This is a genomic window from Dysgonomonas reticulitermitis (assembly GCF_054601275.1).
The window spans coordinates 1-43,486 of the sequence record NZ_BAAHWU010000026.1; the positions used below are offsets into that span (position 1 = coordinate 1).

At 42.5% G+C, this 43,486-nt stretch carries 39 protein-coding genes, 1 tRNA gene, 1 other RNA gene and 1 riboswitch; of the genes, 24 read left to right on the top strand and 17 right to left on the bottom strand.

What is annotated here, in order from left to right; genetic code table 11:
* Positions 1–444: 444 nt before the first annotated feature.
* Positions 445–1,452, bottom strand: coding sequence for a lysylphosphatidylglycerol synthase transmembrane domain-containing protein (locus ACYPZI_RS10385; RefSeq protein ID WP_459601284.1), 1,008 nt, complete (start codon positions 1,450–1,452; stop codon positions 445–447).
* Positions 1,453–1,552: 100 nt separating this feature from the next.
* On the opposite strand from ACYPZI_RS10385, the gene rsmA reads away from it, so the two are divergent.
* From rsmA to ACYPZI_RS10420, 7 genes are all read left to right on the top strand, one after another.
* Positions 1,553–2,353, top strand: a complete 801-nt coding sequence (gene rsmA / locus ACYPZI_RS10390; protein ID WP_459601286.1) for a 16S rRNA (adenine(1518)-N(6)/adenine(1519)-N(6))-dimethyltransferase RsmA — start codon at positions 1,553–1,555, stop codon at positions 2,351–2,353.
* A gap of 30 nt (positions 2,354–2,383) precedes the next feature.
* The gene (gene corA / locus ACYPZI_RS10395; RefSeq protein ID WP_459601288.1) at positions 2,384–3,331 is read left to right on the top strand and encodes a magnesium/cobalt transporter CorA; all 948 of its coding nucleotides are present in this window, start codon (positions 2,384–2,386) and stop codon (positions 3,329–3,331) included.
* A 204-nt stretch (positions 3,332–3,535) separates the two neighbouring features.
* Positions 3,536–3,847, top strand: a riboswitch (cobalamin riboswitch).
* A 141-nt stretch (positions 3,848–3,988) separates the two neighbouring features.
* Entirely contained in the window at positions 3,989–6,016 is a 2,028-nt protein-coding gene (locus ACYPZI_RS10400) for a TonB-dependent receptor (RefSeq protein WP_459601290.1), read from the top strand.
* A 12-nt stretch (positions 6,017–6,028) separates the two neighbouring features.
* Positions 6,029–7,210, top strand: coding sequence for a YncE family protein (locus ACYPZI_RS10405; protein ID WP_459601292.1), 1,182 nt, complete (start codon positions 6,029–6,031; stop codon positions 7,208–7,210).
* Between the two features lie 164 nt (positions 7,211–7,374).
* On the top strand, positions 7,375–9,069 hold the full coding sequence (locus ACYPZI_RS10410; protein ID WP_459601294.1) for a PKD-like domain-containing protein: 1,695 nt from the start codon (positions 7,375–7,377) through the stop codon (positions 9,067–9,069).
* 4 nt (positions 9,070–9,073) lie between these two features.
* Positions 9,074–11,167 (top strand): hypothetical protein, encoded by a 2,094-nt coding sequence (locus tag ACYPZI_RS10415; RefSeq protein ID WP_459601296.1) that lies wholly within the window; start codon positions 9,074–9,076, stop codon positions 11,165–11,167.
* Between the two features lie 175 nt (positions 11,168–11,342).
* Positions 11,343–13,457 (top strand): receptor L domain-containing protein, encoded by a 2,115-nt coding sequence (locus tag ACYPZI_RS10420; protein ID WP_459601298.1) that lies wholly within the window; start codon positions 11,343–11,345, stop codon positions 13,455–13,457.
* Between the two features lie 228 nt (positions 13,458–13,685).
* Here ACYPZI_RS10420 and ACYPZI_RS10425 read toward each other — a convergent pair whose 3' ends face one another.
* Positions 13,686–14,984 carry an NAD(P)/FAD-dependent oxidoreductase gene (locus ACYPZI_RS10425; RefSeq protein WP_459601300.1) on the bottom strand — a complete coding sequence of 433 codons (1,299 nt, stop codon included), beginning with the start codon at positions 14,982–14,984 and terminating at the stop codon, positions 13,686–13,688.
* A gap of 131 nt (positions 14,985–15,115) precedes the next feature.
* Here ACYPZI_RS10425 and rnpB point away from each other — a divergent pair.
* Positions 15,116–15,471: RNase P RNA component class A (rnpB, locus tag ACYPZI_RS10430), an RNA gene on the top strand.
* A 3-nt stretch (positions 15,472–15,474) separates the two neighbouring features.
* On the opposite strand, the gene ACYPZI_RS10435 is transcribed toward rnpB, so the two are convergent.
* On the bottom strand, positions 15,475–16,008 hold the full coding sequence (locus ACYPZI_RS10435) for a hypothetical protein (protein ID WP_459601302.1): 534 nt from the start codon (positions 16,006–16,008) through the stop codon (positions 15,475–15,477).
* 95 nt (positions 16,009–16,103) lie between these two features.
* Between ACYPZI_RS10435 and ACYPZI_RS10440 the strand changes: the two genes are divergently transcribed.
* Positions 16,104–16,697, top strand: a complete 594-nt coding sequence (locus ACYPZI_RS10440) for an STM3941 family protein (RefSeq protein WP_459601304.1) — start codon at positions 16,104–16,106, stop codon at positions 16,695–16,697.
* A complete protein-coding gene (locus tag ACYPZI_RS10445) occupies positions 16,669–16,947 on the top strand; it encodes a hypothetical protein (RefSeq protein WP_459601306.1) in 279 nt (92 codons plus the stop codon). Before ACYPZI_RS10440 ends, ACYPZI_RS10445 begins: the two co-directional genes overlap by 29 nt.
* Positions 16,948–17,279: 332 nt before the next feature.
* Here the strand turns inward: ACYPZI_RS10445 and ACYPZI_RS10450 are convergent, their stop codons facing one another.
* Entirely contained in the window at positions 17,280–17,588 is a 309-nt protein-coding gene (locus ACYPZI_RS10450; RefSeq protein WP_459601308.1) for a hypothetical protein, read from the bottom strand.
* 203 nt (positions 17,589–17,791) lie between these two features.
* On the opposite strand from ACYPZI_RS10450, the gene ACYPZI_RS10455 reads away from it, so the two are divergent.
* The 3 genes from ACYPZI_RS10455 (at position 17,792) to mazG (ending at position 22,117) form a co-directional block, all read left to right on the top strand.
* The gene (locus ACYPZI_RS10455) at positions 17,792–19,831 is read left to right on the top strand and encodes a protein-disulfide reductase DsbD family protein (protein WP_459601310.1); all 2,040 of its coding nucleotides are present in this window, start codon (positions 17,792–17,794) and stop codon (positions 19,829–19,831) included.
* 70 nt (positions 19,832–19,901) lie between these two features.
* A complete protein-coding gene (locus ACYPZI_RS10460; RefSeq protein ID WP_459601312.1) occupies positions 19,902–21,179 on the top strand; it encodes a hexokinase family protein in 1,278 nt (425 codons plus the stop codon).
* 152 nt (positions 21,180–21,331) lie between these two features.
* Complete coding sequence (gene mazG / locus ACYPZI_RS10465; protein ID WP_459601314.1) at positions 21,332–22,117, top strand: nucleoside triphosphate pyrophosphohydrolase; 786 nt, start codon at positions 21,332–21,334, stop codon at positions 22,115–22,117.
* A 103-nt stretch (positions 22,118–22,220) separates the two neighbouring features.
* Here mazG and ACYPZI_RS10470 read toward each other — a convergent pair whose 3' ends face one another.
* Genes ACYPZI_RS10470 through ACYPZI_RS10490 form a run of 5 tightly spaced genes read right to left on the bottom strand, consistent with a single transcriptional unit; the run spans position 22,221 to position 25,745 of the window.
* Positions 22,221–22,889 carry a DedA family protein gene (locus ACYPZI_RS10470; protein WP_459601316.1) on the bottom strand — a complete coding sequence of 223 codons (669 nt, stop codon included), beginning with the start codon at positions 22,887–22,889 and terminating at the stop codon, positions 22,221–22,223.
* A 55-nt stretch (positions 22,890–22,944) separates the two neighbouring features.
* A complete protein-coding gene (locus tag ACYPZI_RS10475) occupies positions 22,945–23,487 on the bottom strand; it encodes a DJ-1 family glyoxalase III (protein ID WP_459601318.1) in 543 nt (180 codons plus the stop codon).
* Between the two features lie 6 nt (positions 23,488–23,493).
* Positions 23,494–24,357 carry an energy transducer TonB family protein gene (locus ACYPZI_RS10480; protein ID WP_459601320.1) on the bottom strand — a complete coding sequence of 288 codons (864 nt, stop codon included), beginning with the start codon at positions 24,355–24,357 and terminating at the stop codon, positions 23,494–23,496.
* A 59-nt stretch (positions 24,358–24,416) separates the two neighbouring features.
* On the bottom strand, positions 24,417–24,983 hold the full coding sequence (locus tag ACYPZI_RS10485) for an ORF6N domain-containing protein (protein ID WP_459601322.1): 567 nt from the start codon (positions 24,981–24,983) through the stop codon (positions 24,417–24,419).
* A 36-nt stretch (positions 24,984–25,019) separates the two neighbouring features.
* On the bottom strand, positions 25,020–25,745 hold the full coding sequence (locus tag ACYPZI_RS10490; protein WP_459601324.1) for a pyridoxine 5'-phosphate synthase: 726 nt from the start codon (positions 25,743–25,745) through the stop codon (positions 25,020–25,022).
* 208 nt (positions 25,746–25,953) lie between these two features.
* On the opposite strand from ACYPZI_RS10490, the gene ACYPZI_RS10495 reads away from it, so the two are divergent.
* Positions 25,954–26,823 carry an NAD kinase gene (locus ACYPZI_RS10495; RefSeq protein WP_459601359.1) on the top strand — a complete coding sequence of 290 codons (870 nt, stop codon included), beginning with the start codon at positions 25,954–25,956 and terminating at the stop codon, positions 26,821–26,823.
* Between the two features lie 244 nt (positions 26,824–27,067).
* On the opposite strand, the gene ACYPZI_RS10500 is transcribed toward ACYPZI_RS10495, so the two are convergent.
* The 5 genes from ACYPZI_RS10500 to queC form a co-directional block, all read right to left on the bottom strand.
* Positions 27,068–28,990, bottom strand: coding sequence for a hypothetical protein (locus ACYPZI_RS10500; protein ID WP_459601326.1), 1,923 nt, complete (start codon positions 28,988–28,990; stop codon positions 27,068–27,070).
* A gap of 844 nt (positions 28,991–29,834) precedes the next feature.
* A complete protein-coding gene (locus tag ACYPZI_RS10505) occupies positions 29,835–30,824 on the bottom strand; it encodes a hypothetical protein (RefSeq protein ID WP_459601328.1) in 990 nt (329 codons plus the stop codon).
* 316 nt (positions 30,825–31,140) lie between these two features.
* Positions 31,141–32,238, bottom strand: a complete 1,098-nt coding sequence (locus tag ACYPZI_RS10510) for a glycosyltransferase family protein (protein WP_459601330.1) — start codon at positions 32,236–32,238, stop codon at positions 31,141–31,143.
* 86 nt (positions 32,239–32,324) lie between these two features.
* The gene (gene queF / locus ACYPZI_RS10515) at positions 32,325–32,792 is read right to left on the bottom strand and encodes a preQ(1) synthase (RefSeq protein WP_459601332.1); all 468 of its coding nucleotides are present in this window, start codon (positions 32,790–32,792) and stop codon (positions 32,325–32,327) included.
* 62 nt (positions 32,793–32,854) lie between these two features.
* The gene (gene queC, locus ACYPZI_RS10520; RefSeq protein ID WP_459601334.1) at positions 32,855–33,526 is read right to left on the bottom strand and encodes a 7-cyano-7-deazaguanine synthase QueC; all 672 of its coding nucleotides are present in this window, start codon (positions 33,524–33,526) and stop codon (positions 32,855–32,857) included.
* 195 nt (positions 33,527–33,721) lie between these two features.
* Here queC and ACYPZI_RS10525 point away from each other — a divergent pair.
* From ACYPZI_RS10525 to ACYPZI_RS10560, 8 genes are all read left to right on the top strand, one after another.
* A tRNA-Lys gene (locus ACYPZI_RS10525) sits at positions 33,722–33,794 on the top strand.
* 228 nt (positions 33,795–34,022) lie between these two features.
* The gene (locus tag ACYPZI_RS10530; protein WP_459601336.1) at positions 34,023–34,937 is read left to right on the top strand and encodes an ABC transporter ATP-binding protein; all 915 of its coding nucleotides are present in this window, start codon (positions 34,023–34,025) and stop codon (positions 34,935–34,937) included.
* Positions 34,934–36,250 carry an ABC transporter permease gene (locus ACYPZI_RS10535; protein WP_459601338.1) on the top strand — a complete coding sequence of 439 codons (1,317 nt, stop codon included), beginning with the start codon at positions 34,934–34,936 and terminating at the stop codon, positions 36,248–36,250. The genes ACYPZI_RS10530 and ACYPZI_RS10535 overlap by 4 nt, the downstream gene beginning before the upstream one ends.
* A 357-nt stretch (positions 36,251–36,607) precedes the next feature.
* The gene (locus tag ACYPZI_RS10540; RefSeq protein WP_459601340.1) at positions 36,608–37,531 is read left to right on the top strand and encodes a TolB family protein; all 924 of its coding nucleotides are present in this window, start codon (positions 36,608–36,610) and stop codon (positions 37,529–37,531) included.
* A 333-nt stretch (positions 37,532–37,864) separates the two neighbouring features.
* Entirely contained in the window at positions 37,865–39,256 is a 1,392-nt protein-coding gene (miaB, locus tag ACYPZI_RS10545; protein WP_459601342.1) for a tRNA (N6-isopentenyl adenosine(37)-C2)-methylthiotransferase MiaB, read from the top strand.
* Between the two features lie 135 nt (positions 39,257–39,391).
* Entirely contained in the window at positions 39,392–39,589 is a 198-nt protein-coding gene (locus tag ACYPZI_RS10550) for a YtxH domain-containing protein (protein WP_459601344.1), read from the top strand.
* On the top strand, positions 39,579–39,956 hold the full coding sequence (locus tag ACYPZI_RS10555) for a phage holin family protein (RefSeq protein ID WP_459601346.1): 378 nt from the start codon (positions 39,579–39,581) through the stop codon (positions 39,954–39,956). The genes ACYPZI_RS10550 and ACYPZI_RS10555 overlap by 11 nt, the downstream gene beginning before the upstream one ends.
* Positions 39,946–40,302, top strand: a complete 357-nt coding sequence (locus ACYPZI_RS10560) for a hypothetical protein (RefSeq protein WP_459601348.1) — start codon at positions 39,946–39,948, stop codon at positions 40,300–40,302. The genes ACYPZI_RS10555 and ACYPZI_RS10560 overlap by 11 nt, the downstream gene beginning before the upstream one ends.
* Before the next feature lie 47 nt (positions 40,303–40,349).
* Here the strand turns inward: ACYPZI_RS10560 and ACYPZI_RS10565 are convergent, their stop codons facing one another.
* Positions 40,350–41,042, bottom strand: a complete 693-nt coding sequence (locus ACYPZI_RS10565) for an acyl carrier protein phosphodiesterase (RefSeq protein ID WP_459601349.1) — start codon at positions 41,040–41,042, stop codon at positions 40,350–40,352.
* Positions 41,043–41,078: 36 nt separating this feature from the next.
* The gene (locus ACYPZI_RS10570) at positions 41,079–41,222 is read right to left on the bottom strand and encodes a hypothetical protein (RefSeq protein WP_459601351.1); all 144 of its coding nucleotides are present in this window, start codon (positions 41,220–41,222) and stop codon (positions 41,079–41,081) included.
* A 142-nt stretch (positions 41,223–41,364) separates the two neighbouring features.
* On the opposite strand from ACYPZI_RS10570, the gene ACYPZI_RS10575 reads away from it, so the two are divergent.
* A complete protein-coding gene (locus ACYPZI_RS10575) occupies positions 41,365–41,577 on the top strand; it encodes a hypothetical protein (RefSeq protein ID WP_459601353.1) in 213 nt (70 codons plus the stop codon).
* 360 nt (positions 41,578–41,937) lie between these two features.
* On the opposite strand, the gene ACYPZI_RS10580 is transcribed toward ACYPZI_RS10575, so the two are convergent.
* Complete coding sequence (locus tag ACYPZI_RS10580; RefSeq protein ID WP_459601355.1) at positions 41,938–42,504, bottom strand: hypothetical protein; 567 nt, start codon at positions 42,502–42,504, stop codon at positions 41,938–41,940.
* A 188-nt stretch (positions 42,505–42,692) separates the two neighbouring features.
* Here ACYPZI_RS10580 and ACYPZI_RS10585 point away from each other — a divergent pair, with 188 nt between their 5' ends.
* Positions 42,693–43,190 (top strand): MarR family winged helix-turn-helix transcriptional regulator, encoded by a 498-nt coding sequence (locus ACYPZI_RS10585; RefSeq protein WP_459601357.1) that lies wholly within the window; start codon positions 42,693–42,695, stop codon positions 43,188–43,190.
* Positions 43,191–43,486 lie beyond the last annotated feature (296 nt).

The window sequence follows — 43,486 nt, forward strand, 5'->3', positions numbered from 1 at the left end:
ATTAAAAATTTATCCCCGATAAGCAGGTTGACTATAAAAAATCCATAGGATTTTCATATCAATAGAAAATTGTATTCCTCTTTTCTACCCGAACGCCGTAGGTGTTCAACCCCTAAGGGGTTGCGAGACCGGCCGGTTTACCTCTTCTATTGATATGAATGCCCTGACGGGCAAAAAATTACACCCAATTCTACAGTCAACAGCCAACAGTTATCAGTCAACAACTCGTACCTCGTATCTCGTCTACTCGTAACTTTTTAACTAAAAAGTAACAAACTTCTACAGTCAATTAGCCATTAGCTGTTAGCTTTTAGCCTTTGCCGCTTCGCGCCATTTGCTAATCTGCTAATTTTCAAATTTTCAAATTCGCTAATTTTCAAATTATCTAATTACCACTATATCTATAGATAAAATTAGTTACGGATTACTTCGCCCTTCGGGCAGTTACTTCTGCTTCTTGGTGGCAAGCATAGCAATGCCGAACAGTCCGCAGACAATCACCCAGATACCCTGCACGGCAAACACGCCTGTGGCAAAAGCCGTTGCTTCGAGTTGCCCTACCCCGTAGAGTGTGAGGGCGGCGATAACAGCCACTTGCCACGGGCCTAATCCTCCGTTGGAAGGGATTCCCATACTCAGGCTGCTAAGGGCAAAAGCAATCAGTCCGGCTTCGAATCCGAGATCTTTCGTAAAGTCAAAAGCAAAAAATGTTATGTAGAAATAGAAGAAATAAGAAACCCAGATAGCTATAGTGTATGCCAACAAGCGAAACTTGGTCTTCATCTTCCAGATGGCTTTCATATCGGCATACATGCTTTTCATGATGTTCTTTATTTTCAATACGATGAAATTCTCTTTGAAGAACTTAAATACGATGTATGTGGTAATAGCAGCGGCAACTATGAGTATATACAACAGCGGAGACTGAAGGATGCCTACGATAGTATCGAATGTACTTTGGTTATGCTTCAGCTGCGTGATAAAAAACTGCATGTTGATGATAAAAGCCACGAATACAATCAGTAACACCGTGACAGTATCGAAAATACGGTCGAGCACCATTGTCCCGAACAGTTTTGTAAACGGAACTTTCTCTTCTTTGGCCACCATGCCGCATTTCCATATCTCTCCGGCGCGGGGAATAGCATAGTTGACGGCATAACCGCCATATATGGCATAATTGAGAACCGATACTTTTGGCGAATAGCCCAAAGGTCTCACAAACAGTTCCCACCGGTAGCCTCTGATGGTATTACCCAGCAAACCAAAAACAAGCGAAGAAAGTAAAATAGCCCAGTTAGCTCCTTTTACAATATCCCATACCTGATAGAAATCGACCTTCCTGAACAGGTAATATATGATAAATACGCCTAAAGCAAGAGGCAATGCCACTTTTATCAAAGTGTTGAGCAGTGATTTCTTTTTGGGCGCCTCTTCTACCGGATTCTCCATTCCTTATATTACAAAATTGTGGTTTCTTTACGCAATAGTAGTAATATTTTATTAATAAATGCTACCTTTGCGGCTGCAAATATAATCATTAATTATAATTATGCCGGCAGTTAAACCGAAGAAATTCTTAGGACAGCATTTCCTGAAAGACCTGGACATAGCCCGTCGCATTGCCGATACACTCGACGAATTTGAAGGTGTACCTGTAATCGAAGTAGGCCCGGGTATGGGTGTGCTTACTCAATTTCTGATTGAGAAAAAAAAAGAATTGACGGTGGTGGAGCTCGACAGGGAGTCGATCCCTTATCTGAACGGGCATTATCCGGCCTTGCGCGGAAAGATAATAGAGGATGATTTTTTAAAGCTGGAACTGTCATCCATTTACAAAGATCAGTTCTGTGTAATAGGAAATTATCCGTACAACATATCCTCACAGATATTTTTCAAAATACTCGATTATAAAAACCAAGTACCGTGCTGTTCGGGTATGCTTCAGAAGGAAGTCGCCGAGCGCATTGCAGCCCCTCCGGGAAGCAAAACATACGGTATATTAAGCGTACTGCTTCAGGCATGGTACAATGTGGAATATCTTTTCACGGTGAGTGAGAAGGTGTTCGACCCTCCTCCGAAAGTAAAATCGGCCGTTGTGAAACTGGTAAGGAACGAACGGCAGACATTGAGTTGCGACGAAAAGTTGTTTAAGACCGTTGTGAAAACGGGATTCAACCAGCGACGGAAAACCTTGCGCAATTCGATGAAACCTTTGCTTGGGAAAGAGTGCGAGGCCTTTAACGACCCCATATTCGGGGAACGACCCGAGCGGCTCTCGGTTGCAGATTTCGAAAAGCTGACCAACATCGTGGCGGCTAACCTGCCCGGGAGAGACAGAGAGAAGAAATAGAGTACACACGCACTTAAAAAAGGAGCGCTCATGTCAGAAGTAAAACTATACTATCACAAAGACAATATAATAAGATTGAGCCGCAGCATAGAGTTTTTGAAAACAACGCCTATCAAAAACTTTTTGTGGATTGACCTCAATAACGTAGACGAAGAAATAGAGCTCGAACTCGAAGACTATCTGAAGATATACATTCAGGAAGAGGAAGAAATGGTAGAGATCGAGATGTCGTCGCGATATATGGAGACGGCCGATTCGCTGGTGGTAAACTCCAACTTTCTTTTGGGAAATTTCGAACGCGAGCCGGTTTCCTTCATCATGAAGAACAATATATTGATTACCGTTCGTGGCGAAGATCTGAGTTCTTTTCAGGAAACGGCAAAAAAGATATTTGGCAATCCCCGAAACTACCCTACCGGATACCATGCCTTTATGGCAATCCTTGAAACCCGTGTGGAAATAGACGCCGATATGGTGGAGGATATGACTTCGCAAATTACCACTCTGAGTAACAGTATCAGTATAAAGGAAGCAGACGAAGAGCTCTTGATGGAAATAAAGAACTTGCAGGAAAAAACCATGATGCTTCGCGAAAATATCATAGACAAACAGAGAGTGGTAACAAGCTTGTTAAAGAGCGAACTCATGCCGAAAGAACTGCACGGAAGAATCACAATACTGATAAAAGACATCAACTCGCTGCTCGAACATACCCGATTCAGCTTCGACCGCCTCGACTACTTACAGGATACCTTCCTCGGGTTCGTTAACATCGAACAGAACAAAATCATTAAAATGTTTACCGTGATCTCGGTAATATTCATGCCCCCTACCCTCATCGCCAGTATTTATGGGATGAACTTCGGGGATAATATGCCTGAACTTAGCTGGGAATACGGCTACGCGTTTTCTATCGGACTGATGATAGCGGCCGTTGCCATCATCCTCTTTTACTTCAAGAAGAAAAAGTGGCTGTAGCATAGAATTTACTGTCGCATGCCACCCCGGCCAAAGGGAAGAGCTGTTAAGTTCTCCCCTTTACCCTGCTATATTTTGCTGTCATCCTGAGTGGGACGAAGGATCTCCCTCTATTAAGGAGATGTTTCCTGTCGTCAACATGACAAAGAGAAAGAAAAAATTCTTTTATCATAAAATCTTATTACTCTTAAAAAAATATTAATACCTTTGTCTCCGGATTTTGGTATCATTATTCCGCATCTTCGGAAAATGATAAAAGGGAATCAGGTGTAAATCCTGAACAGACCCGCTGCTGTAAGCTCTTTTCAGTTAACAGTTAACAGTCATCAGTTAACAATGTTGCTGAAGAGTCTTTGAACAAGACCAAATACCACTGTCGTAAACAGTGAACAGTAAACAGTAAACAGTGAACAATTTATATTGATAACTGATAACTGATGACTGATGACTGAAAAGATGGGAAGGACGTTCAAAGATGGAGTAAGTCAGAAGACCTGCCAAGATTGATTAGTTTTAAAGCTTTCGGGAAATAAAGCTGAAGAACACGAATGAGAAGTCAATCTTTTTAAGTTAATTCAATTTACGGCTTAGGCTTCTGTTTATTCAGTCTTCAAATTATTTTTTCGTAAGCTATTGATAATTTTCAATTAGCTTGGGATGTTTTTCACCTGTTTTAAAAGATTCGTTTCAATAATCATATTATTGAATTTATATCTGACTGCCTCCTCTCAGAATAAGCTGGATACAATACAGCATCTGAATGAGGTTGTTATATCTGCCCGTCCGGTACAAATCGAAATCATACCTGTACAAACCCTGTCGGGAAAACTTCTCGAAAACCTGAGCGCACACTCGGTAGCCGATGCCATGCGCTACTTTTCAGGAGTCCAGCTCAAAGACTATGGCGGCATCGGAGGACTTAAAACGGTAAATATCCGCAGTATGGGCTCCGAACATGTCGGGGTATTCTATGACGGAATAGAGATAGGCAATCCACAGAACGGGGTTGTCGACCTTGGGCGATACTCGCTCGACAACATGGAATCTATATCCCTGTACAACGGTCAAAAGAGCGCCATATTTCAGCCGGCAAAGGACTATGCTTCCGCAAGTTCGATATACATGACCTCTAAATCTCCTGTTTTCAGGACAAACAGGAACCAATCCGTCAAAGCAACCTTCAAAACCGGAGCTTTCGATCTGGTGAATCCGTCTGTAGTCTGGAATCAGAAATTATCGAAAAACCTGTCCGGCTCCCTCAACGCGGAGTACATCTATTCATCGGGCAAATATAAATTCCAAAGTAAGAGAGAGAATACAATCGATGACAGAGGTGGATACGACACTACTGAAGTCCGCCGAAACGGAGACATCAAGGTATTCCGTATCGAACATGCGCTGTTCGGGAAAATAGAAAAAGGCGAGTGGAAAACCCGAACTTACTTCTACACTTCCGAGCGGGGCTATCCGGGCGCGGATGTGAAAGTACCGGGAAAATTTGCTCACGAAGACAGGCAGTGGGATAAGAATTTCTTCTTCCAGTCCTCCTTCAAAAAGAATATTTCCAAGAAATACAGCACATTGCTATCCGGAAAATATGCCTACGATTACATTCATTATATAGCCGGCGACTATCCGGGTCCGGCCTTTGACAATAAATACATGCTGCACGAAGCCTACCTTTCTACGGCCAATTTATTCAACATACTTCCGTTCTGGAGCGCCAATGTATCCACCGACTTTATGTGGAACAAAATGAACTCCAACATGCAGGAATTCATCTACCCACAACGCTATTCGGGATGGGCGGCGGCTGCCACGTCGCTCTACTTCGACCGCTTCAAATTGCAAGCAAGCTTGCTGGCTTCTTTTGTTCATGAAAACACGAAGGAAGATAAAAAAGACATCCAACGCGATTGGGACAAATATACTCCGTCCATTATAGCGTCGTGGCAACCGTTCAAGGCGCACGACCTGCACCTGAGAGCTTTTTACAAGAGCATTTTCCGTATGCCTACGTTCAGCGAAATGCACCTGGCATACATGGGTAGCCTGTCCTCATTTCTCAGACCCGAATATACCAAACAGTACAATATAGGAATAACTTATGCCAAAACTGTAAACTATTCTCTCAACATAGGCGGGCAGATCGATGCCTATCATAACAGGATTACAGATAAACTGGTCGCAGTACCCGGAGGTGTCAATTTCAGGTGGACAATGATGAATTTGGGGCTGGTAAAGATTAAGGGGGTGGATGTCGCCCTGTTTGCAGACGTTAAACCTCTCAAGGATTTCTCTTTCGAAGGCAGGCTGAATTATACATACCAGAAGGCTCTGGATTATTCCGATCCCGGCGAGCCGGTAACATATAAAAATCAGATTCCATTTATGCCTTGCAACAGTGGTTCTGCCATTGTCGGAGGAACATATAAAACATGGACTCTCAATTACAGTTTTCTCTATGCCGGCAAACGTTATTCGTCAAGTGACAACATCCCCGTAAACCTTATCATGGAGTGGTACACCCATGATCTATCCTTAAGCAAGTATCTGAACTGCAAAGGGATCGACTACCGCCTGACGACGGAAGTCAATAACTTGCTCAATCAGCAATTCGATGTAGTCTTAAACTATCCCATGCCGGGTATAAATTTCAAATTCATATTAAGTATAACCATTTAGAATGAATATAAAATGAAAAAAATCAAGTTCTCTTTTTTACCTCTTATAGTGGCATTGTCCATAATGACAGGCATATCGTCCTGCCGGGGCGATGATGACGAGATCATTCCGCCGGACGAAACAGAAGTAACTCCGGGTGAAACAAGCCCTGTTAAAGGGTTTTATCTGCTGAACGAAGCGAATATGGGGAGTAACAAATCCTCTATCGACTATTTCGATTACGAATCGGGAACATATTTCAAAAATATCTTTCCTATAATAAACCCAACTGTTGTAAAAGAGCTGGGCGATGTGGGCAACGATATTCAGATTTACGGGAACAAGCTGTATGCCGTAATCAATGTCTCAGGCTATGTGGAGGTAATGAACAAAATGACAGGAAAACACGAAAATGAGATTATTGTAAAAAACTGCCGCTACATTGTTTTCGACAAAGGTTACGCATATATCAGTTCATACGATGCCGATGTAAAAATCACTCCCGACGCGCCTATCGGCTGTGTCGTAAAAGTAGATACAGCGACTATGAAGGAAGTGGGAAGATGCATTGTCGGATACCAGCCCGAAGAGATGGTAATACGCGATAATAAACTTTACGTCGCCAACTCGGGAGGCTATCGTGTTCCCGATTACGACAATACGGTTTCTGTTATCGACCTGAATACATTTACCGAATCGAAGAAGATAACCGTGGCAATCAATCTTCACCGGATGGAACTCGACAGTGACGGCAACATCTACGTCAGTTCGCGCGGAGATTATAAATACGTCAGTTCAAACACCTATATCATAGGCAAGAACGATATGATTGTAAAAACGCTGGACCTGCCATGCGGTAATATGACCGCCAGCGGAGATTCCATCTACATGTATAGCGTGGAATGGAGCCACATAACGCAATCCAACACCGTATCGTATACCATCGTAAATACAAAGACACGCAACGTCGTTTCACGGAACTTTATAACCGACGGCACCGACAAACGGATAAAAGTACCTTACGGACTTGCCATAAATCCGGAGACAAAAGAGATTTTTGTCACCGATGCCAAAGACTACGTCACTTCGGGTACGCTTTATTGCTTCACCCCCCAAGGCAAAAAGAAGTGGGAGGTTATTACCGGAGATATTCCGGCACACATCGTATTCACCAGAAATCGTATGGAAAATTCAACTATTCTGAGAGAAAATTAATTACGCGAATATGACATGTTTATGCATTCTGTTTTCGTCATTGCGAGGGTTTACCCGAAGCAATCCAGATCTTTCTTTCTGGATTGCTTCACTGCGTTACCAATGACGGAAAAATAGAAGAATTTGATACAACAATAAAAATTAATTACTCAAATAATAATGCAATGAGAAATCTAAAACACTTGATTTTATTATTTCTGTCGGTTTACCTTATCAGCTCGTTCTCATCATGTTCGGGCGATGACAACGGATTGACAGGGGACCCTACCATCACATTCGGGATGGAAGAATACAAAGTAAAAGCCGGCAAAGAAATTACTCTGGAAGCGAAAATAGAAAATGCCATTAATCCGATTTACTCATGGAAGATGGAAGGCAAGATAATATCTACCGACCCTACATTTACATTCAGCAAAAGCGATACGGGAGAATTTTTTGTAACACTTCGTGTCGATGCTGAAAACGGCTCGGCTGAGAAACAAATAAAAGTATTGGTACAAGACAAACTTCCACCGGAAATAAATATGTCGTCTGCGCTGATCGCATATGCGGGAAAAGATACCCAAATAACAGCCGAAGTACTGTATGCCGAAGATGCGACATACCTGTGGCGACTGGACGGAAAAATTGTTTCGGAAGAAAAGACTTATGTCCTTAATCAAACAACATTAGGCTCTCAGATCCTTTCGCTCAAGGTGACAAATGAGGATGGTACGGATATGCAGATCATTACCGTTACTACCCTGCCCGAACCTCTACCGGAACTTTTCTTCGACAACGGACACTATCGCGTTGCTTCAAACATCAGCGACAAGCGTAAAATGTCGGTTACGTTAGGAAAAAGCTTGGTGCTGGCTCCTGTTATTTGCAATATCGCAAATCCTACAACATTTGCATGGACTGTAAACGGTACAGCACAAAGTTCGACCACAGAGTATCTGACCTTTACCCCTTCTGCAAAAGGAGTTTATGCCATTGTAGTAACCGAACAAAGTACGGGGGCTAAAGCAGAAGTGGAAGTAACCTGTACCGAACCCGAAGGGACATATTTCCGCGCTATAAAAGACGGTAACAAGGCGACAGCTGCTACTGCATTCGACTATGTTCCTGCGCCCGGGCAATTTGTAAACTATCAGGCAGGTTCCACAAAGGCAAAAGCATTGACAGATGCCCAAAGTTGGTTGAACACCAATAGCACAAGCGGATACATTCACATCGGAGCATTTGGTGGATACTGGATTGCAGGATTCGACCATAGTGTAAAGAATGAAGCCGGTAAAGCTGACTTGCTGATAAACGGAAATGCCTTTGCAGGATGGAGCGAACCGGGAATCATATGGGTAATGCAGGACGAAAACGGAAACGGGCTTCCTGACGATACATGGTATGAATTGAAAGGTAGCGAAGCTAGTCAAAAGACTACAAAATACCGTTATGCCATCACTTACTACAAACCAAATGCAAGCGGATCGAATGTTCTCTGGACCGACAATGCCGGAAATACTGGCTCTGTCGACTATAACGGATACCATACACAGGCGTATTACTTCCCTATGTTCATTTCCGAAAGTTATTACATGCTGGTGGGAACACGCCTTGCTCCCACCTTCTTTATCGAGGGAGGAATAGAGTATGCAAAAGACCTCGGTTGGGGATATGTGGACAACTACAATACTGACACAACAAGACCGAGAAACGAATTCCGGATCGAGGATGCCATACAAGCCGACGGCACACCGGCCAACTTGACCCATATCGATTTTGTGAAAGTACATACCGGAACAATAGGAAAAGGAGCTGCCGTAGGCGAAATATCGACCGAAGCCTGCGTGCCTGCCGACTTGAATTTCAAAAAATAATTAAATGAGAACAGCTATGAATGTTTTAAATAAAAGTCTCTATTTTTTAGTATTGGCCATTATATGCCTGCTGCCGTCGTGTAGCGAGGACGATCCTTTCGGAGGCAAAGACAACTATATAGTTTCTTTTTCCCTGAAACAAGGAGATGTGGAATATAAGGCGGTAGTATCCGGCAATGTAATCACCGTTAATGTACCCGAGGGCGTTTCGCTAAACGGCGCTGTTCCTGCTATTAAATTGAGCGAAAACGCATCGGTATATCCCGATCCGAAGAAGATCACAGAGTGGGACGACGAAATATTGTTTGCTGTAACAGCCTACAACGGAACGCAGGTAAAATATAAATACATCGTAGAGCGTACCGATATAGGAGCAGAAGGTACAATCGTACTCGAAACCCAGGCAGATGTAGACGCCTTTGGCGCAAAAGGCGCAACTTCCATCGAGGGCAATCTGGTGATTGGCCGTACAGTAGGCGCTGATTCTATTTCTACTCTGGCTCCACTGCTTCAATTAAAGAAAATCGGTTATTCACTTATTATCTATCCTACATTTTCGGGAAAAGACCTTACCGGTCTCGATAAACTGGAAAAAGTGGGAGGTGAGATACGTATCGACGGAGCAAAAAGCCTGGAGAAAGTAACCCTCCAAAGTCTTAGTACCGTCGGCTCTGTGTACATCAAAAACACATTGGTAGGAGTCGCGGACATGCCGGCACTGACTACGATATCCCAAACGCTGACATTAGATTGCCCACTTGAAGGAATCAACTTCCCTAAATTGAAAAAAGTAGGTGGAAGAATCACTTTTAATACAGCAAGCAACTCGAATGCCATGATGTCTCTGATATCGTTCCCTGCTATGGAAGAAGTGGAAAGTCTATATTTCACATACTTCAAAAATATAAAAAAGATAAATCTGCCCGAATTGAAAAAAATCGGAGATATGAGTTTCATACAACTCACTATGCTTTCGTTCATCAATACGCCTAAAGTTGAAGTTTCCACAGGTACAATCACCATTCCATCGACATCATATCTGAACGAAGTGAGTTTTCCCAATATGACCGAAGCGGCTACGATTATTGCCGCCGGCAAGACTTTGAGGGTGCTCGATTTCCCTAAACTGAAAAAGGTAACTACTAAACTTGCCATTCAGAGTGCAATGGTCGATGGCGCTAAAGACTTCAAAGCGCTGGAACGCGTGGAAGGCGAATTATACTTATACGATTTGGCCTCTCTTGCAATGCCGTCTACTATCCAATACATCAACAGGCTATCGATTGAATACAGGACTGCTACACCATCGAACGAAATAAATGTAAAGGGCATGAACATCGGCGAACTAAAAGTGATGGCAAATGCAATCAGGACAAAAAAGATCGTAGGAGACAACATATTCAAAGGAACTCTGACTATTGCCTCCGGCAGTGCTTCATATGTCAACGGATACCCAAGTTTCCCCGCTCTTGAAGGTTTTAGCGAAGTAGACTCTTTGTCTCTCGATGGTTATGTTTCTTCTATGGATACGGTACATATTCGCGGTATCAAGAAGATAAACAAAGGGTTCCGTTTAGAAAACAATAATATCTACCGATTCTCTATGCCTGATATAGAAGAAATAGGAAACAGTTTCTATTTTGCCGCACTGAATCAGGGTGTAGATGCAACATTGGAGTTCCCTAAACTGAAAATAATCGGAGGATCATTCGATTTGAGCGTGGGATCGACCAAGACACGCACAGTACGTTTCACTGCATTAGAGTCTGTAGGGGGTAACTTCACATTGGCTACCGGTTACAATGCCGACCGAAGCTTAGAGAACGTACTGTTCCCTGCCTTGAAAAATATAGGAGGTGCAATGCTCATAAAGGGGTATAGCACCAGCAACAAGAATATGTTATTGAAGAATCTCGATGGCTTTGCAACATTGGAAAAGGCTAAATCGGTAGAAGTAACCTATCAGTCGGCAATAGTATCGTTCGAAGGTTTGAAGAAGGTGTTCTCGTCGTTGAACGCTTCGGGATGGAAAACTGCGAACAATAATTACAATCCTGCTTACGAAGATCTGCAAGCAGGAAAATGGGTAAAACCTTAATTAAGTAATGGGTAAACGTATCAATAAGACATCAGGCTGGATTGCTTCGGGACAAGCCCTCGCAATGACGAAAACAAATAATACTAATCGTCATTGCGAACAGAGTGAAGCAATCCAGTAAAAGAAATAAATTTTGATGCATTTACTCCGATTAAAATCAGTAAAACAAAGAATCATGAATTTAAATAAAACAGGAATAATCTTATTGTCACTGCTCGGAATGATCTTTTTCCCTGCTTGTGGCGACGACAGCGACTTCAACGGTAGCGATAGTTATATATCCTCTTTTCAATTGAAGCAAGGGGATATAACACTGAATGCTTCTATTTCAGCCGATCAGATAGTAATTACGGCGCCCGACAATTTAGCCCTATCGGGAGCGACCGTAAATGTCACCTTGAGCGAAAACGCCGGCATCGACCCTAAGCCGGAGACTATTACCGATTGGGATACCGACAGGTCTTTTGTAGTTACGGCTCACGATGGCACAAAGAATACATACAACTATCATGTGCAACGTAACGCATCTTCCCTCGAAGGCGATATTGTTCTCCTGACTCAAGAAGCTGTGGAAGAATTTGCAGCCCTCAAGCTGACTCAGGTAAATGGGAATTTAACCATTGGAGCTGCCACAGGAACTGATTCTATCCACAGCCTGAAGTCATTATCTGCACTAAAGACTATCGGTTTCAGCCTCAACATCAACCCGACTTATGCAGGAAAAAATCTGGAAGGATTCGAGAATCTGGAAAAAATAGGTTCGCTGCAAATCGGAGATGTGAAGCAACTGAAAAATGTAGATTTTCCTAAACTGAAATCTATTATGACAGACCTCAACATTGTCAGGGGATCGGTTAAATATTTGAACTTCCCAGAACTAAAGAATATTGATAAAGGTTTGCAGATACAGTACACCGATACGCTTGCCGGCATGTCGTTTCCTAAACTGCAAAGCGTAGTAGAGAACGTGAATATCGAGGCTTCATGGTCTACCAACAAGCTGGAAGCCGTGAACTTCCCTAGCTTAGAGAAGATAGGTGGAAAACTAAATGTATCGCAATGGCAGCAAGTAACAGAAGTGAAATTTCCTGTATTGAAGAATGTGGTGACACTTAGCGTATTATCTCTGGCTAAAGCAAAAACCGTATCTTTTCCTCAACTGGCTTCGGTCTACGACATGACTGTTTCGGCATGTAATGTTCTTACCGATATGGACTTCACCTCTTTGAAAACAGTAGCGGGTAATTTCAGAATAGAGAACCTCAACATTGCAAATATGGGTGGACTAAAGGCTTTGACATCGATCACAGGTGAGTTCTTCGCGTCTAATCTGTCAGGGCTGAAAAGCAGTAAGGAAATGGCCCTGAAATCGGTAGGCGGAAGAATCTATATATCCGGCTGGCCTGTATTGGAAGACAATATCGACGGGCTTTCGTCTTTGAACCAAATAGGCGGTGATATTATCATTTCTCAGGTTTCTTTCAAGAAGTTCTCAGGCTTTGCTCTGACAAAAGCCAATAAAATTTCTCTGTACGGAAATGGTCTGACATCCATAACAGAAGTAGATCTTCGCAATGTAACTATGACAGGGCTGGAATTGAATAATATTAGTTCAGCATTTGCCCTTAAAGGAAAAGACGTATGCGACTTTGATGTAACATGGAGCGATTGCAACATTGCCAGCCTTACAGGTTTTAAAGAACTTAAAAGCTTAAACTTCTCTATAAATAGTGATGCCCAGACAGAAGCAACATTGAATATAGAAAAAGTAACTAACAACTTAACATTCAGCACCTATTACCTTCAAAAGGCAAGCCTTCCTAATTTGAAAGAAGTAGGAGGGCTATTCAATCTGGCTTCTCCTCCTAAAGAGATAGAGCTACCGTTATTAGCAAACCTGGGAAGCGGAAACCTCACTGTTTCTTCGATGAAAAAATTCAGTTTACCGGCTCTGAAAACTGTTGAAAGTAATCTTACAATAGCCAGTGGAAATTACAACGGCGACGAGTTGGAAGAAATTAGTATGCCATCGCTCACTACTGTAAACGGGACGTTGGATGTGTCGGGATATAGCAATTATTACGGAAATACGAAGTTGAAAAACTTAAACGGATTTCCGGCATTGAAGAGTGTAAAAGGAATAAAGATTACTTACAATACTTCTCTTACAGATTACAGCGGATTGAAGAATATACTGTCTTCGATCACTGCAAGTAGCTGGAATGTAATGTATAACGGATACAACCCTACATTTCAGGATATGCTGGACGGGAAATACGTAAAACCTTAAAATCAATACGTCTAAATTTTAGCTGAATCAACCAGATGAATATTTTTATGTAAAATGGAAACGGGGACATCGTGAGATACCCCCATTTTAAACTGATTGGTTTGAACGATCCAAAACAGGTTATAGCTTAAGGTAAATAGAGATTTTGGATTATTGTATATAGGTTGGAAAAGGGACTATCTCGTGATGAGCTGTCCCTTTTTATATGTAATATGATGCGTTCGTAAATCAGTTCTCCTCTTTATACATTTTATTGAATCTAGGCCGGATAAACAAGCGGAGCGAAACATCATAATTGAGATAACTCCATACCCAGTCTATAAATACCGAGACCTTATTTCGCATCCCCACAATGGAAAGGATGTGAACCCACAACCACAGCCACCACGCAAACCAACCGCCGAAACGGAATTTACCCAAATCGGCTACAGCAGCATTGCGTCCGATGGTTGCTAACGAACCTTTATCGATATATTCAAATTTCTCCCACGATTTATTATCATCCGTATTGTTTAGGTTTTTCGCCAAACGACGAGCCATTTGCAAGGCTACCTGCGCCACCTGCGGATGTCCCTTCGGACTTTTACCGGAGAGAAGCAAAGCTGTGTCGCCAATAGCAAAAATATCTTCGTATCCGGCTACCTGATTAAATTCATTAACGGCAAGGCGTCCCCGATTATAAGCGGTCTCCCCGAGTCCATTTATACTGTTGGGCTTTACTCCGGCTACCCAAAACACATTGCGTGTTCTCAGCCTGTTGCCGTCGCTGAGCTCTACATATGGTTCCTCAAACGACTTTACCGATATTTCCTGATGAATAATCACTCCCCTCTTTCGAAGTGTTTCGGTAGCTTTCTCCGATGCCTTTTCCGACATGGCAAAGAGCAATCGTGGCGAGGCATCTACCAGATGTATTTCCATTTCTGAGAAATTTATTTCAGGATAATCTTTCGGCAAAATAGATTTTTGCATGTCGGCCAACGCTCCTGACAACTCTACTCCGGTAGCACCTCCTCCCACTATGACGAAGGACAGGATTTCTTTCAGTTCGCCTTCGTCGCGGGCATTTAATGCTTCTTCGAAACTGAGTAATATCCGGTTTCTCATCAATAAAGATTCTGAAACCGATTTCAGGGCAAATGTATTTTCTTTAAGGCCATCATTACCGAAATAATTGGTATCGCATCCTGTAGATACAGCCAGATAATCATACGAGATATTGCCAATATTCGTTTTCACCTCTTTGCGCTGTGTATCGACACCTTGCGCCTCGCACATACGAAAGTGAAAATTCTTATTCTTCTGAAAGCCTTTGCGGTGCGGATAAGAAATAGAACTAGGCTCTAACCCGCTTGTTGCTACCTGATAAAAAAGCGGTTGAAACTGATAGTAATTATTCTTGTCCAGAAGGATTACCTGATATTTATTTTTATCGATTCTTTTTGCCAGTTCGAATCCGGCAAAACCTCCGCCGATAATCACCAGCCTCTTTTTTTGCTCCGGGTCCGGAATATTTGCTATGTTCATTATATTTTGTAGTTAATATTTTAAGACATGTCGATCGTCCAATATAATTAACGATTTGAGGTCGATTTAAGTTCTATATAAAATCAATACTCAATTAAAAACCGAATTTTTCCCTATCTTTGTCCCCTTATACAGCAGGCCGGTTTGTCGCTGGCTGCCGCAAGGCAGAAAGAGGAAAGTCCGGGCAACACAGGGCATCGTATTTCTTAATGGGAAGCTGCCGGTGACGGCAGAGTTGAAGGTAACAGAAAATAACCGCCCCCACGGGGGTAAGGGTGAAAAGGCGAGGTAAGAGCTCACCGTTTGTGCAGCGATGTACAAAGCCGTATCACTTGCGAGTTGTAAGACCATGTACACCGGCGCATGTAGGGCTGCCCGCCCGATGCCGGGGGGTAGGTCGCTAGAGCCTGCCGGTGACGGCAGGCGTAGATAAATGACAAACGCCTCACCCGAGGAACAGAACCCGGCTTACAGACCTGCTGTATTTTTTTCACTTCTCGCTTTTGTTGTAGTTCGCTACCGATACCCCCTTGAAGGCAGGATTGCGGTATGTATACGTTGTCGCCATCAGCGATTTTTTGTACAATTCTTTCTCTAAATTATAGGTAGTAACCATATATTGTAAGAGTTCCTGCTGCTTGCTGCTGCCAAAGCTTCTATTTTCGAAAAAGCTGAAAGTGAAATCTTTCCCGTTAAATACTAGATAGAGTGTCGATTGGTTCGTCGTGCTGTTTACATCAATTCCCCTGACATATTCGAATTGCTGAGGTTCGGCTACAATTTTTTCCTTACCGTTTACATAAAGATGAATTGTTCCCGATTCGGAAAAACTGATCCGTACCCTTTTTAGAAAGGCCAGAAAGAAGAAGAGATTCCATGCAAATGCCCCGGCAAAGAGATATTCAAAATATTTGACCCTATCGATAGAAAATAATGGAACTAAAAAAACTATGCCCGCCGGCAAGGCTATTAGAAACATTTGCATCTGAGAATAGGGTAAAGCCCAAAATTTGAATTCTTTCATGTGTTTTATTTATTGTCGGTTTTTCTTTTGAATTACAAAACTAAGCGGAATAAATTTAATTCCTTTATCTTTACTGCGCAAATAATTTGTATTTTATGGATAAAATAGAAATACCCATTAGTAGAAGAAAATCGATATTGATACTCTTAGGCGCAATTATGTTTGTAGTTGTCGGTATTTGGTTTGCATTCTATCCTCCACCAAACCCTTTCAGATTGAATCCTGTTTTTATTCAGATATTAGGAGTAGTATCTGTTTTGTTTTTTGGAGTATGTGGTGTTGCATGTGCCAAAACTCTAATAACAAAAAGAATAGGACTTACTATCGATAGTTCCGGCATATTATGTAACTCAGGAGGGGCAGCCGTCGGATTTGTGCCATGGGAAGATATCATTGATATAGAGGACTATTATATCAGTGGTCAGGGTATTATAAAAATTATCGTTGACAATCCTCAGAAATATATAGACAGACAAAAAAGTGCCTTTTCGCGCCGGATAGCTGAAATGAATTACAAACTATATGATACCCCTGTTCAGATTTCTGCAAATATATTAAAGTGTGACTTTGCTGAATTATATAATTTGCTAAAAGTAGAATTGGAAGAAAACAGAGTACAGATAGGAAGAATAGATCCACATTATCTAAATAATTACGTAGATGAAACTGAAAGAAGAATCGAAGAATAAATCAATCCTTACTACCAGCTATGTGCTGACAAACGGTTCGCCCGTAACCTTCGTGTTTTATGATGAGGACGGCGACTGGCAACTCTTTGGCAACGATGAAGTAGTCGAAGACGAAGATGCCTATCTGGTATCGGTAGAAGAAATGCTGGAAATGGAACCCGCTTTGCGCAAATTGCCCGATATGCAACCCGGACAAGCCGTGGTACGCGAAAAAGACAGTACCCGTTGGTCTTTTATAGAAGAGGAATGATATGTGAAATAGTAAGTAGTAAGTAGTAAGTAGTAAGTAGTAAGTAGTAAGTAGTAAGTAGTAAGTAGTGAGTAGTGAGTAATGTGAATCAGTAGTTGAATTAATATTCACAGGAACGAAGTGTATGTAATTAATTGTTCGATTATTTTATGCTGCGCGCAATCACAGATTGCTTGCGTTCCTTTTGCCCAAAGCCGCAAAAGGAACCAAAAACGCTTTTGCGCCCCGCTTCAACGTCCGACCCATAACGGACTTAAAGGCTAAACAAAAAAACTCGCTCCGGATTTTGTATAATTATGAATCATTTGATAAGCTCAAACACGTTTTTGTTTTTAACGCCTTTTTCGTCCTGTGGGTGCCCCGTACTTGAAGCTAACGGCGCAGCTAAAGCCAGACAAGGCAGCCGCTTGTCGTGCGTCAGCCTCCCGCGCATTAGTTCCGCAGGCGGGGGAACCCACACGGTACAGGCGGCGTAAAAAGGGACGGGGCGATAGCCCGTTCGTCACTTTTAGCCGGCAAACCGGTTGTGGGTCGCCGAGGGACGAAGCGCTAGCCTTTTGCTTACTTTTGGGCAATGCCAAAAGTAAGGGCAAGCCCGGCAGGGCGCGGCAGTAATGAGCATATGTTGAGAATATAAGCAATAGACGTTTATCTGCTCAAAATAACCGAACGTTTTACACTACAGAAATAACTTTAACTGCTGATTGGCATAACTTATAATAAATTTCGATTATGTGATTCAAATTTTCCATATCATAAATAATTTAAAAAGCGTATTATAATTTTATTACTCTTAGCTTTATTCCTTAACTTTGGCGCTAATAAATAATTATCGGCACTACTTATGAGAAAGACATTTGTGTTCCTGATCCTTCTTGCAGCTTCAATAATCGGACTGCATGCGCAAGAACCCTGTGAGTGGTCGTTTGGCCTGGTGGACAAAGGCAATGGTGAAGTAGAACTGACAGCAACCGTCAGTATAGAATCCACCTGGCATATTTTTGATATAAAAGTACCCGATGGAGGGCCACTTCCTACCACTATTACAATTGAGAAACTGAAAGGCGCTACCAAAGTGGGCGGATTGAAAACTATCAATTCGAAACGACTCACTAAGTATGATGATATATTCAAAATGGAATATGACTACTACGAAGATAAGGCTACTTTTGTTCAACGTCTCAAAGTGACCGACAAAGCCGCCTTCGTGCTCGAAGGAGTTCTGCGCGGACAGGTGTGTAGCGAGATAGACGGACAGTGCATCCCGATAAAGGAAGAATTGAACTTTACTTCTAAAAACCTGCCTGCATCGTTGGTTGTAGCATCGGGCGCTGACACCAAAATAGAAGAAACAACAGCAGAAACGACCGAAACTCCTACTGATGTCGCTCCTTCGGATAGTATAGCGCAAGCCCCTGTCGAAAAAGGCGATTTGTGGACTCCTGTAATAGATAAAATGAAACCATACGGCGAAGAGGAAGAAGCTGCTCAAACATATTGGGTTATATTTATTTCCGGGTTTTTATGGGGATTTGTAGCATTGGTCACCCCTTGCGTATGGCCGATGATACCGATGACTGTAAGTTTCTTCCTGAAACGTAATAAGAAAAGTAAGAAAAAAGCTATTCAGGACGCCGTTACTTACGGATTGGGCATTATCATAATCTACGTTACATTAGGCTTGCTGATAACGGCGATATTTGGAGCCAGCGCCTTGAATAATATGGCAACGAGCGCCGTCTTTAACCTGATATTCTTTGCCCTGCTGGTTGTGTTCGGTATTTCATTCCTTGGTGCTTTTGAGTTGGTATTACCATCTTCGTGGACAAACAAAATGGATCGGAAAGCAGATTCTACGACAGGAATATTGAGTATCTTCTTCATGGCATTTACTTTGGCTCTGGTATCTTTTTCCTGTACAGGCCCACTGATTGGCAATCTGTTGGTACAGGCTGCCGGTACGGGTTCTATAATAGCTCCTGCACTGGGTATGCTAGGTTTTGCATTAGCATTGGCCTTACCGTTTATGCTGTTTGCAATCTTCCCATCATGGCTGCAAAGCATGCCAAAATCGGGCGGCTGGCTCAACTCCGTGAAGGTTGTTCTCGGATTTGCAGAATTGGCTTTGGCCCTGAAATTCTTCTCGGTAGCCGACCTCGCATACGGATGGGGTATTTTAGACAGGGAAGTGTTCCTTGTTCTGTGGATTGTGATATTCATCTTGTTGGGTATTTACTTGTTGGGTAAACTGAAATTGCCGCACGACAGCGACCTGAAACATGTTTCGGTTCCGCGCCTGTTTTTGGCTATCATATCTTTTGCCTTTGCCATCTATATGGTACCGGGGCTATGGGGTGCGCCGCTGAAAGCTATCAGCGCTTTCTCGCCTCCTTTGTATACACAGGATTTCAATTTGTATAAGGGCGAAGTACATGCCAAGTTCGACGATTACGAAACAGGTATGGAGTATGCGCGTAAAAATAATAAGCCGGTATTGATCGACTTTTCGGGCTACGGTTGTGTCAACTGCCGTAAGATGGAAGCTGCTGTATGGACGGATTCGCAGGTGAAAGAAAAAATAGATAACGACTATGTGCTTATCACACTGATGGTAGACGATAAAAAAGACCTGCCCGAAGTGATAGAAGTTGTAGAAAACGGCAAGACCAGCAAGCTAAGAACTATTGGCGACAAATGGAGCTACCTGCAACGGCACAAATTCGGTACCAATTCGCAGCCATATTATGTGTTGCTTGATAGTAAGGGTGAACCTGTCGGCCCTTATTATGTGTACAAAGAAGATATACCGGAGTATCTCGACTTCCTGAATATAGGTCTGAAGAACTTCAAAAAACAGGAAGAAATAACGAAAAATCTTAAATAGTTTTTGACGTAAATCTGCTCTCTTTCTCCAAGAAACCATATATTTGTAAGAACCAAAAATAAGATTAACCATGAATGAAAAATACTTTAAACTCAATATCGGGCAGTTAAAAGAAAATGTAACCGAGTTCCAGGAAAGGGTGAAGGAAGGGCTTAAAAAGAAAATGGACGAAAAACCACAGCTCTTGTGCATACCTACCTATATAGTCCCGAACAAGCAAATCAAAAAAGCCAGGGTTCTGGTGCTCGATTTGGGAGGAACCAATTACAGGGCGGCTGTTGTAGAATTTGCAAACGGGCAACCCGTGATTCATCCCAAAGACGGATTCAGTAAAAACCTGTCGAAGGAAATGAAGCGCGAAACACCTCCTTACACCGAGGAAGAACTGTTCAGCGAAATAGCTAATCTTATTGAAGGACTCGATCTGAAAGGAGTAGATTCTATCGGCTACTGCTTTTCCTATCCTGCCGATTCGGGAGTCGACGGCGATGCCAAATTGCTTCACTGGACCAAGGGCGTGAATATTCCGGAAATGCCCGGGCATCAGATAGGAAAGCCCCTACTCGATTACCTGAATGCCAATAAAGAAATTAAAAAGAAAACCAAGTTTACCAAGATAAGGGTAATCAACGATACGGTCGCAGCTTTATTCTCGGGCCTTACCGACGTAAAATCGCAGGCTCATATTGGGCTGATCGTTGGCACGGGAACCAATATGGCGACCTTTATGACTTCTAAAAGTATACCGAAGCTAGGCAAAAGCTTTGACAAAAGTTTAGAACTCCCTATCAATCTTGAATCCGGTAACTTCCACCCTAAATACCTGACCGTGATAGATGAAAAGGTAGACCGGGGATCGGACGGCAAGGGGCGGCAACGTTTCGAAAAAGCCGTTTCGGGTATGTATCTCGGTGAAATAATGAAATACGTATTCTCTTGCTACGAATTTGACGAAGATTTCGACGCGCGCCGTCTGACTTATATTATGAACTATCCGCATATGCACAGGGGCGAATATGTGAAGGCTGCCCGTCAGATATATGTCCGTTCGGCCAAATTGGTTGCTTCATCGTTGGCAGGACTCATTCTCGAACTGGTAGGACAAAGCAAGGATAAGAAAATTACAGATGTGCGTCTTATCGCGGAAGGAAGCCTCTTCTGGAGCGAAGATCGTAAAGGAGAAAACTACAAGGATTTGGTGATGAGTGAGCTTTATCTGCTACTCGGAGAGTTTGGACAAAAGAACATTACCATCCATGTGGATAAGGCAGACAACGCTAATCTCATCGGGTCGGCGATAGCAGCATTGTCCGATACCGTGGAAGATCTGAAAAAGGACAAAAAATAATCGAAACTAAACCATAGAAAAAGAGGCTGTCCCAAAAGATGGAATTTTCGTCATTGCGAACGAAGTGAAGCAATCCAGAGTATTGATTATTAATGGATTGCTTTACCTTTTAGGTTCGCAATGACGGGTGAAAAACAGATAGAAATATAACAATGGAGCATATAAGAGAGCAAAAGATGGAAGCATTTGGCCGGCTTCTCGATATTATGGACGAATTGCGTGTTAAATGTCCGTGGGATGCCAAGCAAACCAATGAAAGCCTGCGTACAAACACAATAGAAGAGGTTTACGAACTGTGCGAAGCTATCATTCAAAACAGCGATGAGGCCATCAAAAAAGAATTGGGCGACGTATTGCTGCATGTGGTTTTCTATGCCAAAATAGGGGAGGAAAAGGCCGCTTTTGATGTTGCAGACGTATGCAATGCCCTTTGCGATAAACTAATATTCCGTCATCCTCACGTTTTTGGTGACGATGCGGCCAAGACAGCCGGTGAGGTGGAAAAATCGTGGGAGCAGATCAAGTTGAAAGAAAAGGGAGGAAACAAAACTGTTCTCGAAGGAGTGCCATCTTCGTTGCCCTCTATCGCCAAAGCCCACCGTATACAGGATAAAGCCCGTAATGCAGGCTTCGACTGGGAGAAGAAAGAGGATGTATGGAATAAAGTATCGGAAGAATTTACCGAGTTGAAGAACGAAATCGCTGACATGAACGAGGATAAGATGGAAGCTGAATTTGGCGACCTGTTCTTTAGTCTTATCAATGCGGCGCGGCTCTACAAGGTAAATCCTGATAATGCATTGGAACGTACCAATCAGAAATTTATCCGCCGTTTTAATTACATCGAACAGGAATCGAAAAAACAGGGACGCAATCTCAAAGATATGACTCTCGCCGAAATGGATGTCCTATGGGAACAGGCCAAGAGGATGGAATAATAATGTGGCTACCCTATCTTTTATCTGTAAATAAAGAAAAAAACCACCTCCACGATATAGCGCTATACGTGTCAGTGGCTGTAGTTTCTTAAAGCTTTGCACTCTATCCTGCTTTTTTCGAGCCATATTTTGCCTTCGCAAATTCATATACGCCCGGTAAGATCGATAGGATTATAATAAGAACAACTACAAGCTTTAAATTGTTCTGCACAATCGGATGAGTTCCAACGGCATAGCCCAGCAAACAGAATATTGTCACCCATGCAGCTCCTCCTATTACATTAAATGAAAGAAAGTGCTTATATGTCATTTTACCCATACCTGCTACAAAAGGAGCAAATGTACGGACGATAGGTACAAAGCGTGCTATAATAATGGTTTTACCACCGTGTTTCTCGTAAAAATGATGCGTTTTCTCCAGATACTCCTGTTTGAAAATTTTCGAACGCGGATTGCTGAACAGCTTTTGCCCGAAATATCGCCCGATACTGTAATTGACTGCATCGCCCAATATGGCGGCAGCAATAAGTACTCCCAGTAACCAATAGATATGTAAATGATTGCCCGGATTTGCCGTGACAGCTCCGGCCAGGAATAAAAGAGAATCGCCCGGAAGAAACGGTGTTACAACCAAGCCTGTTTCACAGAAGATAATGAGGAATAAAATAGCGTACACCCATGTATCATACTCATTTACCAAATAATTGAGAGCATCCTGAGTGTTGAAAAGCAGTTCATGGATAAAAGCCCATGCTTCGTGTAAAAATTCCATTTATAAATTTTAAGTTATGAGTTATAAGAGCCCCCTTTAATCCCCCAAGGGGGCGTTATTTTACCAGCAATCCCGCTGCAACTACATCTCGTTTTTCTTTTCCTGCAACCAGTTCTACCAGTTTCAAGGCAAAGTCGATAGTCAGTCCGGGACCACGTCCTGTTGTTATATTTCCATCTACTACCACGGCTTCGCTGGTTTGCAGATTTGCACCTGCCAGATATTGCTCAAATCCCGGATAGCAAGTCGCGTTCTTGCCGTTCAGCAAACCCAGTCCGCCAAGCACCATCGGTGAAGCACAGATAGCTGCTACTTTTTCTCCTTTGTTTGCAAAGGCAAGCACTTCTTTCTTCATGCCTTCGTGTTCGTTATATTTAGTTGTTCCACCGGGTAGAACAAGCATTTCGGCTTGTGAAAAATCGGTTTCTTCGAACAGTAAGTCGGCTGCTATAATAACTCCGTGGCTTGCAACCACCTGCTTGTTGCCGGTAAGCGATACGGTTTTCACATCCAACCCGGCACGACGCAGAACATCTACGGTCGCCACAGCTTCAATCTCCTCAAATCCGGTCGTGAGAAATACGAATATTGTTTTCATACCTGTTTAGTTTAGATTAAATTTATATGTGATTGTTCCTTTTTGGTTTGTCACCGAAGACACTTCGTTGAATTTGGTGCGTCTGGCTGCACGGATAGCTTCGTCGCGCAGATTAGAGTTCGGAGTGTTTGTTCCCTTTCCTATGGTGGCTTCTACCACATCGCCTTTTGCATTGACAAGGATATCGACTACAACAGTGCCGTAATCGTTTTCGGAATAAGTTGGCTTAACTAATCCACCGCTACCCAAACTGCGCCCGCCAAGGGCAAAAGAGCCCCACCCGCCGATTCCGCTTGTAGCGCCATAGCTGGCATTTCCGGTAGGTACACCCTGTGTGCCTGTACCTTGTGTATTGCCACGGCTACCACTACCTGTACCGTTGCCAAACAGTCCGGACATTTGGTTGTTTATCTGTCCTTTCTTGGCGGCTTCCTGTTGCGCTATGCGATCGGCTTCAGCTTTTTTGAGGCGTTCTGCTGCCTCCTGTTGTTTTTTTTCTTCGGCTTTTTTCTTTGCTTCCTTAATGGCTACTGTTTCTTCTAAATCCTGGGTAACAGGAGATTTTTCCGCATTAGACGCTGCGGGTTTTGTCGTTTTCGTGGTGTTTTCTACCATCGGGATAGGGTCTTCGACCACATTGGGCGAAGTAACTTCGTCAGCTCCCACATCACCGTTGCCCCTGCCAAAAGGCTCATCGTCGCCAAAGGCATCGGCTACATTCCCAAACATGACGGGTATGCCTTCCAATTCTTCGGACTGACGCGTAATCGGTGTCAGATCGAGAGTATAAAGTAGAAGGGCCAAAATAATCAGTAGATGGAAACCTACGGTAACCCCTAAACTTATTGCTTTGTCTTTTTGCTCTTCCATATCTTTATTATTTTATTGTCAATTGTATCCTCTCGCCGTTCTATCGGATGGGCGCATTATTATTTCGGTTTGACGTATCCTACCGGATTACGCGCTTTAGGCTCACTGATGATTTTTTGTCTTGCCGCCAGTTCTGACAGTGCAAGATAAATTTCATCGAATGATTTTTGGTTATCTTCATCGATGTCGTTGTAGCCGGCAAAGACCTCCTCTATATACTCTTTAAGCTCTCTGACTTCCCTTTGCAATAGCTTTACTTCATTAGCCGTAGGATTCATAAGCAACTGACGCACTGCTACAAAAGCGCGCATAATACCCATATTAATCTGTACGGCAGTCTTGGATTTAAGCACACTGCTTAACATAGCGATTCCAAGTTCAGTAAAAGCATAAGGTAATTTGCGAGTACCACCCCAACTTGATATCACAAATTGTGATTTCAAGTTTTCCCATTCATATTTTGATAACTGGAACATAAAGTCATCAGGAAACCGTTCTATATTTCGCTTTACGGACTGGTTCAACACTCTTGTCTCTACCTGATACATACTCGCCAAATCGAAGTCGAGCATTACTTTCATGCCTCTTATCTCGTATATTTTATTTTGTATTACTGAAAGCTCCATCTTTTTTTTGACAGTTCGGTTTCTTTATCGTCAAAGTTATATTTTTTTATTCTTCAAACAATTTTTGTAGGCTTGGATTGTTTTTTCCAACCCCAGATATAAAGCGTCGCTAATAAGCGCATGACCAATAGAAACCTCATCCAGAAAAGGGATGTTTGTATACAGGTAGTTCAGGTTTTCGAGACTCAGGTCGTGACCTGCGTTTATTCCCAATCCTAATTTCTTCGCTACTTTGGCTGCTTCTATAAATGGGATTATAGCCGCTTCCTTATTCCTGGCATATTCGCTTGCATAGGGTTCGGTATAAAGTTCAATCCGGTCTGCCCCTGCCTTTGCCGCATGTTCTATAACTTTAAGGTCTGTACCTACAAAGATGGAAGTGCGTACACCAACAGCCTTGAATGTGTCTACAAGATCGGATAGAAACGATTGGTGCTCTACAGTATCCCACCCCGAATCGGACGTAATAGCATCCGGCTTGTCGGGAACAAGAGTTACCTGTGTCGGCCTGATAGTTGTTATCAGATCTACGAATTTCTGCGCCGGATAACCTTCTATGTTGAATTCGGTTCTAATTTTAGCTTTCAGGTCGTATACATCCTTAAATCGTATATGTCTTTCGTCGGGACGGGGATGTACGGTAATTCCTTCAGCCCCGAATTTTTCGCAATCGATTGCTACGTTCACTACATCCGGGACATTTCCTCCACGTGCATTGCGTATAGTTGCAATCTTGTTGATGTTTACACTAAGTTTGGTCATATAAAACAATTAAAAAAGATCATTCTGCTTTTACTTTATTCAAAAGTATATTTGTTAGTCGAAACTTTTTGCCAACTTTGCGAAATGATACACGTCGCAAATGTAACACGAATTAACGAAATAGCGGGTATCAGTTCCAAATTATTAACAGCTTGGACGATTATTTGTTTTGTAATGGGAGCCAATTTTTTTAAGAATGAGACAGACAATGAAAATAGCTATATTCGGAAGTAAACATCAGAAAAAAGGTCAGGTAGAAAAACTGTTTGAAATTCTGCAACGAAATAATGCGGAGATATATCTTCAGGAAAAATTTTATAATTACCTGAAAGATATGTTACGTCTCGACTACAAAATCGAGGGTATAATCAAAGGTAACGAATTTGATGCAGACCTGGTAGTGAGTATAGGCGGCGACGGTACATTTTTGCGCGCGGTTTCTGTGATAGGGAAAAAGAATATTCCTATACTTGGTATCAATGCCGGACGGCTTGGATTCCTTGCCGATGTGGGTGAAGAAGACCTTGAAGATACTTTTGCCGACATATTTTCGGGAAATTACAGGATAGAACACCGGAGTCAATTGCATCTGTCGACCGAACATAAGGAATACCAGGGATTCAATTATGCCCTAAATGAAATAGCAATTCTGAAACAAGATACGGCGTCTATGATTACCGTGCATGCCCATATCAACGGGGAATACCTGACATCGTACGAGGCTGACGGACTGATCATAGCAACGCCTACAGGTTCTACGGCTTATGCCCTGAGTGCGGGAGGGCCTGTGATGACTCCCGATTCGGCCAGTTTTGTGATAGCAGCGATCGCTCCTCATAGTCTGGGTGGCAGGCCGTTGGTGGTAAGGGACGATTGCGAAATAACGTTCGATGTGGAAAGCCGTAACAATAGTTATCTGGTTTCGCTGGATGGCCGTTCCAATATATTCAGGACGGGGACAAGGCTAACTGTCAAAAAGGCTGATTTCGATCTTCAAGTGGTTAAGCGAAAAGATAACTCATTCTACAATACTCTCCGCAACAAACTGATGTGGGGCGTTGATCCGAGGCAAAGCTGAGGCAGTAAACAGTTAGCAGTTAGCAAGGCCGTCTCGTTCTTTCGAGCCTAAAAGGCAAAGCAATCCGGAAAACTAAATTCCGGATTGCTTCATTTCACTACGTTTCAGACTCGCAATGACGATAAAAATCGAATGTTTAATTATATACGCTTCTTCCTGTGATAATATATTTATTCTTTCATTTTCACTACATTCGGCCAATTACAGGCCGGAGCAAACCCTTCCCTCCGGTAATGGAGGTTGATTAATAAGGATTGATTCCGCTGACAGCCGCTTGCCTGATAAAGTATGCTATAGCATTCATTTCCAATATGGAATTATAACACAACTGCCAACGTGATGAGTCCTGGAATCCGTATCGTTTTGGTACAGGCTTTCCGGCAGTAGTATAAAGGTTAGGCCATCCATTATCAGTACCGTTGCCTGAACTCACTCGTTCGGCTCCTGTAGTATCCCCGAAATAGACAAAGTTCTTATCCTTACTATACCATACTACAGATGATGACATATAGGACCAATCTTTATGGTTCGGATTGGAAGCGGAGCACACCTGTACCGAATTGGGCGGAAGCTGACTTAATATCAAAGTCTGCTGATGAACATTATCCTCACCCCAGTAATAGCCTGCCGCGTTACCAAATGGACCGTCAATTATAGGGTCATTAGGATTATTGTTAACTTGGTAAAGCTGGTCTTCGTAATTATTAGGACTTCCGGTACCTATAGCACTGACTGAATAGGTTGACCCAAATATTCCATTTATAGTGGTGTTTGTATTATTTACATTACCATCATCTGTATAATATACTATACAGCCTCCTTTATTGACGTATCTGGCCAAAGCTTGTCCCAAGGCTGTACTGGACGGACCGCTAAATCCGGTATAGAGTACTATATCCGGTTGCCTTCCGCCAACACCATTGTCCAAATTCGTCACAGCTGTAGCTGCATTATCAGTTTCCCATAGTCTGGATAGAGGAGACTCCATTTTTATTATACCAGTAAGTCCGAAATTTAATCCGTTAGTAAGAGCTGTACTTCTCCTCGTACTACTCCATGAATACCAACTATCTGTGCCTGCTTGTCCGATAACAGCATAAGTCATCGCGGGCAATATAATGGGTATCACAAGGGAACATTCCGCAGAGCCCAATAGGGTATTTGCTTTTATTTGTATCCGGAAGTCCTCGTTTATCGTAGGGGTTCCGTGGCCGTACAATATTACCGTTTGTAACCCTGTGCCGGCAAACGTTCCCGAACCCTTAAAGTAGATACCGTTTTTTGTTTCCGTATATATATCATATGAGCCTGGCTTGGATATATTGATATTCATTGTTATAGTATGAGGACCATAAGGAGAAGAAGAAAGATTCAGAGTCCGACCTTTATAATATTGGCCTTGTAGTACAGCCGAAGAACAGACCATTGTATATTCGGCGATCGCTTTCTGTACCGTTATTTCAGGCACACAACCCGGAACCAGGCTTATTCCACTGAATTTTAATTCATCCGTTCGTACTAAAGCAGGCGTTCCTTGCGCGGGAACTTTTACTCTTATACTCCCTATTTCCAGAGCAACTCCCGTGTAATAAAAACTATAGCCGTTGCCTGACAGGGCCGCGATAACGAAAGAGCCTTTTTTGGTTACCTCCAGGTCTATTTCCAGATATTCATTACCAGTTACGAGGGTTCCTTCTATATAGGAACCGTTTATTCTGATAGCGGAACAATCGACAGGCCCGATAACCGCCGCTCCGTCCTGGTTCAATTTCACCCATTCATCCATATGCCACATATATAGGCCTTCATCCATGTTAATGGCTTTTGGATTCACATTATAAACGACCATTCCCGTCGCTTTCAGTTTCTCTTCGGCTGTCGCGTTGTCGGACCATACTCCGCCGCCGGTATCGACGCCACCATATAAAGGGGTCAGTTTTGCCGCGTCGCGAAGGAGAACCTTTGGATACAGCACTCCTTTTTTAGCGTTTTCAAGGCTGGTGACATCCGATGTCGGGCCTGTGGTATCTGTTTCTTTATGATCCAGTAAAGCTCCCCTTTCAGGGGGAATTCCCGACCCTATTGTTACCTGAGCTGACAAGTTCGAGTTTCCTGATAGTATGAACAGGGAACATATAAACAAAATCAATAATTTTGCTTTCATCATTTTCTTTAGTAAATTAGTTTTATAGTTATTTGATATTTAAGTAATTGATAAATATACCAGAACATTTAACAAATCCGGAATTTCCCATTTCCGGCCGAAAACTGTTCTATTCTTTACCCGTCTCATTGCTATAAGCCCGGGTACGAATTTCTTTATTTCATTTCGAAATTAAAATTTCGTACAATTTTGTAGTTTGTTATCGTTTAGTTCTTTATCTTAATTTGTGACAAATTTATAACAAATAAAATAAAAAACAAGTATGTCTTTTTGCAATTAATCACCTTTATCGTTTCTTTTTTTACAGGAATACGGGCAGATAAATGCTATATACGCAAAATAAAATAACTTTATGCCAGATTATGCGATTTTTTTTCTTTTTATGGATTTTTGAGCCATAAAATGAGGAAAAAACCAAAAAAATAGTGTGTAGTATATGCAGGGATGTGCGCTAAAATATAAAGGGGCTTTTGGGCAGGAGTGGGAATATTTTTTTGCCCGTTAGGGCATTCATATCAATAGAAAAGGAAACCAGTCAGGCCTGGCAACCCCGTCAGGGGTTGAACACCTACGGCGTTCCGGTAGAAAAGAGAGATACAATTTTCTATTGATATGGAAATCCTACGGATTTTTTATAGAAGTCGTCTCGACTTTTTGATTTTACCACAGAGTCGAGGGAGTAGCACGGAGTTTTTATCTTCTTTAGTCGAAAACAAGTATCTTTTGAAAAAAGAATATTCATTTTAGGTTAATTATATACTCCGTGTAACTCTGTGTGACTCTGTGGTGAAAAGTCAAGATGAGTTCATAGTCAACTTGCTTATTGGAGATAAGCGGTAATATAAATTTACAGGGATGTGGCTGTCAGGTTTTTTATATCCGTCAATTTTGAGATTCGATAATGTATATCCCTGAATTGTTTAATTAACATTACATCATTAGATTTACTTATTAGCGTCGATTTCCTGATTACAGAGTTTAACCATCTCTTTTGAATATCGCACATCAGATGATTATCTTCTATTACGATAGGGCTTTCGGGATAGATCCATAGCTGCAACATCAATTTATCGTCATATTCATAGTAAACACAGGCAGAATTAAGGTTAAAATGAGAAAAATATACGGAATATGCCGCTCCGGTTTTATTCTCACCTGTCCGTACAATGGTTTCAAAAAGTGTATATAATTCAAATAATTCTTTTTGCAGGATATCTATATCTTCATCGGAAATAAATTTCAAACGGTAGAAATACTGTATCTCTTTAATAAGTCCGTTAATAGCCGCGCTGTCTACAATACAGGTTATATTTCTCAGCTGATTGAAGTAATAGGCGCTTTTTTTATGTAAATCGTGTATTTGAGGTATGATTTTAATATCGGAGAACTGGCTCATCAACGGTATCTGTCCTATCGAATTCAGATAAAGACAGTATTCAAACTTAAAAAGAGTTTCATATGGAAAAAGAGTCAGAGGCATCCGGTTAATAGCGGCAATGATATTGAGGTCTTTGGCGCGAGCCAGTTTTTCCATAATTATATTACCCTGTTCCAGCTTATCGATAAAAATACTGTTCGGGCTTTGAGCTATATTGACAGGCATATCAAAAAAAACACGCCTGCCCGTATCCATGACAAGCACGCTGTCGATCGAAAAACCAAGATCACGGGCAATAGTTACAACTTCCTGAAAAGTAAACGGAATCTGGTTGTTAATCCGGCGATAAACAGATTCTTTACCTACGCACAATAAATCCATCAGGTAGGTTATTATTTCTTTCTTATCAGCAAATCGCTTGGTTATTTCACTGATTATTAATTCATTCGGGTTATTCATATAATTACAAATAAAGAACACACGAAAGTAATCTTTTTTAATAAAAAATAGACATTATATATCAAAAAAAATTTGGGATATATGATTATCCCAAATAAGCAAATGAAAAGTATATGTAATTTTTTGTCTGTCAGGACATTCATGTCGATAGAAGAAATGCAATTTTTTATCGATGGGGCTGTCCAAAAAAATGGAATTCCCATCATTGGTAACGAAGTGAAGCAATCCAGAGTGTTGATTATTACTGGATTGCTTCGGGCTATCGCCCTACCAATGACGCATAAAAGACCTTTTGGGACAGCCTCTTCCGGAAGGCTTACCGGCTCCAAAATTCAAGATATTTCTTTGCGACAGAAATATAGTCGTGATTTTTCTCTACAAATTCGCGGCTCTTACGCGATATTTCCGGAATTTCTTTCTTGTTCAGTACAAGCCATTCCAGCTTATCGAACACATCGTCTTCGTGCGGATGTACGTTTACAATCGGCTGATTGGATGTGTCGCCGTATAAATCATAGATATATGGTTCTCCTCCGCCTACAACTACTTTTCCCTGAGCCATTGCCAACAAAGCATTCATTGCCGGAGTGTGCGAGTATAGCTGGTCGAGCACGACATGCGCTTCCGACATTAATTTCTGATAGACATCATAGCTCACCGATTCCACACGGGTAACGATTACTCTGCCGGGATACTTGCCTTTGACGCGTGCCAAGGCTTTTTCCATCACGTCGGTTCCTTTAAATTTCTCCCGTACCTTGTTGATACCTATAAAGAAATTCACCTTTTCGGGCTCTTCGGCTATCGGCTGAAATCCTATTTCGGAAATATTCATCGGAAGTGGAATGTATTTCAATTTGCCGGCGAAAAACGGTTCGTATGATTTGTAATACTCATACAGGCAGGCAACGATGCCATCGGCAGATGCAGCCAGGCTTTTATTGAAAGCTTCTAACGGGGTATCGATCCATTTGTCTATAAAACGTTGGTTGAAGTCTACATTGATAGGTTTGCCATCTACAAAAAATTCGCAGTAGTCGAATATTTCGTTTCCCAGGCATGCCCTCACCCAGTACGAGTCGTCACCGAATGCACCCATAAAGACTTTGCCGTTATTCTTTTTCAGTTTCTTGTACAGGTAGTTATTTACCCGCACATTCTGAGTCGTGAAACATGGGTTGATGAGTTGTACAACATCGTAGCCTTTAAACTTTTTGAATTGTTTGAGCACATTCCTCAGGCTGGAGATGGTGTCGATGATCCCCGAACTTTTGCGGGATAAATCTACATCGCGCGGATAGTTTTTAAATCCGTCACCGTCGGAAGCTGTAAGGACTTCGTGGCCTAATGTGCGCAAACCCTCTGCCAGAGTAAGATGGGCACGGCTATATTCACCTATTAAAAGAATTTTCATATCGTTTGTATTGTAATAGAAAATACAAAGATAACAATTCTATCTTCTTTTTTGATTGTAAAGTTTTTTGTGTTTAGGGCAAACCTTCAAAATTGTATCTGTTGCGGATTATGTCTCAACAGGCGTTCGGCAGCCATTTGTTCGTATTTTGTGCCCGGACGGCCATAGTTGCAGTACGGGTAGATGCTGATGCCCCCGCGAGGAGTGAAAATACCCACCACCTCGATATATCGCGGATCCATCAGTTTGATGAGGTCTTTCATAATGATATTTACACAATCTTCGTGAAAGGCTCCGTGATTGCGAAAACTGAATAAGTATAATTTCAATGCTTTGCTTTCTACCATCTTCACATCAGGCAGATAGTTGATGTGGATAGTGGCAAAGTCGGGCTGTCCGGTAATGGGACAGAGACTTGTAAACTCGGGACAATTGAACGTTACCCAGTAATCGTTTCCCTGATGCTTGTTTTCAAAAGCTTCCAGTACTTCAGGAGCATAATCGTCTTTATATTCTGTTTTGCCACCCAAGTGGCTCAATCCTTCTATTGTCATAATTTAAAATTAGTACTTAAAGAAGTTAAAAAGTTAAAAAACATATTGTTAACTGTTAACTGTTAACTGTTGACTGTTGACTGTTGACTGCTTAAATAATCATCCAATCCTTGTTTTCTTAATTTACACGAAGGGCAATGTCCGCATCCATCGGCTACAATGCCATTATAGCAGGTAAGGGTTTGAGCGCGAACGATGTCGAAAGCGCCCAATTCATCGGCGAGCTGCCATACGGCTGCCTTGTTGCGCCACATCAGCGGTGTGTGTATCTGGAAGTGCTCGTCCATAGCCAGGTTGATAGATGCATTTGCCGACAGGATGAACGTGTCCCTGCAATCGGGATAACCACTATAGTCGGCTTCCGAAACTCCCGTCACAATGTGCCGTATGCCGTGTGAACGTGCGATAACAGCAGCAAAAGTAAGGAACAATAAATTTCGTCCCGGTACAAATGTGTTTGGATAGGAGTCGGCCGGTTTTTCCTCATCCATCACAATGTCGCTGGTCAGTGAATTGACCGAAAGCCGGCTGATAATGGATGCGTCGAGCAGTTGGAAAGGTACTCCGGCTTGTCCGGCAATGTCACGGGCTACTTCTACCTCTTTGGAATGTCGTTGCCCATATGTAAAACACAGGGTGCGCACGGACGAAAAGTTTTTGAGCGCCCAATAAAGGCATGTTGTAGAATCTTGTCCTCCCGAGAACAAGACTAATGCTGATTCTGATTTATACATAGAAACTCTGTTTTTTACGTGGTTAATCCTAAGTTACACGGAAAAGTTTCCTTTTCGGTTACAAAAGTAGTGAATAATAATGAAATATTTGTGCTGTTACCCGGAACTTATAAAATAGGTCTCATAAGACAGTAATTTTTCTCAGATTAATTTCCTTAAAAAGAATAATTGTTATACTTTTGCACCTACCAAAACGACTTCGTAGCTCAGTTGGTAGAGCAACTGACTCTTAATCAGTGGGTCGTGGGTTCGAGCCCCACCGAGGTCACAGGGATAATAATCAAGCAGTCACAGTTAAATGTAGCTGCTTTTTTTGTTTTTATGCCTGTCCTTTATTGCTTCCGGTTAGGCATTTATTGCACTGAGATAAAAGAAATAAATTTTGAGGGCGGTTGTCCTAACAAAAAAAATCGAAAGCTCACAAATATTTTTATACTTTTGTGACTTTTCGATTTGTACCTCGACTAACTAAATAGAACTAAAATAATAATATAACATGTTTTATATCGAAACACAGGACATCGTCAAACAGTATGGCAATCATACTGCCCTCAACGGTGTTAGCATCCAGGTTCCCAAGGGCTGTATCTATGGCTTGCTGGGGCCCAACGGAGCAGGGAAATCGTCACTTATCCGTATTATAAACAGGATAACCGCGCCCGACGAAGGGAAAGTATTTATGAACGGACGCGAATCCGTTGCCGACGATATTTTCCAAATAGGTTACCTGCCCGAAGAAAGGGGCTTATATAAGAAAATGAAAGTAGGCGAGCACATCATTTTCCTTGCACGGTTGAGAGGCTTGTCGGCAGAAGAGGCTCGCAAAAAGGCAAATTACTGGCTGAAAAAGTTCGATATACTTTCGTGGGAAAACAAAAAAGTGGAAGAACTCTCGAAAGGAATGCAGCAGAAAATACAGTTCATTGCTACCGTAATACACGAGCCCGAATTGTATATCCTCGATGAGCCGTTCAGCGGATTCGACCCTGTGAACGCAGAGCTGTTGAAAAACGAATTGCTGGAACTGAAAGCAAAAGGCAAAACCATCATCTTGTCCACTCACAACATGGAATCGGTGGAGGCGCTTTGCGACGAAATATCGCTGATAGACAAATCGAAAGTAGTTTTGCATGGCAATGTGAAAGAAATCCGTGCCCGGTACAGGAAGTATATCTTCAAACTACAGGTGGCGGGCGACAGCTTCGAAATGGAATCCGAACATTTCTCAATTCTTTCTCAGTCGACATTCAACAATACGACAGAAGTACGCATACAGCGTACCGATGAAGCTTCCAACTCGGCCCTGATACAAGAAGTGGCTAAGAAATACGAGGTGATCTCTTTTGAAGAAGAGTTGCCGTCGATGAATGATATATTTATACAAGTTGTATCTAAACCAAAGGAAAAATGAATAACGCGTTAGGATTAATTATACAAAGAGAATTCTTTTCGAGAGTAAAAACGAAGGCTTTTATTCTGACAACCATACTGACTCCGTTCCTGTTTCTGGCTGTATCATTTTTGCCGGCGGCCCTGATGATGCTCAGTAAAAACGACGACATAAGCAAGGTGTATGTATTAGACCACACAGGCATATACGCCCCTCTGCTCAAATCGTCCGATAAATATGAATTTATAAATCTGACTTCGAAAGAAGATAAGCTGAATGACAAGACGACGGCCTTGTTGGAAATAACCGCAAACCTCAATGAGAATCCCAATGCGGTTACTTTTTATTCCGAAAAACAACAACCTCCAAGTGGTTTAACTTCATACATCGATGAAGTATTGACCGAAGCTGTGAGAAATAAAAAAATAGATGATTTTACCACCAAAAGTAATATAGAACCTCAGGTAGTAACTGATTTGCAACAATTGCTGAAATCGAAAGATCGCATCAATGTCAATACTGTGCGCCTCGACGAAACGGGAAAAGAAAGCGAAACTCTCGGGCAAGCCGCATCTATTGTGAGTATGGCGCTTACATTCTGTATGTTTTTCTTTATCATGATGTACGGGCAACTGGTAGTGCAGAGTGTGGTGGAAGAGAAAACAAACCGCATTATAGAAGTTATTATCTCATCGGTAAGGCCATTCGACCTGATGATGGGTAAAATAGTAGGTGTAGGGCTTGTAGGGCTTCTGCAACTATTAGTGTGGGTGGTTATCGGCGGCGGCGCTATTATCTTCGGACAATTGTATTTCGGCAATCCTATGTCGGGAATGGAAACACAACAGGCAATGGCCATGATGCAGAACCAACCTGAAATGATGGATGGCATGAGGGGCATGTTATTCAACATCAACTGGATACAGATCGGAGCTTGTTTGCTGCTTTACTTTGTCGGCGGTTACTTATTGTTTGCATCACTGTATGCCATGTTTGGTTCGGCTGCCAACGATTCGCAGGAAGCGCAACAGCTGATGATGCCTCTTACTATCATACTTCTTCTGGCGTTCTATACAGGTTTTGCTGCAGCCAACAATCCCGAAGGGCAGATGGCATTCTGGTGTTCGCTGGTACCATTTACGTCGCCCGTGGTGATGATGGTGCGCGCTCCGTACGAAGTGCCTATATGGGAACTGTTGCTGTCTGTTGTACTGTTGTTCGTTACGGCGGTATTGATGATTAAGTTTGCCGCGAAAATATACCGGGTGGGTATACTCATGTACGGAAAGAAAGTTACATTTGCCGAAATGATGAAATGGCTTAAGTATAAGTAATTTATATAAGTAAAGGTGAATCGGAAAAGGGCTGTCTCTGTGGTAGCTCTTTTTTTATTTGGTTTTAAGCGAAGTAAGCGCTCTATGAAAATTTAAATCATTTCATCTGGATTGCTTCGGGACAAGCCCTCGCAATGACGAAAAGGCCTTGCTAACTGTTTACTGTTGCACGTCATTGCGAACGAAGTGAAGCAATCCAGTAAAAGAAATAAATTTTGACGCGGTTGCCCTACAAAATATCGGCGGCTCTGTCATTTTTTTCTTAGATTTGTATAATAATGGACGTTGTCCGGTATAAAAGTTCTACTCCGGTTCAGATTGCCATAGGGTTCAATTATATTATAAAACAATAAGGTTATGAATAGGATTTGGTTATGTGTTATTGGGTTGGCTTTCGGCCTTTCGTTTATTTATGCTCAAAAAAATAATGTAACAAGCATCCTTGAAATAATGGATGTATCCACAGGACAGCGTACTGTAGTCAGGGAATTTCCTTATCTGATAGAGGCTCCGAATTGGACCTGCGATGGGATGTGGCTGATATATAACAGCGGCGGACGTTTATACAAGCTTTCACCTTTTTCGCAGGGCGAACCGGATACCATTGATACCGGATTCGCTACAGGATGCAACAACGACCATGTCCTGTCTTTCGATGGAAAGAAGATTGCAATCAGTCATGGGACAAAGGAAGACGGACAATCGCGCATATATACGGTGCCGCTGGAAGGGGGAACTCCCCAACTGATAACACCGATGGCGCCGAGTTATCTGCATGGTTGGAGTCCTGACGGGCGTTACCTGGCCTATTGTGCCGATAGAAGGGGTAATTATGACGTATATGCCATCCCTGCAAAAGGTGGAGAGGAAGTGCGTCTTACTGTCGCGGAAGGGTTGGATGACGGTCCGGAATATTCCCCTTGTGGAAAATTCATATGGTTCAACTCGGTGCGTACAGGGCTGATGCAGATATGGCGGATGAAGGCGGATGGCTCGGAACAAACACAAATGACATTCGATGAAGGGCTCAATTCGTGGTTTCCGCATGTCTCGCCCGATGGGAAATCGATCGTTTTCATTGCCTATTATAAAGGTGATCTTGAACCGGGACAACATTTGGCGAATAAGAATGTAGAGTTGCGTATAATGCCTGCCGACGGAGGTAATCCGAAGACATTGGCTAAACTTTTTGGCGGGCAGGGTACGATTAATGTTAACTCGTGGTCGCCTGATAGTAAGCATATTGCTTTTGTCAGTTATCGTTTACATCCCGGCAAATGACATAATTTGCTAATGTGCCAATTTGAAAATGTTTCGTCATTGCGAACGAAGTGAAGCAATCCAGTGTGTTTACTGGATTGCTTCGGATAAATCCTCGCAATGACGATGCATTTGCTCATTTGCATATTTGCACATTAGCAAATTAGCTTTTTTGTCGCTTCGCGCTACTAATGGCTAACAGCTAAAGGCCAATAGCTCCTATATTATGAAAATCATCACAATGTAGCATTTTGGCTATTTTCGTACGTTCGCCCTATAATAAACCACGCGTACTGCTAATACAGAGATAAGAATCATTATCTTTGCATGCATTTTATTTAAATTATATTTCTTATGAACAAAGAACAAGGACTGGACTTTAAATCCACGACTGACGAGAAAAAACTGTTCATCGAGACCTATGGCTGCCAGATGAATGTGGCAGACAGCGAGGTTGTTGCATCGGTAATGCAGATGGACGGTTACACCATGACGGACAAGCTGGAAGACGCCGATGCCGTATTTGTTAACACATGCTCGATACGCGACAACGCCGAGCAGCGGGTAGTTCAACGCCTCGAATACTTCAACGCCATCCGCAAGAAGAGAAGGCCCAACATGATTATCGGTGTTTTGGGATGTATGGCCGAGAGGGTAAAAGAAGAACTGCACAGCAAACACCATGTAGACGTTGTTGTAGGCCCCGATGCCTATCTCGACCTGCCCAATCTGGTAGGCGCCGCCGAAAACGGCGAAAAAGCAATCAACGTACAACTATCTAAAACAGAAACCTATAAGGACGTAATACCCTTGCGTATAGGAGGAAACCACATTTCGGGTTTCATATCCATTATGCGCGGGTGCGACAAAGTATGTTCTTATTGCATTGTACCGTACACACGCGGGCGTGAACGCAGCCGCTTGCCCCAGAGTATCCTCAACGAGGTGGCCGACCTGCGCGACAGGGGCTTCAAGGAAGTAACCTTGTTGGGACAAAACGTAAACTCGTACCGCTACGAAAACGAGGACGGCACAGTGGTAGACTTTCCACGCCTGCTCGAAATAGTTGCCCTCGAAGCTCCAAATATGCGTATACGCTTCACCACCTCCTATCCTACCGATATGACGGACGAAACGCTGGAGGTGATAGCCAAATACGACAATCTCTGCAAATTTATCCACCTGCCTGTTCAGTCGGGTAGTTCCAAGATGCTGGACGTCATGAAACGCAGGTATGACCGTGAAATATATCTCGATCGTATAGCAGCTATCAAACGGATCATTCCCGGATGCGGCATATCGACCGACATTATGTGCGGATTCCATTCCGAAACGGAAGAAGACCATCAGGAAACACTATCATTAATGCGCGAAGTTTGCTTCGATTCGGCATTCATGTTCAAATACTCGGAACGTCCGGGAACTTTTGCCGCGAAAAAATTGACCGACGATATACCGGAAGAAGTGAAAATAAGACGGCTGGAAGAGATCATACAGTTGCAAAACGAATGCTCACTGGAAAGTAACAAAAATGATGTTGGCAAAGAGTTTGAAGTCTTGGTCGAAGGTTTTTCGAAACGTTCGCGCGAGCAACTGTTCGGACGTACATCGCAAAATAAAGTGGTTATCTTCGACAAGGGTAGCCACCGCGTTGGCGACCTTGTAAAAGTAAGGATAACAGGAAATACCTCTGCCACATTGTTTGGCGAAGCTATCCGCTTGAAGAATGAAGACTCGCATCCTTAAAACAAACAGGCTGAATAGTTATTTTTAGTAAAGATTTTTTCTCTTTTCTTAAAAAGTAATTATATTAGTCGTTCGTTTTTGAAAGGGAAGAAGAGAATTTTAGTATAACAAGAAAAATAAAAAATAATTTAGATTATGAATAAGACAGGTTCTAATTTACTATTCTTGGCTATCGGTGCGGCCTTAGGTGCAGCGGTAGGTTACATTGCCGCTTCGGACAAAAAGGATGAATGGCTTAGAAGTATCAACAACCTTGGGCGTAAAATTAAAACTGCTACAAACAACAAGATCCAAGAAAAAATAAACGATCTGGAAAACAACAATGTCGAATAACTCTGAAAAAGACTATAATTTAAGTTCTCTACTTGAAGATATCAGGCTGGAACTATTAAGCTATATCAATAAAAGGATACGCCTTTTTAAGTTAGACGCTTACGAAAAAGTAAGCATATCGGCGTCAATTTTGGGATATGGCTTAATAGTCGCGTCTATCATATCTTTTGCTCTTTTCTTTATTCTTCTGGGATTAGCCTTTCTAATTGGTGAAATACTTGGCAGTCTGGCTGCCGGATTTGGCATTATAGCCTTGTTCTCTCTGTTTTTATTACTGGTAGTTTTTCTTTTCAGAGGAAAAATCAAAAGCTCCATTCTATTGGGTACGATTAAGATTATAAGAAAAATGGAAACGGATGAAAAATAAAAACAGACTATTAGACGAAATCCGCCGGGAAAAAGAGATACTCCGCCGGGAATGCGCCGAAAGTGAAACCCGCTTATCGGAACATTGGGAATATTTATCGGACAATGCTCCTTCTCTTTTGATAAACAGCGCAGCCTCAGGTATTGCCGGCTGGATGGGGTTTGGAGGTAAGGAAAACAAAGAAAAAGGTACAGAAGCATCCGAACCGGCAGGATTGGTGCAAACCGTATGGAGCGGACTGATGGCTTATTATCCGCTGGTGTGGGAAATAGTACAGCCGTTGCTGTGGCGCTTTGCCGTGAAAAAAATAAAATCGCTCTTCTCCGGTAAGAAAAAGTCAATTTGAAAATTAGTCAATTTGAAAATTTGAAAATGTGCCAATTTGGAAATGTGTCAATTTGAAAATGGCGCGAAGCGACAATAACTTGTAACTAATTGTTCACTGTTCACTGTTGACTGTTCACTGATAACATACGCTTTCAACTCAGGGAAAAAGGCATTGTAACTTTGTTGCAGCTCATCGTAGTGATGCTCGAAGTCGGCGAATACAGGCGCGCTGCTATCGAGATAAGAAGCCCGTTGCTTCAAACGCCGGAAGCTGCGTTTTATCAGCGACCGTTTGCGATAATTGTACAGCCAGTTTTCACGCTTCATATATTTGAACAGGGTGGAAAAATGAGGGGGCAGCACACCTTCATAACGTGCTATCGTATCGTAACACTCGCGGCTAAAGTCCTTCCATCCTCCGGAGGGTTCGTTTTGCGAATCCAAAGCCAAAAAGTGATCGTAAGACACATCGAGAAATACTCCCGCATATTTCCGGGCCGAGCCCCGGAACAGATTCACAGCTACCGTATTCACAGGATGTATATCCGTAAAGCGGTCTATATGGCGATGTACATGTATTCCCTGCTGCACTCTTTCGGGGTACAATTCTATCTGTTTGCCTTTAACCATATCGGCAATCATATTTCCGACCAGGATCTCCGGATCGCCAAACGAAAGGTATGCATGCGCGAGGAAGTTCATTTTGTCGGTTTGCTTTGCATAAAACAAAGGTAAGACAGGCAGGCGGATTCCGATCATTTGAGCCCGGATATTTTCCGGTGTGTTAAGATTTATTCACCTTTGGCATTTCTTGTTTTCAGTCATCGGCTTCAGTCCACCTCCCCGGCACCATACTTCCCTGAACCAGCCGCAACAGGGTGTTACGGTAACTGAAATATGTTTGCCAGGCCTGCGTACAGAACCTTTCCAGGCCGGCATCGCCATACCTTAGGCCCGCCGGGGGGAAGTCATAGTCCACCGAACAGGCGATGCACCCCGTGACGGAATCCAGGTAAAATCCGTCCCAACCCAGCAGGCGGTTTATGCCCGATAAGCACGCACGCACCAGGCGCGCATCTTTATGGGCCGGCCTCATGGCGCAGACAAGGCGGCTTTCGATATGAGGCCCGTAGAAGCCGAACAGGTTGAATACGCAGCCATATTCATCCTCGTGGAAGAGGTAAACAAGGCCGTGCCCGGGATCGTACACTCCTTCTATCCGGTGGTCGCCCAAGATCCGCAGGATTATGCCCGCGTATTTATCATTAGTGTCCATTATTGTATTACTTTTTGAGTCTGTTTTAATTTTTCAGCAAAACTTTTTTACGGCTGTTTTCAGATGGATTTATCTTTTTTACTTGCGGGTTTACCCCGCTAAGCCAAAAGGTAAATGGAAAAAATACGCTGAAAACACCATAAAAGCCGCCATGTATTATTGGTCAGAGCTTGTAATAATTGTTTCGCGGCAATTTAAACAGGCTCTTCCATCACATTGTATTGCCAACCGGAATAATCAGTTTGTTGCGCGTATCTGATCTATTTTCAGGAAGGCTTTCGACGCCGCGGCCCTGACATCATCTGCCGCCCCTGTGTCCGATGCCCCCATCATAAAGGTCAGGTGGTAGAAAGTCTGGTCACCAGTGTCTTTAGACGTTCACATATAAGAGCGTTGTTCAGGGCTGCTGGAAAAATAAACGTCTTCATTGCCCCACGAGGCATCCTTATTCGAACTCACTAAAATTGTATTTTCGCCACTGTCTCCGGAGCCGTTTCCGCCGGAATAAGGTATTTTCAGTACACCGACGTAAGGAACATTCTTTTTATATGAACCAGGACTCAGCTCCGCCCTGTCGCAGTACAGCTGCGATATTTTGGGCGAAACCGAAGATACGTTGCTGAAAAGTTTCCACTCCGTTCCGCTCCAGTACATATATCCGGCAGTTGGGAATGATGAATTTTTTCCTGTATTGTATACCATCACCCCTTCTGTTGGATTGGGTATGGTCGCTTTGTCTTGCTGATAGGCTGCGTTGCCCCCTGAACCCGGTTTTTGGGGATCGGACAGGAACATCGGGTAAAGATTTCCGGTATCACTCAGGAAGACGCGCGGCAATACAAGCCCCTTGGTCGCATTTTCACTGTCGTCGCTGACTTCATTTTCCTTAAGTTGCAGTAAGGACCCTTCCGCCGGGGCATGTCCCACCAATAGTAACCTGTGCACTGAGGGACAGCCTGCAAATTAACAAGAGTACCGCGGATAAAATTATTCTGTAATTTTTCATTGTTTTGTTGTGGTTCATACGAAGTAACTATTAATATATTATGTAAATAATTGGATTATAGTTTTGTATTGTTTGTGTTTTAAAATCAAACGCAAATATAGTAAACAAATTTAAAAGGAATTTTGTAATGAATCAAAGCAATCAGGGTCCGTTCAAATACGATGTGGTGGAGGAAAATACAGGTTTCCTGCTGTGGCAGGTTTCCCACCTGTGGCAGCAGATGCAGGAAAGTATACTGAAGAAGCATGTAGGACTGACACAGTCGCAATATGTGATACTGGCCAGCATACACTGGCTGAACCTCCACAACAAGGAAGTTACCCAGGCTTATCTGGGACGCCATACCAAAATCGATAAAATGAGGGTCTCTGAAATCCTCGGAATACTGCAGAAAAAAACATACGTGTGCCGTAAAGCGCATTCAGGGGATACCAGGGCGAAGGCTGTAACACTCACTGCGGAAGGAGAAAAGGTTATGGAAAAGGCCATCGAAATAATCGAAAGCATCGATACGGAGTTCTTCAAATTGCTGGGCGACGATATCCCAAGCTTCAACCTATACCTCAGAAGGCTGATCGAGGCGAATAAAGACGGAAGAGGCAACATGGGTATATGTATTGTTTAGTTTTGTGATTTTGTAGGCCCTGTATGGATTGTGACAATCCGTGCAGGGCCCCTTTTTGCCATAAAAAGTAACAAACTTTTACAGTTAGCAGTAGTAAGTAGTTAGTCAACAGTCAACAGTCAACAACTTGTAACTCGTAACTTTTTAACTAAAAAGTAACATTTTAGTTAAAATAAACCACTATGGATTTCCAATCCATAGGTTTGATTGCGAATAAAATTCGCGTGAGTGTCGACTATAAGTCGATTGAAAAGCGATAACTAAAGTTCTTTGAAATTTTCATTCAAGTATAAAAT

Excerpts from the sequence above, each read along its gene's own strand:
- ACYPZI_RS10505 (WP_459601328.1), bottom strand. The coding sequence starts at position 30,824 with ATGAATAACCCGAATGAATTAATAATCAGTGAAATAACCAAGCGATTT.
- miaB (WP_459601342.1), top strand. The coding sequence starts at position 37,865 with ATGAACAAAGAACAAGGACTGGACTTTAAATCCACGACTGACGAGAAA.
- ACYPZI_RS10565 (WP_459601349.1), bottom strand. The coding sequence starts at position 41,042 with ATGATCGGAATCCGCCTGCCTGTCTTACCTTTGTTTTATGCAAAGCAA.
- ACYPZI_RS10410 (WP_459601294.1), top strand. The coding sequence starts at position 7,375 with ATGAGAAATCTAAAACACTTGATTTTATTATTTCTGTCGGTTTACCTT.
- ACYPZI_RS10400 (WP_459601290.1), top strand. The coding sequence starts at position 3,989 with ATGTTTTTCACCTGTTTTAAAAGATTCGTTTCAATAATCATATTATTG.
- ACYPZI_RS10420 (WP_459601298.1), top strand. The coding sequence starts at position 11,343 with ATGAATTTAAATAAAACAGGAATAATCTTATTGTCACTGCTCGGAATG.
- ACYPZI_RS10470 (WP_459601316.1), bottom strand. The coding sequence starts at position 22,889 with ATGGAATTTTTACACGAAGCATGGGCTTTTATCCATGAACTGCTTTTC.
- corA (WP_459601288.1), top strand. The coding sequence starts at position 2,384 with ATGTCAGAAGTAAAACTATACTATCACAAAGACAATATAATAAGATTG.
- ACYPZI_RS10440 (WP_459601304.1), top strand. The coding sequence starts at position 16,104 with ATGGATAAAATAGAAATACCCATTAGTAGAAGAAAATCGATATTGATA.
- ACYPZI_RS10510 (WP_459601330.1), bottom strand. The coding sequence starts at position 32,238 with ATGAAAATTCTTTTAATAGGTGAATATAGCCGTGCCCATCTTACTCTG.
- ACYPZI_RS10550 (WP_459601344.1), top strand. The coding sequence starts at position 39,392 with ATGAATAAGACAGGTTCTAATTTACTATTCTTGGCTATCGGTGCGGCC.
- ACYPZI_RS10385 (WP_459601284.1), bottom strand. The coding sequence starts at position 1,452 with ATGGAGAATCCGGTAGAAGAGGCGCCCAAAAAGAAATCACTGCTCAAC.
- ACYPZI_RS10475 (WP_459601318.1), bottom strand. The coding sequence starts at position 23,487 with ATGAAAACAATATTCGTATTTCTCACGACCGGATTTGAGGAGATTGAA.
- ACYPZI_RS10570 (WP_459601351.1), bottom strand. The coding sequence starts at position 41,222 with ATGCCGGCCTGGAAAGGTTCTGTACGCAGGCCTGGCAAACATATTTCA.
- ACYPZI_RS10445 (WP_459601306.1), top strand. The coding sequence starts at position 16,669 with ATGAAACTGAAAGAAGAATCGAAGAATAAATCAATCCTTACTACCAGC.
- ACYPZI_RS10535 (WP_459601338.1), top strand. The coding sequence starts at position 34,934 with ATGAATAACGCGTTAGGATTAATTATACAAAGAGAATTCTTTTCGAGA.
- ACYPZI_RS10575 (WP_459601353.1), top strand. The coding sequence starts at position 41,365 with ATGGGCCGGCCTCATGGCGCAGACAAGGCGGCTTTCGATATGAGGCCC.
- ACYPZI_RS10415 (WP_459601296.1), top strand. The coding sequence starts at position 9,074 with ATGAGAACAGCTATGAATGTTTTAAATAAAAGTCTCTATTTTTTAGTA.
- ACYPZI_RS10460 (WP_459601312.1), top strand. The coding sequence starts at position 19,902 with ATGAATGAAAAATACTTTAAACTCAATATCGGGCAGTTAAAAGAAAAT.
- ACYPZI_RS10480 (WP_459601320.1), bottom strand. The coding sequence starts at position 24,357 with ATGGAAGAGCAAAAAGACAAAGCAATAAGTTTAGGGGTTACCGTAGGT.
- ACYPZI_RS10405 (WP_459601292.1), top strand. The coding sequence starts at position 6,029 with ATGAAAAAAATCAAGTTCTCTTTTTTACCTCTTATAGTGGCATTGTCC.
- ACYPZI_RS10490 (WP_459601324.1), bottom strand. The coding sequence starts at position 25,745 with ATGACCAAACTTAGTGTAAACATCAACAAGATTGCAACTATACGCAAT.
- ACYPZI_RS10485 (WP_459601322.1), bottom strand. The coding sequence starts at position 24,983 with ATGGAGCTTTCAGTAATACAAAATAAAATATACGAGATAAGAGGCATG.
- ACYPZI_RS10435 (WP_459601302.1), bottom strand. The coding sequence starts at position 16,008 with ATGAAAGAATTCAAATTTTGGGCTTTACCCTATTCTCAGATGCAAATG.
- ACYPZI_RS10560 (WP_459601348.1), top strand. The coding sequence starts at position 39,946 with ATGAAAAATAAAAACAGACTATTAGACGAAATCCGCCGGGAAAAAGAG.
- rsmA (WP_459601286.1), top strand. The coding sequence starts at position 1,553 with ATGCCGGCAGTTAAACCGAAGAAATTCTTAGGACAGCATTTCCTGAAA.
- ACYPZI_RS10425 (WP_459601300.1), bottom strand. The coding sequence starts at position 14,984 with ATGAACATAGCAAATATTCCGGACCCGGAGCAAAAAAAGAGGCTGGTG.
- ACYPZI_RS10585 (WP_459601357.1), top strand. The coding sequence starts at position 42,693 with ATGAATCAAAGCAATCAGGGTCCGTTCAAATACGATGTGGTGGAGGAA.
- ACYPZI_RS10555 (WP_459601346.1), top strand. The coding sequence starts at position 39,579 with ATGTCGAATAACTCTGAAAAAGACTATAATTTAAGTTCTCTACTTGAA.
- ACYPZI_RS10500 (WP_459601326.1), bottom strand. The coding sequence starts at position 28,990 with ATGATGAAAGCAAAATTATTGATTTTGTTTATATGTTCCCTGTTCATA.
- queC (WP_459601334.1), bottom strand. The coding sequence starts at position 33,526 with ATGTATAAATCAGAATCAGCATTAGTCTTGTTCTCGGGAGGACAAGAT.
- mazG (WP_459601314.1), top strand. The coding sequence starts at position 21,332 with ATGGAGCATATAAGAGAGCAAAAGATGGAAGCATTTGGCCGGCTTCTC.
- queF (WP_459601332.1), bottom strand. The coding sequence starts at position 32,792 with ATGACAATAGAAGGATTGAGCCACTTGGGTGGCAAAACAGAATATAAA.
- ACYPZI_RS10455 (WP_459601310.1), top strand. The coding sequence starts at position 17,792 with ATGAGAAAGACATTTGTGTTCCTGATCCTTCTTGCAGCTTCAATAATC.
- ACYPZI_RS10540 (WP_459601340.1), top strand. The coding sequence starts at position 36,608 with ATGAATAGGATTTGGTTATGTGTTATTGGGTTGGCTTTCGGCCTTTCG.
- ACYPZI_RS10495 (WP_459601359.1), top strand. The coding sequence starts at position 25,954 with ATGAAAATAGCTATATTCGGAAGTAAACATCAGAAAAAAGGTCAGGTA.
- ACYPZI_RS10530 (WP_459601336.1), top strand. The coding sequence starts at position 34,023 with ATGTTTTATATCGAAACACAGGACATCGTCAAACAGTATGGCAATCAT.